This is a genomic window from Nocardia sp. NBC_00565, assembly GCF_036345915.1.
In the GTDB taxonomy this organism is placed as follows: Bacteria; Actinomycetota; Actinomycetes; order Mycobacteriales; family Mycobacteriaceae; genus Nocardia.
The window spans coordinates 1826527-1884197 of sequence record NZ_CP107785.1; the positions used below are offsets into that span (position 1 = coordinate 1826527).

A 57671-nucleotide genomic window follows, 5' to 3' on the forward strand; every position below is an offset into this window, starting at 1 on the left:
GCTCGATCAATTCGGTCTTCGCCGCGCCGATAGCCGCATCGGCGGCCTTACGCGCCAGCGTGGATTTGGCCAGAAACTTCGGCGTGAAGTCCTCCACCGCGATCAAACCATGGTGGTCGACAACGCTTTTCGCCCACACCCGCGCATCATGCCGGGTTTGACGGGCAGCCTTGATGTGCAGCTTCGCGGCCTCGCGGGCCGCCCGGTGATACCCCCTCGACTGCGGGCCGCGTTTACTGCGGCGACGCCTAGCCATCTTGCGTTGCGCCCGCGCGAGTTCGGCGGCACAGCGTGCACGATGTCCGCGATAGGGCAGATCGAACGACGGGTCGGTGGTCGTAGCCGTGGCACGCACACCCCAGTCGATCCCGATCGTGCTCTCGGCCACGGGTGCGGGATCGACGGTGCGGCGCACGACGAACGAGGCATACCAGTGCCCGAGCGAATCTCGAGTGACGCGCACGCTGGTCGGTTCGGACGGCAACTCCCGCGACCACACCACCGGAATGCTCACCCCTTTGGCCAGCACGAGCCGCCCGTCGCGGAGGCTGAACCCACGCTTCGTGTACTCCAGCGACAGCGCGGACGTCTTGCGGGGTTTGAACACCGGCCGACCCCGGCCCTTGACGGTGAACGACTGAGCAAGCGCCTGCGCATACGTTCGCAGCGTCTGCTGCTGGGCGACCTGCGAACCCTCCCGCAACCACACGCTCCCCGCGCGGGCCGCGGTCAAGAGCTTGCCCAGTGTGCCGTACGTCGGCTTGTTGCCCGACTTCTGTTGGTGGACAGCCTCATTCCACAGGAACCGGCAGCGATGCCACTCGGCCAGCAAAATCGACTGCGCGGCGCGGCCCGGCCGCAGCCGATAGTTGTACCGCACCACCTCCTCCATGCCCGCGAATCTAGCCGACACCACCGACACATCACCCCGACCCAACAACCTCGATTAGGAGGACGGCGCTTGCTCACCCTCGCGAACGATAGAGTCTCCGCGCCCAACATCCGATGACGACGCTGTCGGTATGCGTTCCGGCCTATAACTCTGGCCGGACGCTCGCCACGACACTGCGGTCGGTCCTCGACCAGGACGCGGAATTCGAACTGGTCGTTCTGGACAACGCGAGTACGGACGACACGTCGGAGATCGCGAAATCGTTCGACGATCCGCGAATCCGGTTGTTGCGCAACGACACCGTGCTCCCGATCGGTGAGAACTGGGACAAGGCGATCCGTGCCTGCACCGGTCAGCTGATCAAGGTCGTCTGCGCCGATGACGTGCTGCGGCCCGATGCGCTCAGTACGCAACTCGCGGTGATGTCCGATCCGTCGATCGCGATCTCCTCCAGTCGCTTCGAGGTGATCGATGAGGACGGCGAGGTGCTGGAGTCCGGACTCGGCCTGGCCGGTCTGGCAGGTCGGCAGACGCCGCGGGCGTTGGCGCGCACCATTGTCCGTCGCGGACCAGCGGATTTCGGGCCGACCGCCGCGGCGATGTTCTACCGCGAGCACTACAACCGCGTCGGCGGATTGCGCGGCGATCTGGTGTTCCCGATGGATGTGGACCTGTTCGCGCGGGTCTCGTCGTTCGGCGTCTTCTTCGGTATGACCGAAATCCTGGCCGCCTGGCGCAATTCATCGTTCAACCTGTGCAGCCAAACCTCCACGGTAAGCAAGCTGACCGATATGTATCGCTTCCACCACCGCATCGCCAGCGACTATCCGGAGCTGGTGCATCGCGGCGATGTGCTGGCCGGTGACGCGCGGTTGGCCAAGGCGGCGTGGCACCGCCTGCGGGTGCGCACCGTCGCGACCGTCCGTCACCGCCCGGACCTGCTCGTCTGACGCCGTAGCTCGCGGTTTCGCCGCCCTGCTCTCGCGGCGTATGACGAATCCGACACCTAAGGGACTATTAACTATTCCGTTGCCGATGCGCGCGGTTCAGCGAGTCGAAGTAGAACGGGGTGGCGGGGACTCGCGGTAGGAAGCGTTGGTGTGGATGATTATTGACCAGGTATCGCACGTGACGGGGCTGGCGGGCACACTTCCGGACGAGCGGGGACGCTTCGGTGCGTTCGGCGGTCGATATGTTCCCGAAGGTTTGATGGCGGCATTGCTGGAGCTGGAAGAGACCTATCTGCTGGCGCGGGCCGATTCCCGATTCAGCGCTGAGCTCGGCGAATTGCTGCGCACCCGGGTGGGCCGTCCGACGCTGCTGCATCAGGTGCCGCGCTTCGCGCAGACGCTGGCGGTGCCGGGTGTGCGGGTGTATCTGAAACGCGAGGATATGACGCATACCGGTGCGCACAAGATCAATAACGCGCTGGGACAGGGTTTGCTGGCCAAGCGGATGGGCAAGACTCGGATCATCGCCGAGACCGGTGCGGGACAGCACGGGGTGGCGGTGGCGACCGTCTGCGCGATGCTCGGCATGACGTGCGTGATCTATATGGGCGCCCACGATATGCGGCGACAGGCTTCTAATGTCATGCGGATGAAACTGCTCGGCGCCGAGGTGCGGGCGGTGGATACCGGCAGTCGCCGGCTCAAGGACGCCATCAGCGAGTCGGTCCGCGATTGGGTGGCCAACCTCGCCACCACCCACTATCTGTTCGGCACCTCGGCTGGGCCGGCGCCGTATCCGATGATCGTGCGCGACCTGCAGACGGTGATCGGTATGGAAACCAGAAACCAGATCTTGCAGGCCGAAGGCCGTCTGCCGGATTACCTGGTCGCGTGTGTCGGCGGCGGGAGCAACGCCATCGGTCTGTTCCACCCCTTCGTCGATGATCCCCTGGTCGAGCTGATCGGCGTCGAGGCCGCGGGCCACGGTGTCGAGACCGGCGACCATGCCGCGACTCTGAGCGCGGGCAGCCCTGGCGAAATGGACGGCGCCTACAGCTATCTCCTGCAGGACGACGACGGACAGATCACCCGGACGCACAGTATCGCCGCGGGCCTGGACTATCCCGGCGTCGGCCCGGAACTGAGCTACCTCAAGGACAACGGCCGCGTCACCTACCGCACGGCCACCGACGCCGTTGCCCTGCACGGCCTGCACACACTCACCCGCACCGAAGGCATCATCGCGGCCCTCGAATCCGCCCACGCCGTCGGCTATTTGCTGGAAATGGCCGAGCACGGCGACCTGCCCGCCGATTCGACGGTCGTACTCGGACTGTCCGGGCGCGGTGACAAGGATCTCGCCATCGCGGCGGAGCGGCTGATCCGGTAAGGCGGCTCGCTGTCGGTGCCGCATGCCAGGATGGCCGGATGAGCCCTGTCGCGACCCAGATCGCTGAGCACACAGTCGAATTGGCGATGGATTACGGCTGCCCGGATACGGCATTCCCGAGGATTCGCCGATGCCCGAGTCGACGGCACCGGTGGATTCGGCGGAGCCGGAATGGATCACCGTCATGGATGCCGAAGGCCCCCGACAAGTCCATATCGATGAACTGAAGGCGGAGGGCGCGGCGGCGCAGCGCGCGCTCTCACGTTCGGTGCCGATGCATCGGTGTTATTCGCCGAGATCGATAGCGAGTTCCTCGAGCGCTGATCACGACTGTCCATAAACCGGTGTGGCGCCCGAAGTCCGGACAAGCTGAGAGGTTTCTGCCGACGCCATCGAACAAGTGGCAACAACGAGGTCGTGCCCTTCGTTCGGTCCCGAGCGTCCGCGCCGGGAGCAGCCGATGGAGACCCGTCCGCTGTCGGCCGCCAAGCGGGGTCACCGGGCTGGCGTCGTCGGGGTAGACGCTGGTGGCCTCAGCGCCACGGCCATCGCCACACGATCCTGCTGCGCCGGCGACGTAACCAGACCACCGGCAAACGAGTCCAGCAGCTCGTCCACGCGCACCAACCCACCGACGGCCATACCCCAACGGTCAGCTAATTGCTTAGCGCAAGTAATCTATGTATAGTTGCGTACCGCAAGTAACTAATATCGTGCTGGGAGTGGGCATGGCAGTGTCATCCAATACGGCTCAGAGTCTGATAAAGGAGCTCTATTTCATGGGCCGGGCGATCCGCGCTGCCCTCTCTCACCCGGAAGAAGGGCACCTGCTTCCAGGCGGTATCGGCGTGCTGGGCTCGCTCGAGGCCAAGGGGCCGTGCCGGCAGGTGGATCTGGCTGTGGACTTGTGTATCAGCCCATCGACATTGAGCAGGCATGTCGCCGAGCTGGTGAGCTCCGGCGACATTGCCCGCCATGCCGATCCCAGCGACGGCCGGGCCACCCTCATCCAAATCACCGACGAAGGACGTGATCTGCTGCGGCGCGTCCAAGTGTCGCGGTCACACGGATTGCAGGCTGCTCTCGCCGATTGGAGCGAGGACGAAGCCGAGCAGGCCGCCATGGTTGTTCAGAAGCTCAGGAAGTCACTGGCCGCAGTTGCGCACCACACCACGGTGGGCGAGTGCCAGCCGGTTTCGACAGAAAGTCAGGAAGTGGATGTCTAATTCAGTCGAGGCGGGGACGCGGCGCGATCCGGACGCGATGACCCATCGTCAAGTCCTGGAAGCCATGACGGGCCTGCTGGCAGCGCTGTTCACGGCGCTGCTCAGCACCACGATCGTGGCGACCGCGCTGCCCACGATCATCGGCGACCTGGAGGGGTCGCAGACCGCATACGCCTGGGTCATCACCACGGCGCTGCTGGCCAACGCCGCGTCCACCCCGATCTGGGGCAAGTTCGCCGATCTGTTCAACAAGAAGCTGTTGGTTCAGTCGGCCATCGTCATCTTCGTCGTCGGTTCGGTGATCGCAGGCGTCGCGGGCAACGTGCCCATGCTGTTGGCGGCACGCGTCATCCAGGGCATCGGCATGGGCGGGTTGACCGCGCTCGTCGTCGCGATCATCGGCTCCATCGTCTCGCCGCGTGAACGCGGACGCTACTCCGGCTACATGGGCGCCGTGATGGCGGTTTCGATGTCCGGCGGACCCATCCTCGGCGGCGTCATCGTCGACAGTCCGCTCGGCTGGCGCTGGTGCTTCTTCGTGTGTGTGCCCCTGGCCGTGATCGCGCTGGTGCTGTTGCAGCGGACCTTGCGGCTGCCCACCGAGCGCAAGGATGGGGTGTCGATCGACTGGCTCGGCGCCGCCCTGCTGACCGGCGGTGTGTCGGTGCTGCTCGTCTGGGTGTCGTTCGCAGGGAAGGCGGACTACTACGCGTGGTTCTCCCGCGAATCGGCTCTGTATGTCGCCGCGGGCGTGTTGCTGCTGCTCGCGACCGTGGGGGTCGAATCCCGAGCCAAGTCGCCGATCATCCCGCTGTCGATCGTCAGCGAACGCACCACCGGTCTGGCGATCATCGCCTCGATCGCGGTCGGAATCGGCATGTTCGGTGCGACCACCTTCCTGGGCCAATACTTCCAGACCGCGCGCGGATACTCACCGACTGTGGCCGGTGTGCTGACCATCCCGCTGGTCATGGGCATGCTCGTCGGGTCGACCGGCTCCGGACAGCTGATCACCCGATTCGGGAAGTGGAAGGGGTTCGTCGTCGCCGGTGGTGCGCTGTTGGTGGTCGGGTTCGGGCTGCTCTCGACGATCGATCACGCCACGAGCCTGTGGCTGGTCGGTATATACATCGCTATTGTCGGGCTCGGCGTCGGCATGATGATGCAGAACCTGGTGCTGGCCGTGCAGAACACCGTGAGCGTGCACAACATCGGCGCGGCGTCGAGCAGCGTCGCCTTCTTCCGCACGTTCGGCGGCGCGATCGGCGTCTCGGTGCTGGGGTCGGTGCTGGCTACCCGAGTGAGCGAGCTCTCGGCAGAGGGTATCGCCAGGCTCGGTGTGACGACTAGGTCCTCCGGCGGCAGCAACCTGAACCTCGATGCCTTGCCGAGACCGATAGCCACGATCGTGCGCGCCTCCTACGGTGATGCGACCGGCCGGATCTTCCTCATCGCCGCGGCGGCGGCGGTCGTCGCCCTCATCGCGACCGCGCTGCTGCCGAACCGTCCGCTGCGCCGCACGATCGACATCGATCCTGCCGCCGACCCGACCACGGAAAAGTCTCCGTCGCAGGACATTCCGACGGCCGCGGACGACATGGCATCACTGGATGCCGAACTGGCTGCATTCGCGGAGTCGAGCTGGGACGAAAACGAACTCTGGGAAGACGCCGAGCGGGTGTTGTCCGAGCCTGAACCGGTGTCTGCCGCGTCGGTCGGGCGGCATTCGTCGGTGGAACAGAACGGTCATCGTGTGTACCAGGTCGATCCGTCGTCGCAGACCGGTCTGTCGACGGGCGGGTTGTCCGGGTCGGACTTCGACGGTGGGACGTTAGGTGGTCGCGTCCACCGTGAGGACGGTCGTCCGGTGCCGAGTGCGGTGTTGACGTTGATCGATCAGGGTGGCCGTCAGGTCGCGCGGGCGAGCGGTGCTGGTGATGGTGGTTACGCGATCAGTGCGCCGGAGGTGGGTAGCTATGTGTTGATCGTGTCGGCGATGGGGCACCAGCCGGCCGCAGTCAATGTGTCGGTCGGTCAGCGGCCCCAACGGCTGGATGTGACCATGGTGGGTTCCGGTGAGTTGTCGGGTGTGGTCCGTACCGCCGGCCACGGTGTGCCGTTGTCGGGTGCGACCGTCACGTTGACCGATTTGCGTGGTGAGGTGGTCGGGGCGGCTGTCACGGGCGGCGACGGCACCTACGTGTGTCACGGTGTGGTGTCGGGTGTCTATACCTTGGTCGCGGTCGCTGAGCATATGCGGCCCAGTGCGACCACATTGACGGTGCCGGACAGTGGTGTGTTGCGTCATGACATCGAGTTGGCTGCGATGGCGGTGCTTGCCGGGTCTGCGTGGGCCGACGGCGGCCGGGCGGTGCCGGATGTGCTGGTCAGTGTGCTCGATGCGGCGGGTGAGGTGACCGCGACGGCACGGACCGACGAGAACGGCTGCTATGTCGTGACCGATCTGCTCGAAGGGCAGTACACCGTGGTTGCTCGTGGTTACCCGCCGGTGACCGGGCAGGTCACTGTGTCCGGTGGCGAGGTCGCCTACGATGTGCGGCTCGGTTACGAGCCTGGGGATCGTTGATGAGTGGGTTGACCGGTCGTGTTCGCACCGCGGAGGGGTGGCCGGTGCCGGATGCGGTGTTGACGGTGACGGATATGAGGGGGCGCCAGATCGCCCGTGCGGTCGTCGATGAGACCGGGGCGGTGGGCACCGAGCTGTTGCCTGCGGGTGTTCATACCGCGGTGCTCACTGCTGTCGGGTTCGGGCCGGTGGCGCGGACCGTGCAGATCTCATCGGTGGGGACGGGTGTGCTCGGTGAGGTGGTGTTGGTGCCGGTGGTGGGGGCGGTGGCGTCGCCGCCGCCGGGGCCGTGGACGATCGATCCGGTGCATTCGACGGTGATCGCAACTGCGCGTCATCTGGGTATTGCGAGTATCAAGGCCCGATTCGCGGAGGTGAGTGGGCGGCTCGATATTGCTGAGCCGTTCGAGCGGTCCACGGGGCACGCGGAGATCAAGGCGGCGGGTATCGATACCGGTATCTCGATGCGTGACAATCACCTGCGTTCGCCGGAGTTCTTGGATGTCGACAGTTATCCGATGATCACTTTCACCGGCAGCGGGTTGCGTCGTACCGGTGGTGACACCTGGGTGATGTCGGGTGAGCTGACCCTGCACGGGCAGCGTCGCTCGGTCGATCTCGAGGTGACCTATGGTGGGTTCGGAGCGGATCCGTGGGGTGGTGTGCGTGCCGCGTTCCACGCCGAAACACTATTGCACCGCAACGACTTCGCGATCGATTACAGTGCGGTCGTGCGCGCGGGAGTGGCCGCCATCGGCACCACCGTCAAACTCGAACTCGACATCGAAGTCGTACAAGGCGAGCAGCTACCCGCAATCTAGGTAACTGTCGCCGAAATATCTTGTACCGGAAGAGCTTTGGTCGAATAGCGAGAGAATTTTCCGGCCAACCGGACCGTGGTCGTGCTTCGCCGGCGCAACTCGGCCGTGCGCATCGCGCGCAACGGCACCGGGCCCAGCCCGCAACTCGGCCTCGTGGGGCCGGCCAATCTCGTGGCTGACCGGCTACCGCCGACTCGAGCTGCATTGACCGGTGTCCGACCAACCCACACGGGTTGTCAGACACGCTTTCAGATCGTCCAGAGGCGGCCGTAGGTGTAGACCGCGTCGCCGTTGGCGCTGATCACCCGGACGAACGGGCGGATCGTGGTCTGGCCGAGGACACCGGTGACGGTGCCGTGGAATCCGGACATGCGAATGAATCCCTCGACACCGGAGACATCGCCGCCGGTGCATTCGAAGGTTTGGATGCCGGGGCCGAAGCCGACCTCGAGCTCCACGCCGGCGCGGGGGATCAGGTCGAAGAGCCTGAGTCCGCCGCCTTCGGTACCGCCGAGATCGAGACCGAGACCCGGTGTGTACCACTGGAACTTGATCCGCCCGCTGAAGGTCGCGGGGTAGCCGACCTGGTAGCCGATGGTGATGTGGCCCGACCAGTCCTGCGCGTTCGGTCCGGAGACCCGGTAGGAGGCCTCACCATTGTGGAACCACTCGCGGGTCAGTGGATTTCCGTCCAGCGGTGGCACGAAGTCGATCCGGGTGTCGGATTGGATCGCCTCGACCGTGCGGTCCTGTCGGTCGATGATCTGACTGGAGCTGTCTATCGCCGCGGTAGCGGTGCCGGTGGTGCAGGCCAGACCCGAGACCAGCACCGAGGCCAGGATGAACGCACGCAGACTCCGGTTACGGAGTGTGTTTTCCCTCATCAGTATTTCCCTTTGTCAACCAGAAGAGCAGATGTCCTAGCAACAAACCCGCGCGGCGCCGACGACAAGCTCACTGTTGGCGCAGCGATTTCAAGGCAGGATGTCACCGCCCTTCCGCGGGGCCGGCCGGATCGTCGACGACCCAGCGGCCGTCGAGTTCGGGAAACCTGGCGCGGACCTCCGGGAGCAGGTCGCGCAGCGTCAACAGCACGAAATCCGGCCTGGCCGAGATGAGTTCGGTCGGCGAGATGATCGGTATATCGGTGCCGGGCATGCGGCGGCCGTGTTTGGCGGGCGAGGCGTCGGCGACCGCGGCGATCAGCCCGCGGTGCACCCCGGCGAGGCTGAACAGCGCGACCGCACGCGATGCCGCGCCATAGGCATAGACGCGCTTGTGGCGCGCGGCCAGGGCTTCGAGCCAGCGGCGCAATAGCCGGGCATGCTGGTCGGTAGTGTACTGCAGGCTTTGTAGCGCGACGAGATCGGTCTGTGCGGATTCGGCGGCTCGGATGGCGCGCGCCGCGGCGTCCGGCTCGGCCGCACCGTGCACCGCGCCGATCAGCACGGTGCCGCCGTACAGGTCGAACGGCCACGCCCGCACCACGCTCATGTCCGCGAACCGCAACAGCCGCTGCAACGCATCCAGCGAATAGTAGGCGAAGTGCCCGTGCCGCAACGCATTCCATTGACCCGAGCCGACAATGGTCGCCAGCGAGTGATATTGCAGCAGCAGCAGACCCGTCGGCGCGGTCGCCGCGGCCCGCTCCAGAATCGCGGCACGCTGATCCGGCTCGTGCATGATGCCGAAGCAGTCCAGGACCACATCGGCGACGTCCCCGACGGTCTCGAAGCCACGCTCGGCGAGCAGCGGCAGCCAGCTGCCGCCGTGCGGACTGCCGAATTCGCGTACCGTGCGCCCGCGCAACAACCCGGCCCGCGCGACTCGTGCCACCGCATCGACGGCTTGATCTCGCAACGCCTGCGGTTCGACCCCGCGCGGCTCCTCGGTACGGGTGTCATCGTCTGCCAGTTGCGCGAGCCCGCACGCACCGCACCGGTCCATCCGCAGCGGGTGGGCGATCTCGGTGGCTTCGATCGCGCTGCGCGCGAGCGGAAAGTGGTCGGCGGCCGGGACTTTGCCGAGGTCCAGTACTGGGGTGAGGTCGGTGCTGCGGCAGCCTCGGCAGGCGCGGTCCGAAGCGGTGTCCATGGCGGCGGTGTTCATGACACGATGGCCCGGTGCGCATCGAACAGACCGATCTCGCGGACGTCCTGGTGCTGGTGCCCGAACCGTACCGGGATGACCGCGGGCTGTTCACCCGCACCTTCGACGCCGCGGAGTTCGACGCTCATCTCGACGCGCCGGGGACAGCCGCCACGTTCGGCCAGGATTCGCAATCCCGGTCGGCGCGCGGAGTGATCCGCGGTATGCACGGGCGATCGGGACGGGGTGAGGCGAAGTTGGTGCGCTGCGCGCACGGCGCGGTGCACGATGTGCTCATCGATATCCGGCCCGCATCGCCAACCTTCGGGCGGCAGCGGGCATTCCGGCTCGACGACGAGGAATTCCGGCACCTGTACGTGCCGCCGGGCTTCCTGCACGGCTTCCAGGCGCTCACCACGACCGCCGACGTCTGCTACCGGATCGATCGCGCGCACGATCCGGCCGAGGATATCGGCGTCGCCTACGACGATCCGGAGCTGGCCATCGCCTGGCCGCTGCCGGTCACCGTGGTCTCGGCCCGCGACCGGGCCGCGGGCAGTTGGCGACAGCTCCTCACGACTGTGCGGGCACCGCAGGAGAGCTGATCCGGCGCATCGAGGCGTCCAGTACCCCGGTAGCTCGCAATCTCTCCAGATGTGGCAACCGGGTGAACCGTTGGAAGAAATCGTCACTGGTCAGTCCCCTGGCGGTGTATTCGCGATACAGCTGCTCGGCTCCCGCGGCCACCGTCCAGGTGGCGTGGTAGCCGAGAGCCGCACGGGCGGCGGAGAAATCGACGCGGTAGGACCTCGGGTCCGCGCCGCTCTCACCGGTGATGGATAGCTGAGAGCCCGGCACCGCGTCCACCACGGCCTTGGCGATATCGGCCACGGTGAGGTTGTTCGCCTCGGTGCCGATGTTGAACGCCCGGCAGTCGATCGCCTCGATCGGCGCGGTCAGGCAGGTGGCGAAGGCGGCGGCGATATCGTCGGCGTGCACGAGTGGTCGCCACGGCGTGCCGTCGGAGAGCACCTTGACCTCACCGGTGAGCACCGCGTACCCGACCAGATTGTTGAGCACGATATCCGCGCGCAATCGCGGCGAGAAACCGAATGCTGTCGCGTTGCGCAGGAATACGGGTACGAACTCGGCGTCGGCGAGCGCCGCGACATCGTCTTCGACCCGCACCTTGCTCTCGGCATACGGGGTGATCGGGCGCAGTGGGGCGTCCTCGGTGACCAGTTCGTCACCGGCCGCGCCGTACACCGAACAAGTTGAAGCGTACAGAAACCGCCGCACCCCAGCCTCTTTCGCGAGCCGGGCCAGCCGGACCGAAGCGTGGTGATTGATGGCGTAGGTGATGTCGGGATCGAGTGCGCCGAGCGGATCGTTGGACAGCGCCGCCAGGTGGATCACCGCATCGAATCCGGCCAGCTGCTCGACGGTGACATCGCGCAGATCGACCGCGAGGCCGGGCGGATCACCGGGCAGCTGCCCGAGCACACAGTCGGCGAAGAAGCCCGAATCGAGCCCGACCACATCGTGTCCGGCGGCGCGCAGCACCGGCGCCATGACCGTGCCGAGATAACCCTGATATCCGGTGAGCAGAACCCGCATGCCCGTTTCTCCCGCGTTCACGACAGACCAAAATCGACGACGACTTTGTCGACAATGAATGCTTCGGCATGCTGCGCCCGGCACTGCACCCCACGCAGCCTGGACAGACCGGTGAACGACAATTCGTCGAACCAGTCCCGCCCCACTTGTGAAGAGTAGTGCTTCTGCAGCAGCCGCGCCTTTTCCTCGGCGAATTCCGTTGGTATCGGAACGAATACGATCGGGGTGGGGGTGTCGCTCTCCCACTTGAGAATTTCGTAGCCGAGCACCAGATGGTCGCGGAATTCGGTGGTCGCCAGCTCGGCGATCAGGCGATGATCCTGATGGGCGTCGCGGCGCTGCGGTGCGAAGACCAGATCCGGTTCGGTGCCGGCCCGAAAGGTGGCCAGTGCCTGCTTGATCTGGTCCCAGTGCGCGGGCGCGCGACCGTCGGGAATATCGAGCACCGTCACCGCGAGATCGGCGCCGGGACAGAACGCGGCCAGCGCGGCCCGTTCCTCCTGCTCGCGCACGGTGTCGGCGCCGGAGAGCACCAGGGCGCGCACGCGCAGCCCGGAGTGCTTGCGCGTCAAGGTGAGCAGCGTCGCGCCCATCCCGATCGCGATATCGTCGCAGTGCGCGCCGAGCACCGCGATCTCGGACAGTGGCCCGGTGGTCAGTGCGATCATGCGTACTGCTTCTCCCAGAGCATCCACGGCCGGATGCCGGAACGGTAGGCGGCGTCGAGTTCGGCGCGCTCCTTGAATGTGTCGGCGGGCTTCCAGAAGCCGAGGTGCTGATAACCATAGAGCCTGCCCTGCCCGGCGAGCCGGCCGCAGGCGTCGGCGACCAGATCACCGCCCTCCGGCAACAGGTCGAGCACCTCGTGGCTGAGCACGAAGTAGCCGCCGTTCTCCCACAACGGCATCGACGACACCGGCCGGATCTCCTTGACCTCGCCGTTGGGTTTGATGTCGACGCAGTGGAAGGACTGCTGCGGCGGTACCACCATCATCGAGGCGGCCGCACCGGAGACGGTGAAGCGTTCGATCATATCGTCCAACGGTGCGTCGGTGAGTACATCGGCGTAGTTGGCCAGGAAGGTCTGCTCGCCTTCGAGATACGGGCGCACCCGGCGCAGCCGCTCGCCGATGGCCGAGTCGAGGCCGGTGTCGACGAAGGTGATCGACCAGTCGCTGATATCGGTGCGCAGCAACTCCACCGAGCCGTCGCGCATGACGAAATCGTTGGACACCGACTCCTGATAGGTCAGGAAGAAATTCTTGATGTGCTCGGCGCCGTAGCCGAGGCAGAGAATGAAATCCTTGTGGCCGAAGTGCGCGTAATAACGCATCACATGCCACAGCAGCGGTCGTGGACCGACCAATTGCATGGGCTTCGGGAGCATGTCGGAGCCGTCGCGCATCCGCATCCCGTAACCGCCGCAGAACAGCACAACCTTCATCGCGCGTGCCTTCCCCTTGTTTCAGCGTTGTTCGATTCCCCGAGCACGGCTCTGTGTTCGTCGGAGAGCACGGCTCTATGTTCGTCGGAGAGCACGGCTCCGTGCAAAGTTGGTAGTGGATAGATCAGTTCGCCGCCCCATTCGGCGATATGGCGCAGCTGTGCGGTGATCTCGGCCTCGAGGTTCCACGGCAGCACCAGCACCACATCGGGTCGATCGAGATCGATGCGTGCTGTCGGGTAGATCGGGATTCGTGTGCCAGGGGTGAATCGACCGTGCTTATAGGGATTTCGGTCGACCGTGTAGCTCAGCAGGTCGGGGCGGATTCCGCAGTAGTTGAGCAGCGTGTTGCCCTTGCCCGGTGCACCGTAGCCGACCACCCGCTTGCCCTGCGCGCGTGCGTCGAGCAGGAAGCGCAGCAGTTCGTGGCGGACCCGTTGCGCGCTGGTCTCGAGGTGCCGGTAGCCCTCGGGCCGGTGCAGGCCCGCGGCCGCCTCGCGGCGCAACACCTCGTGCACCCGGTCGCTCGGCGCGTCCGCGACCGCCTCGGGGCGGGCCCACAGCCGGATCGAACCGCCGTGGGTGGCAACCAATTCGACATCCACCACGGCCAAGCCCGCGGTGGCCAGCGCACGCTGGGCCGAGAGCACGGTGTAGTACTGGAAATGCTCGTGGTAGATCGTGTCGAACTGGCCCAGTTCCATCAGGTTCAGCGCATGGTGCACCTCGATCGAGAGCCAGCCGTCATCGGCCATCAGTTCGCGCAGCGCGCGGGTGAATCCGCGCAGGTCGGGGACGTGCGCGTAGACATTGTTGGCGACGACCAGGTCCGCTGGTCCGTGCTGCGCGCGGATCCGTTTGGCGAATTCCTCGTCGAGGAACGCCGTTTCGGTCGGCACCCCGATCTCCCGCGCGGCGGCACCGACATTCACCGAGGGCTCGATGCCCAGGCACGGGATCCCCGCGGCGACCACGTGGCGCAGCAGGTAGCCGTCGTTGCTGGCGGCCTCGACTACGAGTGAATCCGCATTCAGGTTAAGCCTTTTGATAGCATCCGTGACAAATACCTCGGCATGCCTTACCCAGCTATCGGAATATGACGCGAAATACGCGTATTCCGTGAAGGTTTCCTCCGGAGTGATCAGTGCGGGGATCTGCAACAGTAGGCAGTCCTCGCAAACCCGCAGATGGAGCGGGTAGGTCGGTTCGGGGAGGTCGAGTTCGTCCACTGCCAGGAATTTTTCGCAGGGTGGGGTGGCACCGAGGTCCAGCACGCTCGCGAGACGTTCGGAATCACAAAGCCGACAACGCATACAGGCCCCCTGTCTCCTGCCGAGTGGGTTGCCGGGCGAACTACCGGCACGCCAATCACGTCGGCGCGATCAAGTGAGACGTTACAACGAATGGCTTGCGTATGGCCTATGAAATCGATTGGGCGGTAGCGGTTTCCGGACGTTTTTCGAGGCGTTCGAACCGATAGCATCCGGCTGGCAAACAATACTGTTGGGGGTGGCGCCCCCAACGCCACTTCCGGATGGTGCTGGCGCGAGTGCGTCACCTGCCGACTTTCCTCGGGTCGCAGTTCGGTCATGGGTCAGGAAAACCGACCGTCCGCATGTTGGCTACTCCGTGGAATACCTTGCGGCACTTTCTATTCGGTATGTGAAACGGATTGTGTTCTGTAACAATCGCCTTCTGGCCGCCGACTGAAGGAACACCCTGTGCGGTCAGTATCGCGTCGTGGGGACCGGTCGACGGGGATCGGGGGCAACGAAATTCTCCCAGGGGGAGGTGCGTGTTCAATGAGCTTCGAGCTCACCGACGATGACGACCTGGACGTCACAGGCCCGTCACGGATACTGCCGCGCTCGGAGCGCGAACGCTGGCAGTCAGAGTATGTGCGGCGCCTGGCCACAACGGATTTCGCGGTGATCGCCGCGGCCGTCGGTCTGGCGCAGCTGATCCGATTCGGTGGTCCCGTCGCGCCGCCGCTGGCGTGGCCGATGCCGTACGAGGTCGGCTACACCGTGGTTTCGGTGTTGCTCGCGCTCGCTTGGCTTTCCTTCCTGGCCGCATGCAATACCCGATCGCCCCAGGTGGTCGGCAGTGGGTCGGAAGAATACCGCCGGTTGGTTTCGGCCACCCTGCGGCTGTTCGGGGCTTTGGCGATCATGTCGCTGATCTTCCAGATCGAGTTCGCGCGTGGGTATCTCGCGATCGCGTTGCCGCTCGGCCTGTTCGGGCTGATGGCCAGTCGATTGCTGTGGCGGCTGCAGGCCAGGCAGCGGCGACGTCGGCAGGGCGAGTACCGGACCTCGGTGCTCGTGGTCGGCTGCGCCGAGGCGGCGCAGGCGATGGCAACCGCGTTCTCCCGCGACCCGGATTCCGGTTATCAGGTTGTCGGGGTGTGCATTCCGGATGGCGGTGCAGGCACCACCGAATACTCGATCCGGGCGTCCGGGCGATCGTTCTCGGTGGTCGGCGACGATCGTTCGGTGCTCGACGCGGTGCGCCGCAGCGGGGCCGATACGGTCGCGGTGACGGCGACCGATCACCTCGGGCCCGTCGAATTGCGTCGGATGGCTTGGGATCTCGACCCGCTCGGCGTGGAATTGATTGTCGCGCCCGGGGTCGTCGATATCGCGGGCACCCGGTTGACGAACCGTCAGGTCGCGGGCGTGCCGATGTTACATATCGCCAAGCCGCAGTACGACCGGGCGAAGTCGACCGGCAAGGGGTTCTTCGACGTATGCTTCGCCGGCGCGGTGCTGTTGGCGATCCTGCCCGTGCTGGTCGGCATCGCGCTGTCGGTGAAGCTGACCAGTGCCGGGCCGGTCTTCTATCGGTCCGAGCGAATCGGGCGCGGTGGCAAGCCGTTCCAGATGATCAAATTCCGCAGCATGTATCTCGACGCGGATCGCAATGTCGCGGCACTCATCGAGGCCAACGGCGGCAACCCGGTGTTCTTCAAGATGAAGGACGATCCGCGCATCACTCCGGTCGGCAAGATCATTCGCAAGTTCAGCCTCGACGAGCTACCGCAGTTCCTCAATGTGCTGCGCGGCGAGATGAGCGTGGTCGGCCCGCGCCCGCAGGTGCAGCGCGAGGTCGACACCTACGACGGCAATATGCGGCGCAGGCTGCTGGTCAAACCGGGCGTCACCGGTCTGTGGCAGGTGAGCGGGCGTTCGGATCTGTCGCTGGAGGATGCGGTGCGGCTGGACCTGTCCTATGTCGAGAACTGGTCGATGATCCTGGATCTGCTGTTGATCGCCAAGACCATCGGCGCCGTCGCGCGCGGCGAGGGCGCCTACTGATCCGTACTCACGAGGGGCGGCGTGCCGGGAACTCGGCGGCGAGTTCGGCGAAGACCGCGGTGTTCAGCGCGAAGGCGTGCTGTCCCTCGTCGATTACCCGACGCCGCTCCAGATCATCGAGTGGCAGCTGATCGAGCTGTCCGCGGTATTCGCGTTTGAAGGCGGCGGGGTTGCCGACGCCGTCGAAGACGTAGAAGCGGACGCCGTCGCCGCGGTGCGGGAGGTCCCACAGCTTCTCGGCGGTGCCGCGGATGACCTGCCCGCCCGAGAGGTCGCCGAGATAGCGGGTGTAGTGGTGGGCGATGTACCCGGCGGGCCAGTCGCGGGCGCACTCATCGATGCGGGCGGCGTAGGCGGCCGTGGCGGGCAGCGCCTCCAGCGCGTTGCGCCAGTCGGGGCCGATCAGGTGGGTCAGGTCGCGTTCCAGCTCGGCGGTTCTGGCCAGTTCTGGGCGGATGAAGGGGCCCGCGACCGGGTCGTCGGCCAGGCAGTCCCAGCGGGCTTCCAGCGCGCGGTAGATGAACCACAACTGAGCGGTGTAGCGGTGGTAGGAGTCGATGCCGAGTGCGCCGCCGAGCATGTCGCTGATGAACGAGGAATTCTCGGCCTCGTTGTGCTGCTGCTCGGTAGCGGTGCGGATCGCCGTGGAGAACGGGATCGTATCCGACATTCCTGAACCACCTCACTATCGCGGACAGGGTCTTTGGGCACCCTAATTAACGGGTACAACCATACCGGCTCACCCTGGCAGCCAGGCGAGCATCATGATCGACGGCGGGATTCGCGACGCAGCGAAACGCGCGGGCGGCGTCGGCGCACGATGACCGGCCGACGGATCGAGCCGAACCGGCTCATGATCCGCGGTCTGCGCACGGTGCGGTCGATCCACTCGCCGAGGGTCACCCCCGCCGCCAGCGCGCAGCCGACGCCGACCGCGGCGAGCATCTGGTTGGCTCCGATCAGCAGTTCGTCGTTGAGCAGCGCGTAGAGCCCGCGATACACCTTGAGACCCGGTAGCAGCGGGGTGATGCCCGCAAGTGCGACGACCAGTGGGGGAGTCAGCGCCCGCCGCGCCATCAGACCACCGGCCAGCCCGACCAGTGTCGCCGCCACCGCGGAGGAGATCACCGGGCCGAAGCCGAGGTGCTGCACGAGCAGAAAACAGATCGTGCCCGCCGCGCCGCCGAACGCCGCCGCGGTGAGTGCGCGCCGCTCGGCGTAGCAGGCCAGGGCGAAGGCCAGCGCGGCCACCGCACCGGCCGCGATCTTGACCGGCAGATCGGCGACATCCTGCCCGGAAGTCAGATAGACCGGCGGCACCGTGGCACCGGCGAACTCGCCGACCCGCAGCGCCAGCGCGATGCCCGCGATGATGCCGCCGGTCATCATCAGCACCTCGAGCATGCGCGCGGTGGCAGTGATCGGCGCGCCGGTTATCGCATCCTGCACCGCGCCGACCAGCTGCAATCCACTGAGCAGCACGGTGATTCCGGCAGCGATGATGAGTGTCGGATCGACATCGATGTGCAGTGTCGCCGCCAGCGTCGCCAGCAGTAGCGCCGGTGTCGCGGCGATCGCGCCGCCCACCACATGCTGGAAGAAGAACGGCAGGCCATAGCGATTCAGGACGCGATTGGCGCGGTCGATCGCCAGCGTGGTGCCGAAACTGATCACGGCGACGAGCCAGCCGCCGCCGAGCAGGGCCGCGATCGCTGCGGCGAGCAGGGACCAGCCGAAGGTCGCGGTCCAGCGGTGGTACGGGTGCGGCGCGGTGGTGATCGCGTCCAGCATGGTCCGCGCGTGCTCCGGCGGAACGACCTCGTTGCGGATGCGGCGGGTGAGCCGGTCGACCGCGGCGAGGCGGGTGAGGTCCAGGGATCGGTACTTCACGACCCGCATGGTGCTCGCGGGCGGCAGCAGCGGACCGCGGTCGGCCCAGATCCTGATCGCGTCGTAGGTGACATCGATATCGCAGCGGGACAGGCCGTAGGTGGCGGCGATGAAGCGCACCTGGGTGGTGGTGTCGATGACACCAGTGCCCGAGGCCAGCACCACCTCACCGACGCGCACCGCCAGATCGAGGACCTCCGCGACCCTGGCGTCGTCGCCGAGATCGATCGGCCGCAGCGGTGTCGGGGCCGCGACGATGGTGTCGGCGGTGGCCTGGCGGTCCGCGACCAGGAGCCCGACCGCATGACTGACCACGGGAATGCGGAGAAAGCGCGGCCCGCGTCGCCGGCCCAGGTGATCGACCCGGTCGGTGACGTCGCCTCCTCCCTGAAATGTGTCAGGAGCCATGGGGCGAACGTAGTCACCCGGGGCGGGGTTGCGCATCAGCGGTGGTCGAAGGGGCGTGTCGATGGCTCGATGCGCGCCGGAACTCTTGGGCGGAGCCGGGAAAAGTGGTAGAACTTGTTCTAATTTGCTGGTTCTTCGGAGCCACCCGCAAGCGAATGGGAGCGCGACGGTGCGGTACGGAATTGTGTTGTTCACCAGTGACCGGGGTATTACGCCCGCCGATGCGGCCGCGACCGCCGAACAGGCCGGATTCGACGCGTTCTACGTGCCCGAGCACACCCATATCCCGGTGGTGCGGGCCGCGGCGCATCCGCGCACCGGGGACGCGAGCCTGCCCGACGACCGGTATCTGCGCACCCTGGACCCCTGGGTCGCGCTCGCCACCGCGGCGGCGGTGACCAGCCGGATCACACTGTCCACGGCGGTCGCGCTACCCGCCGAACATCATCCGATCACCCTCGCGAAGACCCTCGCGTCACTGGATCATCTGTCCGGCGGCCGGGTCAGCCTCGGCGTCGGATTCGGGTGGAACACCGACGAGATGGCGCATCACGGGGTGCCGGCGAACAAGCGCAGGACTGTGTTGCGCGAACATCTGGACGCCATGCGCGCCCTCTGGTCCGAGGAGGAGGCCAGCTTCGCGGGGCAGTTCGTGAACTTCGGACCGAGCTGGTCCTGGCCCAAGCCGATGCAGAAGCGGATCCCGGTGATCCTCGGCGCGGCCGGGACCGAGCAGTCGTTCACCTGGCTGGCCAAGAACGCGGACGGCTGGCTCACCACGCCCACCGAGGACGGGCTCGGCGAGAAGATCGAACTGCTGCGCCGGGTGTGGCGCGAGCACGAGCGCGAAGGTGATCCGGAGATCATCGCGTTGGCCGGACGCCACGATGCCGCGCAACTCGCGCAGTGGGCCGAACTGGGGGTCACCGAGGCGGTCTTCGGGCTGCCGGATCGCGATGCCGAGGATGTGCGCGGGTACCTGGGACGGCTTGCCGGGAAGCTGGGCATCGAAGCGGCGGGCTGAGATAGCCGAAAGCCCGCTGACACCATTGTGGTGTCAGCGGGCTTTCTCGTAGCGCTAGCTCCGTCGCCTGCGTGCGGCGAGCCAGCCGCCGAGCACGCCGAGCACGCCGATGACCGCGACACCGATGACGGCGATCACGATCAAGGCCGTGGACGACTTCGACTCCGACGCCGCCGATTCCGCCGCCGCGGTGGCAGTCCCCGGAGTGCGGCTGGTCGGGACCTTTGCGCCGGTAGAGTTCTCGCCGAATACGCCGTCGCCCACCGTGGTCGCGTACGTCGGGCCGCTTTCCGTAGCGCCGGTCACGGTGAGATTCAATTGCACTGATACCGGCGTGTTGATGCCCTTGTCGGTGAAGTTCGAGCCGAGCTTCACCGCGATGTAGTACCAGCCCGCCACCGCCTCTTTGCGGGGATCGAGCGCATCGGATTTGCGGTTGTTGTACCGAATCGGCACGGTGCCCATCGCCTTGTTCGTCGGCAGCACGGTGTCGCTGCCGGTGTAGGAGGCGAAGTCCGAGTCGATTGCCTCGCGGATCGGGTTGTAGAGGGTGGTGCGGACACTGGAGATGTTGTCGACGCCGTGCCGGCCGTTGCCGCCGTAGTGGACTCGGTACGCCAGTCCTTGGCCCCAATCCAGCTTGACCCGATAGAACACGAACTCACCCTGCTGCATGGTGTCGGTGTAGCGGCCGCTGCCGGGCAGGGTGCTGGCCGCTGTGAAGGACGGGCCGCCGGAGACGGGGGTGCCCGCACCGCTCGGCTCGGTGAAAGCCGTGAACGGCGCAACCGCGACCGGACCGGCGTCGGTCACCGCGGGTTCGATGCCGACCAGCAGCTCGATCGGAAGTCGTTCCGGCACACCGGCGGATACTCGATCCCAGGTCAGCTGGAAGTAGTAGCGGCCGCCGCCCTTGCACTTATCGGAGCTGCCGCTGGTGGGTTGCTTGGTCGCGCCGTCGAACGCCTCGGCCACCGTGAGTGCGACGCCGTCGCTGGAGCTGGTCGCCTGCTCGAATTCGAAGGCATTGCAGTCTTGGCCGTCTGCGTCGTAGATCCGCAGCTGCAGTGTGTTCATATCCTCGGTCGCGGGGATATCGGGCAGACGCGGGAAGGACAGGGTGCCGCTGAAGTAGGCGGTCGCTCCGGCCGGGACATCGACTGCCCAGTAACGCTTTTCCTTCTGACCGAGGGTGTCCAAATACTGACCCGGGGTGGCCACCGGAGCGGTGTCGTATTTTCCGGTGCCCGTGATCGGGGTACCGACCGCCTTGTAGTTGCGCAGTGCGGCGGAGCTCACGCGCGGCAGGGTCCGCTCCAGTGCGGGGCCGTCGGCGGCGTCGCTGTACGTGCCGCCGGTCGCCTGCGCCATGCAGGTGAGTTGGGCGCGGGCCTTGGCGTCCACGGCGAAACCGATCGCGTGCACCACCAGATCGAGCCCCTGTTGCTTCAATTCCCGTGCCACCTCGCAGGGATCGGGCGGGGAGCAGGTGTCGTCGCCGTCGGAAACCAGCACGATGGAGCGCGGTCCGGACTTCGGGAGGGTGCCGGCGGCTTGGCGCAGTGCGGTACCCATCGGCGTCCAGCCGCTGGCCTTGATCCCGTCGACGGCACTGGTCAATGCGGTCCGGTCGAGAGTTTCGGGTTTGTGCAGGACCTGCACGTCACGGCAGCCGGAGGTCTTCTCCGCCTCGGTGTTTCCGGTGCTCGTGCCGTAAACGGTAAGTCCCACTTTGGATTCGGCGGGTGCGGTGCCGACGAACGAACGGACGGCACTCTTCGCGGCGTCCATCATGGTGCCCGCCGGATCAGGTCGCTGCATGGAGCCGGAGGCATCCAGGATGAGCATGGTCGGCGCATACTGCGGGGCCTCCGGACTCTGCTGTGCCTGCGCGGGTAACGCGGCCACGGAGAGCCCGATCAACCCCGCGGCGGCCGCCGCGGTGAATCGGGTAATGCGTTGGGTGAATCTCGACATTGCCTCATCTGCTTATTTCGCTTCGATAACGAAGCAGACGTTACCCACATAAGGCGAGTGTTCCCATTGCTGAACGTTCACCACCGACCGGACAAGACATGGTCGGCGGACATCCCGGTGGGGTGGACGAGATCGGTGACGGTGTTCGGGACGGCCGTGTGGCGTACCCGATTGTGCTGATCGACCAGAACGGCGAGCGGGGTGCGGCCCACCTCGAGACCCTCCGACAATTCGTCCTCGTGCTCGTGCAGGATGGCAAGCCAATCCGGCAGTGTGCCATCGCGCAACACGCGCGCGGATTCTTCGTCGGTGACGAGCATGACCGGGATCGCCGGTTCCGGGACGGTGGGGGTGCGGAGATCATCGAGCAGTGCCGTGCACGGCGGGCAGGTCGCGGTGGCGAACAGCAACAGGCGAGGCCGTCCGAGCCATTGGCTCGAATAGACAGGTGCGCCGTCACCGTCGCGCAACTCGGCATCCGGGAGCCGAGTCCCGGCGGCGGGACGCAGCGTTGTCCGCCGGTCGAGCAGAGTCTGCATATGCGTCAGCATCGGCTCGATCCGCGTCATCAACCCGATCATCAGAAGGCCCTGCGCGACGACCACGACGACAAGCATGAGGACCACAGCAATCCAGGGCCACGACATCAGATCGAACTCCTTGTCATCAGACGGTCGACACGTCCTGCCAGCACGGCAACCTGTCGAGCGGTCACCAGCAGGCGGGCCGAGAACGCAGCGATCGTGGCCAGCATGATCACCGCGACCATGTCGGTACCGGAAAGGCGAGTAGGGGGAAAGGCCACAAGCGATGCCGCAGCCGCGGCGGCGACGAGGTTCTGCAGTACCAGCGTCCAGTCGATGACCCGGCCGCCGCCGCGGCACCCGCAATCGAAGGACCGGCCGCGCAACAGATTGACGCTGATCGCCATCGCGAACGCCGCGTGCAGCACTACCGCTGCGAACGCCGCCGGCTGAACGGTCACACCGGTCAGCAGCAATGCGCCGATCGCGAGCTCCGCGACCGGCAATACCACCGCTGTCGGCACCAGCAGAGATACGGGCACAATTCTGTACCGCGCCACAGCAATTCGCGTTGCGGTCGGTTCGCGCACCATTCCGGCGCCGGCGGCCAGCAATCGCACGGCGACTACAACCTGCACGACTACCATCAGCACCATTGGGATCCCCCGAACAGCCCACCGGTCGTCAACAGCCGCTGCCGCATGCTCATATGCGACTCGAACAACGTCCAAACGTCGAGAGGACGAGGCGGGTCATGTTACGTCGATTCATCGAGTCCCTACTTCTGATGAGGAGGTGGGTAGGTCCGGCGGTCGGATCATGGTTGTTCGATGTATCTGGCGCGGCAGTGTATTCGATCCAGCAAACTATCAGCAGTAGGCACTCCGGCTAGCTTGGGAACGGCAGTGTTGAGTTCGTCGCGTGATCCGCTACCTGTCGCGATCCCGTATGACCATCATCTGTTCCCAACGGGAAGTGCCCCGCCACGAGTCGCAACTTGTGGCGGGGCACTGGGGTTGTTGTCGATCAGCGCAGATCGCGGCGGCGGAAGGCGCCGATACCCACGCCGAGCAGCACGACTGCGATGCCGAGCAGCCACACGATCGGGGTTGCCTCGAAGGCCGAGCCCGGCAGCTTCGGCGGATGCACGAACGGGACCAGATCGCTGACCCATTGTGGCAACCCGTCCAGCGCGCCCATGACGAAGATGATGATCATCGCGCTGAGTACGCCCCACGCGACCGGCGTGTAGCGGGGCGCCAGACCGTAGATCGCCACGGTAATCGCGGTGAGCACCCACACCGCGGGCAGCTGGACCGCCGCGGCGCCGAGGCAATCACCGACCTTGCCCGCCAGCTCGCCATCCGACAGGCCGTAGATGACCCCGACCGCGGCCCCCGCGACGCCCAGCAGCACCGCGGGGCCGAGCAGGGCGATGCCGATGTGGCTGAGCGCGTAGCGTTCTCGGCTCACCGATCCGGCCAGGGTGGCCTCGGCGCGCTGGCTCGACTCCTCCTCGTGTAGCCGGAGCACGGCCGAGATGGAGAAGGCCGACGCCGCGACGGCCAGCATGCTGAGGGCGAAGGTGATGAAGGAATTCTGCAGCACATTCGTGCCGCCCATCCGGGTGATCACATCGCGGACCTGCTTGCTGTTGTCGAGCATGTCGCCGACGCTATTGATGGCGCCGCCCATCAGCGATCCGTAGAGCAGGAAGCCGATGGACCAGACCAGTAGCGAGCCGCGCTGCAGCCGCCACGCCAGTCCCGATGGACCGGAAAGCGCGGGAGCCGCGACCGGTGCACCGGGCCGCTCGGCGAGCAGGCCCGATCCGGTATCACGTTGCCGCAGTAGCATATACGCGGCGACCTTGGTCACAACGGCGACGGTGAGCAGCGGGATCAGCACCCACCAGCGCTCATCCGCATACGGTCGCATATTGATACACCATCCCAGCGGCGAAAACCATGACAGCACACCGTTTCCCGCGTCGCCGACCGCGCGCAGCGCGAAGGCCGTGCCGAGTGCGCCGAACGCCACCCCGCGCGCGACCCGCGCACCCACGCTCACCTGTGCCGCGACGGCGGCGACCCCGGCCCAGACCAGACCGGAGCAGCCGAGCGTCGCGCCGTAGGCCAGCGAACCGGCGGCGGGCAGGTCACTGCTGTACAGTGCGAACGCACTCAGGATGCCGACAATCAGACAGCCGGTCGCAGTCAATATCATGGCGGCGGTCAGCCCTGCGTAGCGGCCGATGCTGGTGGCGCCGACCAACTCCGCGCGACCGGTCTCCTCCTCGACCCGAGTGTGCCGGATGATGGTGAGGATCACTGCGACCGCGATCATCGCGTAGAACGGCCCGGCCTTCCACAGTCCGACAGAGCCGAGGTCGGTGCTGAAGACCGGCCCGTACATGGCCACCAGCGCCGGGCTTTCCATGACCGACTTCGCCGCATGATCGAGGTCGGCCTGCGTAGCGTAGACGGCCTTGGCGCTACTGACATAGGCTGCGGGCAGCAGTCCGAAGGTAAGTACCCACAGCGGCAATACGATTCGGTCGCGACGCAGGAACAGTCGCAGCAATTGGGCGGTACCGGCGAAGTCGGCCCACCCGCGCACGGCGGGTGGGGCGTAATGCCTACCGCCCACGGTTGCGGTTGTCATGATCCCACCTTCTGCATGGCTGCGGTCGCCTGCTCGGGTGTCGCGCCGTCGACGTGGTAATGCCGCATGAACAGCTCCTCCAGCGTCGGCGGCGCACTGGTGAGGCTGCGCACCCCCGTATCGCCGAGGATCCGGATCAGCTCGCCGAGATGCTCGCTGTCCACCTGGCAGCGCAGCGTCGCACCGTCGCGTTCGATATCCTCGACCCCCGGTACCCGGCTGAGATCCCCTGGGTCACCGAGTAATTCGGCCGTAATGGAGGTGCGCGACAGATGCCGCATATCCGCGAGCGATCCGCTTTCCACGGTGCGCCCGGCCCGGATGATGGTCACCCGGTCGCACAGCACCTCCACCTCGGAGAGAATATGGCTGGAGAGCAGGACGGTGGTGCCGCGCTGTTTGGCCTCTTCGACGCATTCGCGAAAGACCTGCTCCATCAATGGATCCAAGCCCGAGGTCGGTTCGTCGAGCAGCAGCAGACGGACATCGGAAGCGAGCGCGGAGATCAATGCGACCTTCTGCCGGTTGCCCTTGGAGTAGGTGCGGGCCTTCTTGCGCGGATCCAGGTCGAACCGCTCGATCAGTTCGGCGCGACGCTGCGGGTTGATTTCGCCGCGCATCCTGGCGAGTAGGTCGATGGTCTCACCGCCGGACAGCGACGGCCACAGCGTGACATCGCCTGGTACGTACGCGAGTTCGCGATGCAGTTCGACCGCGTCGGTCCACGGGTCGCGGCCGAGCAGCCGGGCCTCGCCGGAGCTGGCGCGCAGGATCCCCAGCAGGGTACGGATGGTGGTCGACTTACCCGCGCCGTTGGGGCCGAGGAAGCCATGGATTTCGCCCTCGCTAACCGCGAGATCGAGCCCATCGAGGGCGGCGAAGTGGCCGAAGTTCTTGTGCAGATCGTGAACTTCGATGATGTCGGACATCAGATCTCCTTGCTGAGTGTGTCCAAAATCGTTGGGTCTGTAAGGAATCCCTGTGTGTACAGCTCTACGGCGGGCAGCGCGAACTCCTCGGTCATCTCGCGAACGAGTTTGCGATAGTCGAGCTTTTCGCCGCGTTGTTGCAGCAGGGTGAAGTACATGACAGTCGCGCCGACATTGACCGTCGTCAGATATTTGGCCCGCGCGGCCGGATCGCGGCTCGGTTTGATGGTGCCCGCCTCGACGCCCGCCTGGATGTACTCTTCGGCGTCCGAGATCATGTGCTCGAGCAGGGATTCGGCCAACGGGCCGCCCGCCTGCAGGCTACGCACCATGTAGGCGACCAGTGGGCCGTAGGCCTCGATCTCGACCATGGACGCGAGCATGCCTTTGGCGACGTTCGTATCGGTGGCGGTCTTCCATTTCTGTTCCCGGATCAACCGCAGCACCTGCTCGTCGCAGGCGGCCCGCAGGCCGTCCTTGGAGCCGAAGTGATGGTTGACCAATCCGGGGGAGACCCCGGCCGCTGCGGCGATCGCGCGCACTCCGACCTGAAATCCATTGTCACCGAACACCTCGATGGCGATATCGCGAATGCGGGCGGCGGTGGTGAGATCCGACTTCGGGGTCGGTGTCACGCTGCACTCCTAGCTCGGCGGATCTTTGCGGTATGGCTCTCTGGTTGAACGCATGTTTAGTATATTAAACACGTGTTCAATCGCAAGGCAAGGGTTTCGCGAGGATGTCGTGTCACGGTGTTTCCGCGGCCGGATGCGCCGGTGTTGCTGTTGGCGCGGACCGATCGCGAGCCGGAGCGAGAACGCTAGGGTCGGGGTATGGCTGACACCGAGAACGCCTCGACATCGGACCACCTTCGCGACGCACTCGATGGCTCGTGGCGCGCGGTTCGCGCCGAGGCCCGGGTACAGCTGGCCGGTGACGAGCTCGCCGGAGATCCCTATCTCGACTATCACGCGGCGCGGGCGCGGGTGCTCGAGCAGATGCGGGTCATCGCGACGATGGGGTATGCCGAGCGCGGATTCCGGCTGGAGAACGGCGGCACCGGGGAGCCGGGCGCGGCCGTGGTCGGGCTGGAGATGCTGGCCTACGCGGACCTGTCGCTCTGGGTGAAGTCCGGTGTGCAGTGGGGACTGTTCGGCGGGGCGGTGGAGAACCTCGGGACCGAGCGGCACCGGGAGGTGGTGCGGCGGCTGATATCGCTGGATCTGCTCGGATGTTTCGCGATGACCGAATCCGGGCACGGCAGCGATGTCGCCAACCTCGAGACCACCGCCACCTACGATCCGGACACCCAGGAGTTCGTGGTGCATTCGCCGACGCCGTCGGCGCGCAAGGATTACATCGGCGGCGCGGCCGAACATGCCAGGATGGCAGCGGTTTTCGCGCAGCTGATCACCGAGGGGGAGAGTAAGGGGGTGCACTGTCTGCTGGTGCCGATCCGCGATGAGCAGGGCAATGATCTGCCCGGGGTCACCACCTTCGACGACGGTCTCAAGGGCGGTCTGCCGGGTGTCGATAACGGGCGCATCGTCTTCGACCACATGCGAGTACCACGGGAGAACCTGCTCAACCGGTACGCCGATGTCGCCCCCGACGGCAGCTACAGCTCCGAGATCGAGAACCCGAGCCGCCGCTTCTTCACCACGCTCGGCACGCTGGTGCGCGGCCGGGTCAGCGTCGGCGGCGCGGCGGCCGCCGGTGCGCGGGTCGCGCTGAGCATCGCCACCCGATACGCGCTGCGGCGGCGGCAGTTCTCCGATCCGGACAACGGCCAGGAGACACTGCTGCTGGACTACCGCAGCCACCAGCGTCGGCTGCTGCCGCTGATCGCCCGGTCCTATGCGCTGGCCTTCGCGCAGAACGATCTGGTGCGGCGCATGCATCTGGTGCAGACGGGTCAGGATCTGGATCCGGGTGCACAGCGGGCACTGGAGACACGGGCCGCGGGTCTGAAGGTCGCGCAGACCAGGTACGCCACCCGCGCCATCCAGGAATGTCGCGAAGCCTGCGGCGGCGCAGGTTATCTCACCGAGAACCGACTGGTCACGCTGAAGGCCGATACCGATGTGTTCACCACCTTCGAGGGTGACAACGTCGTGCTCACTCAACTGGTGGCCAAGGAAGTGCTCACCGCCTACTCCGACGAGATCCGCGATCTGGACGCGCTCGGCTGGGTGCGCTTCGCCGCCACCATGGCCGGTGACGTGGTGCGCAAGCGTTCCGGTGTGCGCCAGCTGATCCAGACGCTGCGCGACCGCGGCGACGACACCGTCGACGAGGGTGATCTGTCCCGCCGCTCGGTACAGCTGCAGCTGTTCGCCGACCGCGAGGACTACCTGGTCCGCACCGCGGGACACCGGCTGCGCGCTCGCGCCGAGGACACCACGCCGTTCGAGGCGTTCAACAATGCGCAGGACCACATCCTGGCCGCGGGCACCGCGCATATCGACCGGCTGATCCTCGAGGAATTCATCGAGGGCATCGCGGGCATCGCCGACCCGGCCGCGCGCGAACTCGCCGAGACACTCTGCGACCTGTATGTCTACTCGATGCTCGAGGAGAACCAGGCCTGGTTCATCATGCACCGGTTCATGTCGGTCGACCGTGCGAAGGCCGTGCGCCGTGGCGTCAATGAACTCGTCGACCGGCTGCGCCCGGACGCCCTGACATTGGTCGAGGGCATGGGTGTGCCCGAGAGCATGTTGCGCGCGGCGCTATTGGAGGATGCCAGCGTTTTCGATCGGACGAGCAGCCCGACGACCGTGTAGTACTGTGGCGCACCGCGTTTGCCGATCAACCCGAGTGGACTCGGGCGGTGCGCTGCGTCGGCTCGAGTAAGTGTCCGGTGAGTCGGCAGAGCGCGGTGACCATCGCGATCGCCGCGGCCGCGCCGCCGAGAATGTCGGTGGGCAGATGATAGCCGAGTCCGATCATGCCGATCGCGGCGCAGAGCAGGGCGGCGATAGCGAGCGCGGCCGTGCGCACCCGCGCCCGGGGCGAGTCGGTCAGCAGTACGAACGCGGTGGCGATCGCGACCAGGTGCACGGTATGCCCGCTCGGATACGCGAGATAGTCGTGCAGCGGCCGGTCCCAGAGCGGTTTCAGCACCCAGCTGTTGATCCCGACCGCGACCTCCGGAGTCACCACCATGGCCACGGCGCGCCGCCACCACCCCCGATAGCCGAACCAGGCTGCGGCCGCGAACAATAGCGGGATCAGGATGTAGCCGTTGCTAGGAATCACCAGGGCCCGATATACCCCGGGATGGCCGTCAGCGGCCGAGTGGATCGGGTCCGCCAGCGCACCATCCACACCGGTCGGACCGCCGCTATGCGGAAAAGTCAGCGGTAGCAGGACGGCAATGAGCGCGCCGGAGATGACCACGCACAGCGCGATGACGTCGGCCCGGTACCGGCCGAGCAGCTCCCGTAGTGCGATCACGGATTGATATCACAGGGGCCCGTAGGTCAGCACCGCGGTGATGACGAACCAGATTGCCCAGGCGAAGGCGATGAGCATGCCGGTCGCCAGTGCGATGCGCATGAACGCGCGACCGAGATCCATATCACCCGGCACCCGCGGATAGAGCTTCCACGGGCTGTACCAGGGCGCCTCGATGACCAGGGCCGGTGCGTGCGCTTCCTTTTCGGCCGCCGCCAACTCCTCGGCGTAGGCCTCCGCCTGTGCTTGTTGCGGGCCGCCGTGCCACAGCGTGATGTCGATGGGGCCGAGAAAGCCCTCGTTGATCAGATCCTGCGGTGCGGGCAGAGCGGGCAGAATGCCCAGGCTGCGGAACGCCACCGCCACATCATTGGCCGTCCAGAGGTGGATGTTCTGCTCGGAGTCGGCCAGCGTCTCGAAGTAGTGCCGCAGCCGGTCGGGGTCGTTGCCGAGGATCACATCGAAACTCGGATCGCTCCACTCCTGCTTGACCGACAGCTCGGCGCCGCGCAGCGGGACGATCAGCGCGACACCGTGCACCGCGCGCTGGCCGAGACCGCGCGCGGCCAGCCAGTTCTGCAGCGCCAGGGTGTGTTCGCGGGATTTGTCCAGCGGGGTGCGGCGGTCACGGCCCTCCGTGGCCATGGGCGCACCGGAGATCGCCCATGGTCCGCTGAGCGGCACCTCCAGCACACCGTCCTGGCGCGTGACCAGCGCCTCGGCCTCGATCACCACACAGCTGGTCGGGGTCCAGACCACGGCGTCGAACTGGTGCAGCCGATCGTTGTGGAACAGACTGCAATTCACCGTGGCGACACCGTGCGGGCTGGCCGGATCCTTCCAGGTGCGCAGCCAGTCGATCAGCGCCCGCTCGGCATTGGTGCCTGCCGGGTTCTGCACTCGCACGAGCATTCGCGACCGCCCTTCACGTCGTCACTCGATGGTGGCAAGGATACGGACAACACCGCCCGGTTGGCCGCGCCTGCGACCAGATCCGGCGTGTCACTGTGGATGTTCGACGGCGATCTTCCCGGTGCGTACCGCGTCGACCAATTCGGCGTGGTCGGCCTCGGTCTGATCGGCGTAGCGGACCGCGAAGCGTGCGACGGCAGCTTCGAAAGCCTCGTCACCGTCGAGATACCCGGCGATCAGGCGGGGATCCAGTGACCGCGAATGCGCGCGGGCCAGCAGCGCACCGGCGAGTCGCCCGTAATCGTCGAGGTCATTCGAAGACAGCTCCGCGGGGTCGATACTGCCTTTCATATTGCGGAATTGGCGCACCGTGAACGGCAGCTCGCCATTGTCGAAACGCAGTGTGGTCCACCCGAGCAGGATATCGGTTTCGGACTGAACCAGCCTGGCGCCTTGCACGATTCGTTCGCCCTCGTGTCGCGGCGACGGTGCGTCCAGAAACGGTGACAGGGCCGACGGGTTGGCCTGCTTCAACTGCAGCACCAGCGCCTCGCCCGCATTGCCGTGCAGCAGCGCCACATAACTGTGCAGTCCGACGCTGCCGGTGCCGACGATACGAAAGGCGATGTCGGACACCGCGAATCGGGTGAGCAGGTTGCGCCGGGACGCACGCAGGGTGTCGCCGTAGCGCTCGAGCCCATCGATGACCTGCTCGGCCACCACGGTGTCGACCGGCGTGAGAATCGGTGGGTCACTGACGAATCGGTGCTTGCTGATGCCGGTTTCGTGATCCTCGAGATGTTCGGTCCACTTCTCGACCACCTTCGCGCTGGTGTTCTTACGCGCCTTCTTCGCGGCCTTCTTGAAGTCGTCGAGCAGATCGTCGGCTCGCGCCCGGCTGAGGATCGACTCGTCCGGCAGCGCGCTCCACGATTCCATGAACGGTTGCTCGGCGAGGTGGTCGATGGCGAGGCGGTAGAAGCGCGCCGCGTCCCGGGCCGCGGTCGCGCAATCGTCTTCGGCCGCACCGCCTTCGCGGCCCGCCAGCACCAGACTGGCCGCGAGCCGCTCCAGATCCCACTCCCACGGGCCGACGATGGTTTCGTCGAAATCATTGATGTCCATGATGATTTCGCCGCGTGGCGTGCCGTACAGGCCGAAATTCGCGGCGTGTGCGTCACCGCAGATCTGCGCGGGCAGACCGCTGTCCGGGCTGCCCGCGAGATCGGCGGCCATCAGCCCGGCTGCGCCCCGATAGAAGGTGAACGGCGAGGCGACCATCCGGCCCACCCGCAGCGGCACCAGATGCGGCAACCGGCCCATATTGCTCGCGTCCACGAACTCGAGCACACCCGGCCGCTTCGACCAGGTGGCCGCCCGGTCCCGCGCGGTTACCGGCACCCGCTGCCGCAACGCGCGACCACGGGCACGGACCTCCTCGGCCGGCACATAACTACGAAGATCGACACCACTCGTTGACACAACGGTCCAGATTAGTGTGCCGCGCAGACCGGTGCCGACTACCCGTTCGCCGTCAGGTTGCCGGGATGGCCGGATCGACCGGCGCGATCGGCAGCCGCAACGCGCCGGAGGCGGCTGCGGGCACGGTCGGATGCTTCGGCGCGACGGGGGAGATCCGGCGGTACGCCGAGCCCAGCTCCGGCCGCGGATCGGCCTCGTTCTTGTTGGGCCAGAACGCCATCGCGCGCTCGGCCTGCGCGGTGATGGTCAGCGACGGATTCACCCCGAGGTTCGCCGTGACCGCCGAACCGTCCGCGACATGCAGCCCGGGATATCCGAACACCCGCTGATACGGGTCGACCACACCGGATTCCGGCCCCTCGCCGATCACACAGCCGCCGATGTAGTGCGCGGTGGCCGGGATGTTCAGCACATCCATGATCAGGCCATGGGTGTCGCCGCGCACCTTGGCGCCGAACCGGCGGCCGATATCGTGCGCCAGCGGAATCCAGGTCGGATTCGGTTCGCCGGTGCCCTGTTTTGTCTTCAGCTGCCCACGCTTGCGGTAGGAGGTCAGCGAATTGTCCAGCGACTGCATCACCAGCAGGATCACCGACTTCTCCGAGGCGTGGTGCGCGTTGAGGCTGCGCAGGAATACCAACGGGTGCACCACGATTGCCAGCAGGAAGCGCAGGAACCGGAACGCGCCGCCGTCCACGATCGGCACCGACATCGGGAACAGCGCGTTCTGGCCCTTGCCGTAATGGCATACCTCGATGTGGGTATCGGCCTCCGGATGGATCGATGAGGTGATCGCGATGCCTTCGGCGAAATCGCGGCGCGAGCGGCTCACCACATTGAGGATCGCCTCGGAATTGCTGCGAGTCAGTTCACCCAGGCGCGGTGAAAGATTCGGCAGCACGGCCTCATCGCGCATCTTGTGCAGCAACTTCTGGGTGCCGAGCGCGGCGCCGGCGAACACCACCTGCTCGGCGGTAAAGGTCTTGCGCTGCTTGCGAATCCAGCGATCCGAGCGCTCGGTCTCGACCGCGTAGCCGCCGCTGGACAGGGGCCGCACTTCGGTTGCGGTGGTCAGTGGATGCACCTCGGCCCCGGCCCGCTCGGCCAGGTACAGGTAGTTCGTGGTGGTGGTGTTCTTCGCGTTGTTCGGGCAGCCGGTGAAACATTGCGCGCAATGCACACAGCCGCGCCGGCGCGGGCCTGCGCCGCCGAAATACGGGTCGTCGACCTCGGCGCCCGGATCATCCTCGTTGAAGAACACACCGACGTTGGTCGGGTGGAAGGTGCTGCCGACGCCCAGATCGTCGGCGATCTCCTTGATCACCGCGTCGGCCGGTGTCATCCGCGGATTGGGCGCCACCCCGAGCATGCGCTGGGCCTGGTCGTAGTAGGGCGCGAGTTCGGCCTTCCAATCGGTGATGTGGGCCCACTGCCTGTCGGTGTAGAAGTTCGGCAACGGCTCGTAGAGGGTGTTGCCGTAGATGAGCGAGCCACCGCCGACGCCGGCGCCGGAGAAGACCGCGCACTTGCCGAGCACGCTGATCCGCTGCGGTCCGGTCAGACCCAGCCGCGGCGCCCAGATCGACTTACGCACATTCCAATTCGTCTTCGGAATGTCCTCGGCGTCCCAGCGACGGCCCGCCTCCAGCACGCCGACCCGATAGCCCTTCTCGGTGAGGCGCAGCGCGCTGACGCTGCCGCCGAATCCGGAACCGATCACTACCACGTCGTAGTCGAATGCGGGCATGGCTTCCCTCTCTGAACCGTGCGGCAGTCTGTTCGCCAACCATGTGAGATGGTTTCACACTCATTCTGTCACCGCGGGGTTGCGGGCACGCGAAAGTATCCGTAACTGGCGTGCCCGGATGGCGTGAACCGGGGTCGGTGGGGTATGCACGGGCTGTGACAACCGAATCGGGGAAGACGGAACCAGGCGAACGCGCCGACTCCGGCACGGGCGCGCAGGGCACCGCGGGCGACCCGGCCGGGGGCGGCATCTTCGCCGACCGCATCCTCACCGTGCCGAATGTCTTGAGCGTGCTGCGACTAGCGGGCGTTCCGCTGTTCGTATGGTTGCTGCTGGTGGTGCGGGCCGACGGCTGGGCATTCGCGCTGCTGGTGGCCAGCGGCGTCACCGACTTCCTGGACGGCAAGCTGGCCCGGTTGCTCGACCAGTCCTCGCGGCTCGGCGCGCTGCTCGACCCGTTCGTGGATCGGCTCTACCTGGTGACCACGCTGGTGACCTTCGTGATCCGCGGGCTGATCCCGTGGTGGGTCGCGGTGATCCTGATCGGCCGCGACGCGATCCTGACCGTGACTCTTTCGGTGTACAAACGTCGCGAACTGGACCCGCCGGAGGTGATCTACCTCGGCAAAGCGGCCACCTTCGCACTCATGTCCGCGCTACCGTGGCTGCTCGCCGGTCAGATGGATTGGGCGCTGGCAGGTTTCGGCCGTGCCTTCGGCGGGGCATTCCTGGTCTGGGGCACGGCGGTGTATGTGTGGACCGGCGTGCTCTACATATGGAAAGCTTTCGCCGTCGCGCGAGCGATACCGGCTGTGCCACACCGCAGTGAGTAGCGATTAGAGTTGGCTCGTACACCCGTAGCGACTGCTTGCCGGTCGCTCGAAACGATCATCAACATGGACTGCTTGTAGGTCGCTCGAAGACGATCGGCGGCGACTGGAAAGGACGGCCTGTGACCCAGATCCCCGAGGATCTGCGCTACACCGAGGAGCACGAGTGGGTGCAGCGGATGGGCCCGACCCGGGTTCGGGTGGGCATCACCGACTACGCCCAGTCTCAACTCGGTGACGTTGTGTTCGTACAGCTGCCCGATGTGGACAAGGATGTGGCCGCCGCGGACAGCATCGCCGAGGTGGAGTCGACCAAGAGCGTCTCCGACATCTACGCCCCGCTCGCCGCGAAAATCGTTGCGGTGAACGAGGATCTGACGTCGACGCCGGAAACGTTGAATACCGATCCCTACGGTGCCGGGTGGATCTTCGAGCTCGAGTTGAGCGACGAGGCCGGCGCGGATGCGGCACTCGGTGAACTGCTGGATGCCGCAGGTTATCAAGGAGTTATCGGGGGCTGACCAAGCCTTCCCGGTTCTACCTGCACGGGTACGCCCTGGCAGGGTACGGTCAATGCCAACAGATGTGCCGGTGCTCGAAAGCCGGTGTTCTAGCGCCAGGATCCCCAGGTCGTGGCGGTAAAGGCATCACCTGCTTGCATGGATAATCAGGTTCGAGGAGGAGAGAAACGGTGAGCGAGAACAAAGACCCGGGTTACGGGGAGACCGCGGCCGAGACGACGTCGGTCTTCCGCGCGGATTTCCTGAACGAGGTCGACGCGTCGCGCTCCGCTGAGGCGACCGGCGAACAGCCGGTCCAAGGGGTCGAGGGTCTGCCTGTTGGTGCTGCCCTCTTGGTCGTCAAGCGCGGCCCGAACGCGGGCTCGCGGTTCCTGCTCGATCAGCCGACCACGTCGGCGGGGCGCCATCCCGACAGTGACATCTTTCTCGATGACGTCACCGTCAGCCGTCGGCACGCCGAATTCCGGCAGGACGACGATTCCTTCCAGGTGGTCGATGTGGGCAGCCTCAACGGCACCTACGTCAACCGGGAGCCGGTGGACTCCTCGGAGCTGCAGAACGGTGACGAGGTACAGATCGGCAAGTTCCGCCTCGTGTTCCTCACCGGACCGCGGGCCCAGGTGAACGAGCCGTCGGCGGGTGCGGGCAGCCTGTGACATCACCGGCACGGGTACCCGTGCCGGCCGTGTTGTCAGGAAAGACTGCTGTGTCATGAAAGACTCGATGCTATGACGGGCGCGGCGCAGTGGGCTCGTGGAGGTATGTCGATCGGCTCCGTGCTGGACCTGCTGCGACCGGACTTCCCGGATGTCACCATCTCGAAGATCCGGTTCCTCGAAGCCGAAGGGCTGATCAGACCCGAGCGCACACCGTCGGGTTATCGCAGGTTCTCGATCGCGGACTGTGAACGGCTCAGGTTCGTCCTGACCGCACAGCGCGATCAGTACTTGCCGCTGAAGGTGATCAAGGAACAACTCGAAGCGATCGACAGCGGTGCGGCGACGCTCGGTGTGCGGGAAGCCCGCGCCCGGGCGCACTCCGGCCGCAATGGTGGCGCGGAGGCCGGGCACGCGGTGCCCGACTCCGAGCACACCGCAACACCTTCGGCGTCCAACACCGCGCACGCCGTGCTGCCGCGCAAACTCGGCGTCGTGCCCGGTGAGATCTCGCCCGACGAGCTGCGATTCGATCACGAAATCCGGCTCACCCGGGCGGATCTGCTGGCCCAGGCCGAGATCGACGAGAGGTTTCTCGCCGATCTGGTCCGGGCCAATCTGATCACCCCCGGGGCTGCGGGCTTCTTCGACGCGGACGCGGTGACATTGGCCAGGACCGCCAAGGCGATGGCCGAATTCGGGTTGGAGGCACGGCATTTGCGCGCCTTCAAACTGGCGGCGGACCGCGAGGCCGCGTTGGTCGCGCAGATCGCCGCCCCGATCGCCAAGAGTCGCGACGCCGGTGCCAGGGCGCGTGCCGAGGAGACGGTGCGCGAACTCGCGGCGTTGTCGCTGACCCTGCACACCTGTCTGGTGAAGGCATCGGTCCGGTCCTCGCTCGGCGGCTGAGATTTCCGCCGGGTTCCTTCGAGGTTTCGCTTTGCGTTCCAGACGGACAACACGCGGATTTCGGCTGTGCACACGGAATGCTGCACGCCTCGAGGTTCGCTTAGACTCGTGGTACGGCGAGCTCTGCAGCGGTCATGCCGGGCGGCCGGCGATTCATTGGGAGGCAGTGCGATGAGTGAGATGCGCGTAATCGGCATTCGTGTCGAGCAGCCACAGAACCAACCCGTGCTGCTGCTCCGCGAGGCCTCGGGGGACAGGTACCTGCCGATCTGGATCGGGCAGGCCGAGGCGACCGCGATCGTGCTCGAACAGGAGGGGGTGACCCCGATCCGTCCGCTGACCCACGATCTGATCAAGATCTTGATCACCGATCTCGGGCACACCCTCAAGGAAGTGCGGATCGTCGATCTGCAGGAGGGCACCTTCTACGCGGATCTGGTTTTCGAGAACGATGTGCGGATCTCGGCGCGGCCATCGGATTCGGTAGCGATCGCCTTGCGGGTCGGTTGCCCGATCTATGCCGAGGAGCCGGTGCTGGAGGAGGCCGGGCTGGTCATGCCGGATGAGCGCGAGGACGAAGTGGAGAAGTTCAAGGAGTTCCTCGAGTCCGTCTCGCCCGACGACTTCAAGGCCACCGATAGCTGACTTGACCGGCTGTTCGACCGTTTTCGGTCGGGTGTGCCCATATTTCTGCTGGCCCTCAAGTAGAGGTCGAGACTCCTACCGCGCGTCGCGTTTGGTCCGACGATGCCGCTCCCGGGAGAATCATGGGGAGTAATCTCGATAGTTGGGCCACGTCCGTTATGGCCGGTCGTTGGTCGTTACGGAGCCGGGTCATCGATGAGGCTAGGCGTCGGCGAAGCAAGGGAGTGGTCAGTGGCAGAGCAATCGCAGGATGTGGTACAGCCAGGCCTGTTCCCGGACGACTCGGTACCTGATGATCTAGTCGGCTACCGCGTGCCCAGCGCATGCCAGGTGGCCGGGATCACCTACCGGCAGCTCGACTACTGGGCGCGGACCGGACTGGTCGTGCCCTCCATCCGGGGCGCCGCGGGCTCGGGTAGCCAGCGGCTGTATTCGTTCAAGGACATTCTGGTCCTGAAGATCGTGAAGCGACTATTGGACGCCGGGATCTCGCTACAGAACATCCGGATAGCCGTGGACCATCTGCGCAGCCGCGGCGTACAGGATCTGGCGGGCATCACGCTGTTCTCCGACGGTACCTCGGTCTACGAGTGCACCTCGCCCGAGGAGGTAGTCGATTTACTGCAGGGTGGGCAGGGCGTCTTCGGGATCGCGGTCAGCGGCGCCATGCGGGAACTGACCGGAGCCATCGCCAACTTCCCGGCCGAGCGGGCCGTCAGCGGCAGCGCCAGTGAACGGCCCGAGGACGAACTGTCCTTCCGTCGCAAGGCGCGGATGAATCGGAAGACCGGCTAGAGATCAGGATGTCGAGTGCCCGTCGCTGCTGCGGCGGGCACGGCGCTTTTACCCCACAGCTCGGCCCGGAGTGACGAGGGCGACACGGTCGGGCAGGGTCCAGTGGCGTCATTCGTTGCGCGCGCGGCATAAACTGACCATGCGTCGCCGCCGTGCGGGAGAGTCCCGGCCTTCACAAGAGGTCCGGGCGCCGAAGGAGCAGCACCTCCCCGTCAATCTCTCAGGCAGCAAGGACCGTACGGGCTTCGACGTCTCTGGAAAGTGGTGACAACCGCGCAGCGCGGTGGTCACCCGCCCATGGGGAAAGGGGCCCGGCCGGTGTGGTCGTTGGTCCTGAATCTCTCAGGCTCCACGACAGAGGGGGAGGGCTGGTACCCGTCGACCGCCGTTGGTCGACCCGCCCGACCTTGGAGCTGCCGTGACTCGATCATTCGCCGACCGCCACATCGGACCCGACCGGGACGAACTCGCCCGGATCCTGGACGTTGTCGGCGTCGGCTCGCTGGACGAGCTCGCCACCGCGGCGCTGCCCGCCAGCATTCTGGACGGCTCCGGCCTCGATGTGCTGCCGCCGGCCGCGACCGAGCACGAGGTGCTCGCCGAGCTGGCCGAACTCGCGCATGCCAATACGGTCGCCGCCTCGATGATCGGGCTCGGCTACTACGACACATTGACCCCGCCCGTGCTGGTGCGCAGCCTGCTGGAGAATCCGGCCTGGTACACCGCCTACACGCCGTATCAGCCCGAGATCAGCCAGGGCCGTCTCGAGGCACTGCTCAACTTCCAGACCATGGTGTCGGATCTGACCGGGATGGCGGTGGCCAACGCGTCCATGCTGGACGAGGCCACCGCCGCCGCCGAGGCGATGACGCTGCTGCGCCGCGCGGGCAAGTCCAAGTCCGCTCGCCTGCTCATCGACGACGACCTTTTCCCGCAGACCAAGACGGTGCTGTACACCCGGGCCGAGCCGCTCGGTATCGAGATCGTCTCGGCGGATCTGTCCGGCGGCGAGCTGCCCGAGGGCGAGTTCTTCGGTGTGCTGATGCAGGTTCCGGGTGCGTCGGGTCGCCTGGTCGACTGGCAGCCGGTGATCGAGGCGGCGCACGAGCGTGGCGCGCTGGTCGCGGTCGGCGCGGATCTGCTCGCGCTGACGCTGATCACGCCGCCGGGGGAGCAGGGTGCGGATGTATGTTTCGGCACCACTCAGCGTTTCGGGGTGCCGATGGGCTTCGGTGGTCCGCACGCCGGATATCTGTCGGTGCATTCGAAGCATGCGCGCCAGCTGCCGGGCCGGTTGGTGGGGGTGTCGGTGGACGCCGACAGCAACCGCGCGTACCGGCTCGCACTCCAGACCCGCGAGCAGCACATCCGCCGGGAGAAGGCGACGTCGAATATCTGTACGGCACAGGTGCTCTTGGCGATCGTCGCCGCGATGTACGCCAGCTACCACGGCGCCGACGGGTTGAAGGCCATCGCGCGACGGGTGCACGGGCACGCGCAGTGGCTGGCCGCCGGGCTCGGCGACGCGGTGGTGCACCAGGCGTTCTTCGACACAGTGCTCGTACATGTGCCGGCCGACGCGGAAGCCATTGTGGCCAAGGCCAAGGGGCGGGGGATCAACCTGCGGCTGGTCGACGCCGACCATATCGGCATCGCCTGCGACGAGGCGACGACCGACGCGCATGTGGTGGCCGTGCTCGATTGCTTCGGTGCGGAGATCCCGGTCGGATCCGAGGGCGCGCTTTTCCATGGCAAGCCGCGGCCGCACATCGAGAACCGCGGCTCCGCATTCCTGACCGCGCCCGCATTCACCAACTATCACACCGAAACCGCGATGCTGCGCTATCTGCGCAGGCTCTCCGATAAAGATATCGCGTTGGACCGCAGCATGATTCCGCTCGGCTCCTGCACCATGAAGCTCAATGCCACCGCCGAAATGGAGGCGATCACCTGGCCTGGTTTCGCCCGGATGCACCCGTACGCGCCCGTCGAGGACGCGCCCGGTCTGCTGCGGGTGATCTCGGATCTGGAGAACTGGCTCTCGGCTATCACCGGGTACGACTCGGTGAGCCTGCAGCCGAACGCGGGCAGCCAGGGTGAGTACGCCGGACTGCTGGCGATCCGGCGCTACCACTTGGATCGTGGTGATACGCACCGGGATACGTGTCTCATCCCATCCAGCGCGCACGGCACCAATGCCGCCTCGGCCACCATGGCCGGGCTGCGCGTGGAGGTCGTGAAATGCCGTGCGAACGGTGATGTCGACCTCGACGACCTGCGTGCCAAGATCGCCGATCATGCCGACCGGCTGGCCTGCATCATGATCACCTATCCGTCCACGCACGGCGTGTACGAGCACGAGGTTGCCGAGCTGTGCGCACTGGTGCACGACGCGGGCGGTCAGGTGTACGTCGACGGCGCGAACCTCAATGCCCTTGTCGGCCTTGCCCGCCCGGGGCGGTTCGGTGGTGACGTCAGTCACCTGAACCTGCACAAGACCTTCTGCATCCCGCACGGCGGCGGTGGTCCCGGCGTCGGCCCGGTGGCCGTGCGCTCCCACCTGGCGCGGTATCTGCCCGGCGACCCGCTCGAGCTGGGCTCGCACGCGGTCTCGGCGGCGAACTACGGTTCGGCCTCGATCCTGCCGATCACCTGGGCCTATATCCGGATGATGGGTGCGGACGGCCTGCGCAAGGCCACGCTGACGGCGATCGCCTCGGCCAACTACATCGCCCGCCGCTTGCACGAGCACTTCCCGGTGCTCTACACCGGCGAGAACTCGATGGTCGCGCACGAGTGCATTCTGGACCTGCGCGAGATCACCAAACAGACCGGCGTCACCGTCGACGATGTGGCGAAACGCTTGGCGGACTACGGATTCCACGCGCCGACCATGAGCTTCCCGGTCGCAGGCACGCTGATGGTGGAGCCCACCGAGAGCGAAAATCTCGCCGAGCTCGACGAATTCATTCTCGCGATGATCGCGATCCGCAAGGAGATCGATCAGGTCGGGGCGGGTGTGTGGCCGATGGCGGACAACCCGCTGCGCGGTGCGCCGCATACCGCGGCCTGCCTGGTCGGGGAGTGGGATCACCCGTACAGCCGCGAGATCGCGGTCTACCCGCAGGGTCTGGATCCGTCGCGGGGCAAGGTGTGGCCGGCGGTGCGGCGCATCGATGGCGCCTACGGCGACCGCAACCTGGTGTGCTCCTGCCCGCCGCTGGACGCGTACTGACGGCTGCCGAGCCGCACCTCGACCCCGTTGCAGGTGCGGCTCGGTGAGCGATGCCGCCGAGAGGTCAGGCGGGGCTCGGGCTGGGTTCGGGTTCGAGCTCGGCGAATTCGCTGAGGGCTTCGATTCCTAGTTCGGCGCGGGTGGCGTCGATGACGGCGCGTTCGTCTTGGACGGTGTTGGCGATCGCCTTGTGCCAGAGGGCGCGGATCGCGTTGACGTCGTCCATGGTCGCCTCGACGTCGAGTTCGACGTTGAGGCGTTGCACGGTGATGCTCTGCGCCGCGGTGAGTGTGCGGAGCAGATCTTCACAGCGATTGGAGATCTTGGGGTTGGACAGCACGCGGAGTTTGGTGATGAAGCTGTTGCACGCCGAGATGCTCTCCTGCACCTGCTTGCCGAAACGGTCCACCTCCTCGACGGATTCGGCCTTCCAATCGAGGGTGTCCCACAGCGCTTGGCGCACGTCGGCCGCGGCCTGCAGCACCGAGGAGATCGCGGTCAGAATCTGGTCACGTCGCCATTTGTCCTGTTCGCGGCGTTCGGCGGCGGCGTTCGCGGATTCGATATTGCGTTGCGCGGCCGCGTTGGTCGTCTCGATATTGCGTTGTGCGGCATCTAATGTGGTCCGGTTGCGCTCGTCGGCCGCGGTGATCGCGTCGCGGTTCGTCCGGTTGTTGATCAGGACGCCGATGAGCGCCGCGGTGGCGACGATGAGCGAGCTGAGAAGCGGAAGCCAGGAAGTCACCGGGAGATCATCGCATTACGCGGTGCTCCAGTGCCGCCCGATCGGCACTCGGATAACACCGGCGCGGCCCAACGGTACGTCCGGCGTCGGCGACGCGAAGCGCGTCTTGCGTGGTCACCGGTTCGCAAGTGATGCAGAGTCGGTGAAAGATCGGCGCAACCGCGAAGCGAATAACTTCTTCGACATCGACCCCGTCGGGCAGGTCGGCCCCGGCGTTCGCGCGGCGAACGATCTCGGCGACCTGCTCGCCCCACCTCACGGCGTCGTCAGCGCGTGCACCATCGCGGTCCCGAAGCTGATGTCGTCGGAGGTGGGCAGGCGGGTGTAGGTGCCTCCGGTTCGCTGGGCGGCGGTCTGCAGGGTTTCGGTGCCGTTGCCGCCGATGACGATGATGTCGATGCGCACAGGGCGGGCGGAATCCGTTGCGGCGGTGAGGTCGCTGAGCAGTTTGGCGCCGGTGAGCGTGGAATCGTCGTCGGGGCCGTCGGTGATCAGCAGGACCGAATTGGTGCGGCCCGCGGTGTATCCCTGGACGGCGGCACGATACGCGGCCAGTAGCGATGGGTAGGCCTGGTCGGTGCGGGCTTCGGTGGCCTTCACCGCGGGCAACGCCGTGTCCAGCGCGGTGCGCTGCTGGTCGCTCAGTGCGGCAGTGGGGGTTTGGACCTTGTACGGGGTGGTGCCATCGAGGTTCTTCGCGAAGGTCCAGACCCCGAGGCCGAAGTCGGGCGGCATGACATTCATCGTGGAGCTGAGGGCGCCGAGGACATTCGAGATCCGGGTGGCGGAACCGTCGGTGTTGCCCATCGACGACGAGACGTCGACCAGCACCGTAGCCTGAACGCCGAGAACGGGATTGGCGAGGGTGGCGCGCACCTTGTCCAGTGCGGTCCTGGACGGCGCAGACACGGCGGCGGCCGGTGCGGCGGTGAATCCGGCGGCGGTGAAGGCCTGGGACTGCTGGGGTGCACGCAAGTAGTCGACAAAGATCGAGGCGATCAGGTTCTGCGTCTTGTCCACCCAGGCCCCCGACATCAGCGCGGCCGGATGATCGGCGACCGGGGCGGTCCCCATGGGCCGGAATGCCGATGTGCCGCCGAGCGATTTCAGTTGCTGCTCGGTAGCGGCCACCGCGTGGATGGTCGAACCCGCACCGTCGAGCCCGGCCAGCGCGGCGGTGACATCCGCGGCCTGCGGCGCCTTGGCGGCCAGCCCGGAGATCGCGGCGACGACCTGGCCGGACTGTGCGGCCGCATCGCTGAGCGGATCGGTGCCCGACACCGTGGCGCCGACGGCGGCCGCGGCCGCCACCGTGGCGTCACCCGGCGGCAGCGCCATCCGCAGTCCACCCCAGCCGGTGAGCCCCACCTCATCGAGCGAACCCTGTTGCAGCCGTGGCAGATCCAACCAGGTGACCTTGGCCTGTTCGAGCGCTTGCCGCAGGTCGTCGGGGACGGCGAGCACGATCGGCGTCGTCGCGACCGGCACCGGAGTGCCCTCGATCAGGCCGGGGACGCGCATGGATTCGATGGAGCGCATCGAATCGGCGATCCACAGTCCCGGCTGCGGACCGAGCGCGCCGTTCCACGGTGTGTTGGCGGTGAAACCGGTGATGATCGCGGCGGACGGCTGGGCGGTGACCACCACCTTCGCACAGTGATCGCGCACCTTCGGATTGGTCGCGTTGTACCGGTCGGCGGCGGCGCGCACCGGGTCGGCGAGTTCCGGATCGACGGTCACGAACAGCGTCGAGGGCCCGTCCTTGCACTCGGCCGCGGCCGACTTGTCGCGGTTCGCCGCGCGGTCGCTGAGTTGAAAGAAGGCGAAAACGGCCGCGACTAGCAGCAAAACGGCAACCACTGCGATAACCGGACCTTTGCTGACGCCCCGGGACCTGGTTCCGCTGCGATGTGTGCCCACGAACCTCAGTGTATGTTCACGCGAGATTTGCCGTGCCGGTGTGTCGACCATTTCGAGCGACCTGCAAGCAGTCGCTACGGCGCGGCGCACCGGCACGGCGTGGCGGGCCGGAAACTACGGCCGGATCATCCGCCCGCGGTCGAACTCGTGTCCGCCCCACACCCCGGACTGTCCGGTGCGCGCGGCGAATTCACCGCAGGCGTCCCGAATCGGGCAACCCGCGCAGACCTCGCGGGCGTACTCGAAGTCCTGCGACGGGTACGGGAACCACGCCTCGTGGTTCGGGTCGCCGCGGCAGGCCGCCCGATGCCACTCCCGGGAATCCGAGAGCGGGAGCAGGTCGGTCAGATCGATAACGGCGTCGGTCTCCAATTGGACGGTCATATCGAGCCTTCTCCTTTCCTTCTCGGCTCAGGTGGTGGCCAGTTGCTTCCAGATCCGCTGTTGCCGCTGGGCCATGTGGTCGGGTGCCTTCGGCTCCCACAGCAACCGCATGCCCGCCTCCTCCGGCGTGCGGTCGGCCTTGACCGAGTTGCACGGTGCGCAGGCGGCGATCAAGTTGTTCCAGGTGTTCGGACCACCCCGGCTGCGCGGCCGGATGTGGTCGACGGTGCGCGCCCAGGAGGCGCAGTAACCGCACCGGTGGTTGTCCCGGCGTAGTACACCGGCCAACGTCGCACGGCTGTCGTCCTGCACCCGCGTCACGTGGTCGAGGTACACGTACCGCAGCAACCGGATCGTCTCCGGCAGCGCGATCTCGAGGTGCTTGGACCGAATGGGGAAGTGCGGCTCCCTATCCGCGACCGGCTCCGCGGTTCCACCCATGAGCAGCATCACGGCCCGTTCGGCGCTGATCTCGGTGAGCGCCTCGTAGCTGGCGTTGAGCACCAGTACGCGGGTGTGTATCCAGTTGTCGACAGTCAACACCACCGGATCGGTGGCGCGATGGAACGTCATGGGAATCAACATGTTTCGAGAAAGCGAGCGGATCAGGCGGAAGCGGAGGTCGGTCAGTTACCGGCCGGGAGGCGGCGGGGTCCCTGCTCGACGCGCGCGTCATACCGACGCGGGCTCGATACGACAATGGTCACGGCCGCCTCCTCCTCTCCTGATGCGCTGGATCACCCGCGGAACGGGGTGATCATCGTCGAATTCCATGGTGGCACACCACACCTACCGTTGTCGGGTCATTTTTTCGACGACGGTCGTGAGCGCTACGCCGGGCTAACCCTGCCGCAACTGGGCCGCGCCGAAGGAGACGTGGAAACGCACACACCAGAGCATCCGGGAGCCATCGTCGAGTCGAAGAATGACGATGGTGCCGGAGGTGTCGTGTTCATGGGAGATGAAGGAGCCGCGGGCGAGGGGGCGCGGCTCCTTCGGCGTGCCCGAGACGGCCACTGTCGGCGCCGCCTCGGTCACGGTCTTGTCGGTGAACAGCCGCCATGGCTCGAATAGTGCGAGGCCCACCCCCAGCACGATTACCAGCACCACGGTCAGCGCCCAGGTGATCGGTGAGCGCGCGACCCGGCGGACCGACACCATGTCTTCCTCCCGCGCATCGTGTGACCACCATTGAACCCCGCTGGCGTGCATTCGGTTGCGTCTTCGGGTCATAGCGCCCGGATCGGCGCTGTCATCCGATCGGTGTATGGCCGAGCATCACCCGGCCGCTGAACCGGGTCTGCTTGGCCCGCGGCAGCGGATGGAACTGGCAGCCGTGCACGTCGCGATACCACATCTCCAGGTCGGCGGTGCGCGAATAGCCAACGCCGCCAACGGTTTCGATGGCGAGCCGGACGGTGTCGACGAGTGCGTCGGCGGCTACGGTCTTACGGCTGAGGATGCGGCCGGCATAGGCGTCGGTGTTGTCGAAACGCAGGTTGCCGGAGTCGGCGAACATGGCTTCGATCAGATCGTCGGCCGTGGTGTGCGCGTTGAGCATTTCACCGGCCCGCGGTCCGCTCGTGGATGTAGTAGCGGTAGACGCCGTCCTTGCGATCGGCCCACAGCGGATATTCGACGTCGGGGGTGGCCCATTGCCATCCGAGCGCCAGACCGGCGTCGTGTTCGGCGGCCGTCTTCGCCTCGTCCACGGAGGTTCGGGTGGTGAGGGTCTGGTCGTCGGTGCCGCAGAACTCACAGCTGTGCACCTTTCGCACCTCATATGCGATCACTCGATCACCTCCGGATAACGAGGCTGAGGCTGTCTGTCTTGCCCGCCGGACACCACCGAGACCGCGCCGGTAGCCATCACGATCGACACCTGCACCCAGAACGTCCACCCGTGACGCAGCCGACCTGAGGCGACCTTTCCGGGCGCGCGCCGGGTGTCCAGCGGTGGGCTACAGGTTGCCGACGATGTGTTCCAGGCGGCGGGCGACGAGTTCGCGCGCCTGTTCGCGCAGTGCGGGGCGGTAGCCGCTGGGATAGACCGGGTCACCGGGGGTGTAGTCCTTGAGGACTTCCTTGGCGAGGGTGATCTTGTGGACTTCGGTGGGGCCGTCGGCAATCGCCATGACTTCGGCGTAGTTCATCATGTCGACGAAGGGGAGGTCCTGGCTGACGCCGATGGCACCGTGCAGATGCAGAGCGCGCTGGGCGATATCGTGCATGACCTTCGGCATGGCGACCTTGATCGCCGCGATGTCCTTGCGGACTTTCAGATAGTCCTGTTCCTTGTCGATGCGCCAGGCGGTGCGCAGCACGAGCAGGCGGAACTGCTCCATCTCGATCCAGCTGTCGGCGATGCGCTCCTGTGTCATCTGCAGGCCCGCGAGCGGACCCTTGCGCATCGGGCGCGAGACGGCGCGTTCGGCCATCATGTCGAAAGCCTTGCGCACCAGTGCGACTGTGCGCATGGCGTGGTGCACGCGGCCGCCGCCCAGGCGGGTCTGGGCGACGATGAAGCCCATGCCCTCTTGGCCGAGCAGATGATCGGCGGGCACCCGGACGTCGGTGAAGCGCAGGTGTCCCTCGTGCTCGCTGAAGCCGTGCACGTGGAAGTTCTTCACGATCTCCAGGCCGGGCGTGTCGGCGGGCACGATGAACATCGACATGCCCTGGTACGGGCTGACATCCGGGTTGGTGATCACCATGACGATGTGGAAGCTGGCGAACTGCGCGTTGGAGTTGAACCACTTCTCGCCGTTGATCACCCAGGAATCCCCGTCGCGCACCGCACGGGTCTTGAACAGCGTCGGATCCGAACCGCCGGTCGGCTCGGTCATCACGTAACAGGAGCCGATCTCACCGGCCAGCAGCGGCTCCAGATACTTCGCCTTCTGCTCCGGAGTGCCGTAGTGCGCGAGAATCTCCGCGTTACCGGAATCCGGTGCCTGACAACCGAATACCGACGGCGCCCAGACCGAGGTGCCGAGCACTTCGTTGAGCAGCCCGAGCTTCAGCTGCCCGTAGCCGGGGCCGCCGAGTTCGGGTCCGAGGTGACATGCCCACAGTCCCTGTTCCTTCACCTGCTCCTTCAGCGGCCGCATCAGCGCCATCGCCTCGGTGTTGGTGCGGTCGTAGGGATTCGGGTAGAGCAGGTCGAGGGGCTCCACCTCGGTGCGGACGAACTCCGCCGCCCAGTCGAGCTTGCGCTGGTACTCCGGGTCGGTTTCGAAATCCCAAGCCATGGTCAGCCTTTCGTTGTCGGTGTGACGATGCCGTCGAGCACGGTGGTAGCCAGAATGTCGGCGATTTCGTCGGGGGAGCGGTCGCCGTGTGGGCGGTACCAGAAGGTCACCATGTTGAGCATGCCGAGCACACTGTTGGTGACCACGTGGTCGTTGGTGTGCAGCAGTCCCGCCGTGCAGCCGGTGTCGATGACACGCTGCCAGCACTCCTGCACCTGGTCGCGCATCTCCTGCAGTTCCTCGCCGCGGTCGCCGGTCAGTGCGGTGACATCGCGCAATTGGATGGCCACCTCGCGGCGATGTTCGATGATCAGGCCGACGTGGCTGCGGATCAGCCTGCGCAGCTTGGTGATCGGGTCGTCGCCGCCGCGCGAGATCCGCTTGGCGTCGACGAGCATGAGCTGGATGTAATCGCGCAGGATCTGCCAGAGCAGCTCTTCTTTGGAGCCGATGTGGTAGTACAGCGCGCCGCGCTGCACCCCGGCCCGGTTACCGATTTCGGCGACGCCCGTGCCGTGGAATCCCTTCTCCGCGAACAGTTCCACCGCGGCGGCCACAATGCGCGCCCGAGTCGCCTCGGCGGTGGTCTCGGCGGCCGGTGGGCGGCCGCGGCGGCGGGGCGGGGCGATCGCATGTCCGGCTGCCGCCAAGCCGCCAGGCCCCATCGAATCGCTACGCGGTGCTGAACGCCCACCCGTCTCCCGGCCGCGAGGTTCCATCGAATCGCTACGCGATGCTGTATTCATTGCCGCGGATCCAGGACGACTTTGGATACCCCGTCCGCGCGATCGGCGAACATGCGGTAGGCATTCGCGCCGTCCGACATCGGAAACCGGTGTGTGACAACAGCTTCGGGACGTAAACGCCCCGCCGCGGTGAGCCGCAGCAGTGTCGGCAGCTCGTATTGGATCGAACACAGCCCGATGTGGAATTCGAGCTCCTTGACCTGCGCCAACTGCATGTGGAACGGGAAGGCGCGATTGTGGCTGACGCCGATAACGCTGACGCGGCCACGATGTCCGACCGCGCTGATGGCGAGCTGGATGGTCGCGTCCGCGCCAACCGCCTCGATCGCGACATCGGCGCCGCCGCTGAGCATATCGCGGATGGCCGCCTTCGGATCCTCGGATTCGATTGTCTCCGCACCCAGTTCGACGGCACGCTGGCACCGCTCGACCACCGGATCCAGCCCGAGCACCCGCGACGCGCCCATGGCGAACGCCGACTGCACGGCCATCAGCCCCACCGGTCCCAGCCCGATCACCACCACGGTCTCACCGGGCGCGATGCGGGCGCGGCGGGCACCGTACCAGGCGGTCGGCGCGTTATCGGTGAGCACGATCGCGGCCTCGTCGCGCACTGTGTCGGGCAGGCGCACGAGGTTGCCCGCGGCGTGGGGGACTGCGAGGTATTCGGCCTGTGCGCCGGCGAGCGATCCGCCGAGGCCGTAGCAGGCGTCGATCGGCAGTGGATGGCGTTCGCAGGCCGCGACGATGCCGACCTTACAGCTCGCGCACTGGTCGCAACCGACGGAGGCGGACACCAGCACCCGGTCGCCGATCGCGAATCCCCGGACCTGCGAACCCAATTCGACGATCTCGCCGACCGCCTCGTGTCCGACGCCGTATCCGGTGCCGTCGGTGAAGCCGTGCCCCGCGTAGATGTGCAGATCACTGCCGCAGATTCCGGCCGCGGTCACTCGTACGACCGCCCCGGCCCCGTCGGGCAACGCCGGATCGGGCAGCTCGGTGAACGAGATCTGCTGCGGGCCTTCGTAAGTCAGCGCCTTCACGGCGAAATGCCTTCCAGGTTCATCCGGGGGGTTCTCATCGCCAGCCGCCATCGAGGGCCAGCGTCGCACCGGTGCAGTAGGCCGACGCGTCCGTCGCGAAGAACAGCGCCGCGCCGACGATCTCATGCGGCTGCCCGACCCGCCCGAGCACGATGTGCCGGGCCAGCTCCGCCCGGAACTCATCGGGCCACGCCTTGGAGATATCCGTCGCGAACGGACCGCACTGAATCGTGTTGACTCGCACCGTCGGTCCGAAACTCTGCGCGAGACCGCCGGTCAGATTGGACAATCCGGCCTTGGCGGCGGCGTAGGGCACCGCGAGCGGCTCCGGTCGCGCGGCCTCGATCGAGGAGATATTGATGATCGAGCCACCACCGGCCGCCGCCATCCGCGTGCCGATCAAGGTCGACAACCGGAACGGCCCCTTGAGATTCACCGCGATCACCTTGTCGAACATGGCCTCGCTGACCTGATCCAGGCTCGGATACAGCAGCGACATGCCCGCGTTGTTGACCAGCACGTCGACCTTGCCGAACTCCGCGTATGTGGCCTCGACCAGCGCGTCGCACTGCGCCCACGCACTGACATTGCACGCGACCGGCAACGCGCGGCGACCGTGCGTGTTCTTCACCTCGTCGGCCAGTTCTGTGCATCCGTCGAGCTTGCGGCTGGCGATCACCACATCGGCGCCGGCCGCGGCGAACGCGAGCACCATTTCCCGGCCGAGTCCCCGGCTGCCGCCGGTGACGAGCACCACCTTGTCCGATAACGCCTGTGCCACCTTGCACCCCAACGAACGTTTAGGAAATGTTCCAGTCAGTACATTAATTGCCCGCGCCGATACAATCAAGGACGGATTGGGTTGCCCGGCGCGGGGATGTCACTACCGGCGGGTAACATTGGTTGCGATTTTTCCTACCCGGCTTTCTCAAAAGTGAGGCAGTAGATGACAGAGCGGATTCAGGTCGGCGGGCTCCAGGTGGCCAGCGTTCTCCACGAGTTCATCGAGAACGAGGCGCTCCCCGGAACCGGCGTGGATTCCGCCGCGTTCTGGGCCGGAGCCGAGCAGGTCATCAATGACCTCGCTCCGCGCAACCGGGCCCTGCTGGCCGAACGCGACGAGATCCAGGGCAAGCTCGACGCCTGGCACGCCGAGCACCCCGGTGTGAACTACGACAAGGCGGCCTACAAGAGCTTCCTCGGCGATATCGGTTACCTGCGCGCGGCGCCGGCCGACTTCACGATCGCCACGCAGAACGTGGACACCGAGATCGCCACCACCGCGGGCCCGCAGCTCGTGGTGCCGGTGATGAACGCCCGCTTCGCGATCAATGCCGCCAACGCGCGCTGGGGCTCGCTCTACGACGCCCTCTACGGCACCGACGCCATCTCCGAGGCCGACGGGGGTGAGAAGGGCACCGGCTACAACCCGGTCCGCGGTGGCCGCGTGATCGAATTCGCGCGCAAGTTCCTCGATACCGCCGCGCCGCTGGCCAACGGCTCACACCTGTCCTCGTCGCACTACGCGATCGATGACGGCAAGCTCGCGGTCACGCTGAGCGGCGACGAGGTCACCACCCTCGCCGCCGATGGTGCGGAACTCGTCGGCTACCTGGGCGATCCGGCCTCGCCGACCTCGATCCTGCTGCGGCACAACGGTTTGCACGTCGACATCCAGATCGACGCCGCCTCCCCGATCGGCAAGACCGACCCGGCCGGTGTCAAGGATGTCGCGCTGGAGTCCGCGGTCACCACGATCATGGACTTCGAGGATTCGGTCGCCGCGGTCGACGCCGAGGACAAGGTGCTCTGCTACCACAACTGGCTCGGCCTGATGAAGGGCGAGCTGGCGGAGAAGGTGACCAAGGGTGACAAGACCTTCACCCGCACCATGAACCCGGACCGCGTCTACACCGCGGTCGGCGGCGGCGAGCTGGTGTTGCACGGCCGCTCGCTGCTGTTCGTGCGTAACGTCGGCCATCTGATGACCTCCGATGCGATCATCGATGCCGACGGCAACGAGGTGCCCGAGGGCATCATGGACGGCCTGATCACCTCGCTGGCCGCCAAGCACAGCCTGCTCGGCGACACTGAGCCCACCCGCCCCGTCGGCTCCGCCTCCGACCATCCCCGTAGGCTGAAGAACAGCCGCACCGGTTCGGTCTACATCGTGAAGCCGAAGATGCACGGCCCCGACGAGGTCGCCTTCACCAACGAGCTGTTCGGCCGGATCGAGGACGTCCTCGGCCTGACCCGCAACACCCTCAAGGTCGGCATCATGGACGAGGAGCGCCGTACGACGGTCAACCTCGAGGCCTGTATCCAGGCCGCGGCCGAGCGCGTGGTGTTCATCAACACCGGCTTCCTGGACCGCACCGGCGACGAGATCCACACCTCCATGGAGGCCGGGCCGATGGTCCGCAAGGCCGAGATGAAGACGCAGCAGTGGATCCTGTCCTACGAGGACTGGAACGTCGATACGGGTCTGGCCACCGGGCTGCCCGGCAAGGCGCAGATCGGCAAGGGCATGTGGGCCATGCCGGATCTGATGCACGACATGCTCGAGCAGAAGATCGGCCATCCGCGCGCCGGTGCCAATACCGCGTGGGTGCCCTCGCCGACCGCCGCCACCTTGCACGCGACCCACTACCACCAGGTCAACGTCTTCGAGCGGCAGCGGGAGATCGCCGCCGGTGGTCGCCGTGCCACCATCGACCAGATTCTGGAGATCCCGCTGGCCGCGAACGCGAACTGGTCGGCGCAGGAAAAGCAGCAGGAGCTGGACAACAACTCCCAGAGCATTCTCGGGTACGTGGTGCGCTGGATCGACCATGGCGTCGGCTGCTCCAAGGTGCCCGATATTCGCGATATCGGCCTCATGGAAGACCGTGCGACCCTGCGCATTTCGAGCCAGCTGATGGCGAACTGGCTGCGCCACGGCGTGGTGCGCGCCGATGAGGTGGTGGCCAGCCTGGAGCGGATGGCGCCGGTGGTCGACAAGCAGAACGCGGGCGATCCGAACTACCGGCCGATGGCGCCGGACTTCGCGGGCAGCATCGCGTTCCAGGCCGCGAAGGAGCTGGTGCTGGAAGGTACCAAGCAGCCCAACGGCTACACCGAGCCGATCCTGCACCGGCGTCGGCGCGAGGCCAAGGCGCTGGCTTGCGTATAACGATCCGTTACCCTGGGCGCTGCACAGGATATTCGGATGTGAGGAAGTTTTATGGGAAGCGTTGTCCTTGATGTGTTCGCCCTGGTCATCAATCGTGCGGCGCAGTTCTGGAATTGGATGGCCACCGGTTCGGCCGGTTTCCCACCGCTGTAAATCGCCGAGCTGAACATCGTGTACGACCGACCCTCGGTCATGGCTCCCATCGGATGCCACGGCCGGGGGTTTTCTCATGTTGCCTATATGTCCTGCGGCCCAGAGCCTGTCGACGTATCTTCTTTGACATGAGCAGCGGTGGCAAGGTCCGTCCACATGCCCCAGTCTGGTTCGAGCTCTGGATGGGCGCCATCACCACGGTCATCGCGCTGCTCTGCGCCGTGCTCTGCTGGGAGTTGGCCGCACAGGGCAGCTTCCCCACCAAAGTGCTGCTGTGGGTGGGACTTTCGGTCGTCGGCGTGGTCGCGGTCTGCTTCGGGATCCTCGGCCTGATCCGCTACCACGCCATCATCGTCAGCCTGGTCGCCCCGCTGCTCATCGCCGCCCTCGCCGCACTGGTCTGGTACGAAGTCCCCGAGACCACCGGTTGGCGGGTGTCGCGCCCCATCCTCGAAGACCAAGCCGCCGCCTGCGCCAACCCCGGCCACCGCACCCGCCTGGGCGTCTACACCGTCACCTACGTCACCCGCCGCGACGGCGGCTGCCTGTTCTACGTCGATGGCGGAGCCACCAATTCCGAAGGCTTCGCCTACTTCCCCGATAGCGCCCCCAGCATCGGCCCACCCGGCCCCGGCGGCGTCGGCTACGAGACCTTCCACGGACGGTGGTACCGCTTCGTGGAAAACACCTGAGCTTCGGACGCGGCAGCGCGCCGGGGCCGGAGGTCGTTCAGGGTTTCGGCGCGATCCAGAGGGCTTCGGCCAGGGCGCAGAGGGTGCCGGTGGGGGTGGCGAGGGCGGCGCCGACGATGTGTTTGCGGCCGGTGTGGGTGATGGGCCAGGCGTAGGGGGTTTCGGGGTAGACGGGGCACAGTTGGGTGGCGGTGAGGGCGGCGGTGAGGCCGCCGACGCGCATGCCTTGTTTGCGCATGGCGGCCCAGCCGCCGGGGCAGTCGAGGGCGGCCCACACGACTTCCGGTGGGAGCCGGCCGGATTCGTCGGCGGTCTATTGCGGCGGTTGGCCGCCGAGTTGGGTGAGCAGCAGACTTATCACGCCCGCCTCCTGACTCTGGCTCTGGAACATCGAGCGCGCTGTTTCCTTGACCGGACCGGAGACCAGCAGTTCGTCGGCGGCGCGGGCCATGGTGAGTCCACCCTGGTGGTGGCGGAACATCAATTGCAGGAACAAGATTTCGGCGTCCCGGCCGCGGGCCGCGGCGAGGGCGTCGAGTTCGGCGGTTGTCGCCATACCCGGCATCGTGTCACCAGTGGCCGAACCCGCCGCGGGTGTGGCCGAATGATGGTGCGACGCAGCCGCATCAGCGTGCAGCCAGGCCATCGGCCGTGACGACAACGGTGACGCATCGGCCAATCGGAGCCACCCGAGCATGGTTCCGATCTCGATGCGCTGCGCGTCCGAGAGTTGTTGCGCCAGACGCAGTACCGTCGGGTCGACCCCATGATCCAAGCGCTGCACCATGGTCAGCGCCTGCTGATGGTGCGCGGTCATATCCTGCGCGAACCCGATCTCCACCGAGTTGAGAATTGGTGCGGCCGTATGCTCTTCGGGCAATACCAGTGGCCGCAGCGCCGCCCCGACCACCACCAGAGCGAAGGCGAGCGAAGCGAGCGCGGCGGCTCGGATCCAGCGGGGCAAGGTCACGACCCTATGGTGGAGCGTTGGTCGGCGGGCACGGTGTACACATCGTTCTCGAGTTGCAGCACCATGAATCCGTTATCGGAGCAGGCGACGTACAGTTGGTTGCCGCGCCATTCCGGTGGCGAGAAGCACCAGTCGGTGGAGACGTCACCGAAGGCGAGATTGCCGGTGCGTGGGGTCAGTGCGTCCAACGGATTGAACTGACTCTCCAGGACGGCACGCGCGGCCGGCGGAGTGCTCATGAGCGGCACGCCGATGATCGAGGCGAGGGCGTGCGGTGAGTTCCACAGACTGAGGTTCTGTCCGGTGCGCGCCGGCGGGTTGAAGTAGGCGATCTCATGGATGTTGTGTGGGTCGCGAATATCGAAAACCCTGATGCCGGAGGAGATCCAGCCGCACGCGAGCGCGGTGGGGTTGTCCTGGCGATCGGCGGCGCAGTAGTGCGATTCGTAGGCGAAGATCGAACCGCCCATGGAGCTACCGATATTGCTGTCGATGTTCTGCACCAGGTTGATCTCCAGCTTGACCTTCCCGGCGACCTTCGGTGCGGTGTCGTTGGCGATATCGATGAGTTTCACACCGCCGGAACCACCTTCGTCCACGGTGTAGAGGTACGGCTTGCCGTCATAGGTAACCGGGATGCTGTGCTGGGTGGCCCACCCGTCGGTCCAGAAGGTGCGGCCGATATGGGTGACCTGCGGGTTGGGGTCGCGACGCTGGATGGCGCTGATATCGAGCACGGTGAATCCGCCCAGTGCGGACAGGTACATCCGATTGCCGTCCGGGCTGATACCGAAACCGTGTGCCTCGATCCCCGTCAGCCCCTGCCAGATGACGTGCGGATTTGCCGGATCGGTGAGATCGACGGCGCTGACGAAGCCAGGCGCGATGCCCGAGGCCCAGTAGGTGCGGCCGTCGGGGGACCAGCCGCCTTCGTGCGTCGTAATCGGCAGCGGCATCAGCAGATTCGTGCCGGGACCGGGATTGAGCAGCTTGGGATACGCGCAATCGGAGATGTCATAGACCGACAGATAACCGACGCCTTCAGCGATCGGCACACCGGTGCCGACCAGCAACTTGCGTTCGGCATTGACTTTGAGGCTCTCCCAGGTGCCCGCCAGCATCGCCGGTTCGGTCAGCGTGACCGTCGGCTGCGGATGCGCTGGATCGGAGACGTCGAGCACCTGGACGCCGCGACCCTCGCTGATCAGATCGCCCGGGAAGAACGAACCCATATAGGCGCAGTGTTCGAAGCTGGTGGAGGTGATGCCCGCGCCGCGTCCGGCATAGTTGCCGATCATCGACATATTGCAGCTGTAGCCCTGTGTGCTGCGCCTGCTGTCGCGGTCGGCGGCCGGGACATCGCCCTGCAGCCCGGTTTCCGGCATCGATCCGGGTCCGCAGTCCGCGCGCGGGACCGAGGTGCGCCCGACGTCGAGGAATTCCTGGACCGCGGTAGCGATATCGGACTGCAGATCGGCCGATGCGCTGCTGGGCAGCATCATCGCGGCGATCACCGCGGTGGCGAGCAGGGCCAACGGGCGCACACGGCGCAGACTCAGCTTCGGGCGCATCGTTGCATCCCAACTTTCCTCATCGTGGACAATGCCGACTCAGACGGATAAGAACTGACTGCATAGTAGTAACAGTCAGTAACTTGTTGGAAGTGTTTCGAGGAAATCCCTGTTCGTTGACGTGTCGCGCAGTCGTGTTCAGTCGGCGGCGAGCACGGTGTTTTCGTGCGTCAGCAGCGTGGTGCAGACCTCGAGCCGGAACTGTCTGAGTTCGGCCGATCGCTCGGCCAGTGCCGACTGCGCCCGGACGTATTCGGCTCGCCCCGCCGATGTCTCGATGCGGACCGGTTCGTGGCCGTCTTCGGTGAGATCGTGCGGACTCGCGCACATATCGAGTTCGCGTGCGGCGCAGGTGAACTCGCAGTAGTCGAACAGCGGGTCGGCGCAGATGAGCGGGGTCGGTTCGAAACCCCATTTATAGAAGTCGAATTGGGCATTGAGGTGCAGGCTTCGAGTGGTTGATCAGTGGCGGACGGGCGGCCTTCTGTCGAACGCGCTCTCTTGCCGAGGACGGGGTGGTCTCGGCGCTGTGTGGTCAGGCCGTGAATCCGCCGTCGATGGTGATGCTGGTGCCGGTGATGAAGCGGGCGTCGGGGCCGGTGAGGTAGGCGACCATGGCGCCGATTTCGTCGGGGGTGCCGAGGCGCTGTAGTGCCATGTGCTCGGTGAGGCGGGCGGCTGCGGGGCTGTCGGCGGGCATGCGGTCGTTGGCGGTGGGGCCGGGCTGGATGTTGTTCACGGTGATGCCGCGCGGTCCGAGGTCGCGAGCCAGCCCGCGGACCAGCCCCTGCAGCGCGGCCTTGGTCATGGCGTAGACCGCGCCTCCGGAAAACGGAACCCGATCGGCGTTGACACTGCCGATGGTGACGATGCGGCCGCCGTCGGGCAGATGGCCCAGCGCCGCGCGGAGAGTGTGCAGCACCCCGTGCACGTTCACCTGGAGCATCCGATCGATCTGATCGGACGCCAGTTCGTCGAACCGGCCGACGGCGGCGACGCCGGCGTTGGCGACCACGACATCCAGACGCCCGAAAGCGGCCACTGTCTGCTCGACCACGGCGTCCACGGCGTCGCGGTCGCTGCTGTCGGCGCGGACGGCCAGGACGCTGCCCGGGCCGAATTCGGTGACGATCGCCTCGGCGCGGGTCCGCGGGGCGCGCCGGATGCTCAGCCTGCGCCGTGCCGATCTCGACACGCATTTCCCCGGGTTGCTCGATGCCATCCTCGACACCGCGCCCGAGATGTTGTGACCGGCACCGGCTACCCTCCGCAATCGGATCTCAAAGCCTCACCGGCGGCCGCAACAACGTTATCCATGCGGGCCGATCCGTCGGCAGAGAAGCGACCTATGTTTCTGGGAAGGGACCTTCTACCACGTAAGATGACCGGTACGGGTCCACTCCTCGAGGAGGCTGGCGATGACCGACAGCCCGCGTTCGATCGCCGAAATCGACAAAACGCTCCCATCGGGTGCGGATCAGGAGCGATTTTCCGGCTACGGGGTGATGGGGATGCCATTCGCCAGCGGCCACTACTTGGCGTTTCGGCATTTCCCTGCCAGCTCGGTCGGTGCAGGGTACGACTCGGTGTGGCATCGAGACCCGGCCGGCGAATGGGTGATCTACAGCAGTGTTTCCCCGGAGGCCAGCTGTGCCCGCTATTTCGGCTCGGCGCTCGAAGACGCGCGGGTCGAACACATCTCGGTGACCTGGACGGGTCCGTCCGCGTTCACAGTGGAGGTGCGGGACAGGCTCGTATGGAATCTCGAGCTGGGACGATCGGCGGCGACGGCGGCGATGACGGGTCTCGGTCGCATGCTGCCCGCGGCTTTGTGGCGGCGCCCTGCCGTCCTGTCGCTCATGTCGCGGGTTGCGGGTCCGGCGCTGGGCGTCGGGCGGGTGCGGCTCAGCGGCACTTCCCCGAACGGTCAATGGTTCCTGGCCAATCCGAGGATGCTGTGGACCGTCGAGAACAGTGGTGCACGGATCGATGGAATCGATCTCGGTCCTGCGGGGCCGCTGGCCGAGCAGGCGAGGTTGGGGGACTTCTGGCTGCCGCAACGCGGAATGTTCGTCGTGGGCG

54 protein-coding genes, 1 pseudogene and 1 riboswitch (2 of these 56 only partly in view) are annotated in these 57671 nt (G+C 66.3%); of the genes and pseudogenes, 20 read left to right on the top strand and 35 right to left on the bottom strand.

What is annotated here, in order from left to right; translation table 11 throughout:
* Positions 1-892 carry the 5' portion of an RNA-guided endonuclease InsQ/TnpB family protein gene (locus OG874_RS08850; RefSeq protein WP_330254631.1) on the bottom strand. It extends 269 nt beyond the left edge of the window, so the window shows 892 of its 1161 coding nt (coding positions 1-892); the start codon lies at positions 890-892; its stop codon lies off the left edge, out of view.
* Between the two features lie 113 nt (positions 893-1005).
* Between OG874_RS08850 and OG874_RS08855 the strand changes: the two genes are divergently transcribed.
* From OG874_RS08855 to OG874_RS08880, 6 genes and pseudogenes are all read left to right on the top strand, one after another.
* Positions 1006-1842 (top strand): glycosyltransferase family 2 protein, encoded by an 837-nt coding sequence (locus tag OG874_RS08855; protein WP_330254632.1) that lies wholly within the window; start codon positions 1006-1008, stop codon positions 1840-1842.
* 154 nt (positions 1843-1996) lie between these two features.
* A complete protein-coding gene (trpB, locus tag OG874_RS08860) occupies positions 1997-3232 on the top strand; it encodes a tryptophan synthase subunit beta (RefSeq protein WP_330254633.1) in 1236 nt (411 codons plus the stop codon).
* 728 nt (positions 3233-3960) lie between these two features.
* Entirely contained in the window at positions 3961-4458 is a 498-nt protein-coding gene (locus OG874_RS08865) for a MarR family winged helix-turn-helix transcriptional regulator (RefSeq protein ID WP_330254634.1), read from the top strand.
* A gap of 37 nt (positions 4459-4495) precedes the next feature.
* A pseudogene (locus OG874_RS08870) lies at positions 4496-6016 on the top strand (MDR family MFS transporter); the annotation flags it as partial.
* Between the two features lie 39 nt (positions 6017-6055).
* A complete protein-coding gene (locus OG874_RS08875) occupies positions 6056-7045 on the top strand; it encodes an MSCRAMM family protein (protein ID WP_330257227.1) in 990 nt (329 codons plus the stop codon).
* Positions 7045-7866, top strand: coding sequence for a YceI family protein (locus OG874_RS08880; protein WP_330254635.1), 822 nt, complete (start codon positions 7045-7047; stop codon positions 7864-7866). Before OG874_RS08875 ends, OG874_RS08880 begins: the two co-directional genes overlap by 1 nt.
* Before the next feature lie 248 nt (positions 7867-8114).
* On the opposite strand, the gene OG874_RS08885 is transcribed toward OG874_RS08880, so the two are convergent.
* Complete coding sequence (locus OG874_RS08885; RefSeq protein WP_330254636.1) at positions 8115-8750, bottom strand: MspA family porin; 636 nt, start codon at positions 8748-8750, stop codon at positions 8115-8117.
* Between the two features lie 103 nt (positions 8751-8853).
* Positions 8854-9975, bottom strand: coding sequence for a class I SAM-dependent methyltransferase (locus tag OG874_RS08890; RefSeq protein WP_330254637.1), 1122 nt, complete (start codon positions 9973-9975; stop codon positions 8854-8856).
* 14 nt (positions 9976-9989) lie between these two features.
* Between OG874_RS08890 and OG874_RS08895 the strand changes: the two genes are divergently transcribed.
* Positions 9990-10559, top strand: coding sequence for a dTDP-4-dehydrorhamnose 3,5-epimerase family protein (locus OG874_RS08895; RefSeq protein ID WP_330254638.1), 570 nt, complete (start codon positions 9990-9992; stop codon positions 10557-10559).
* Here the strand turns inward: OG874_RS08895 and OG874_RS08900 are convergent.
* The 4 genes from OG874_RS08900 to OG874_RS08915 are packed head-to-tail and all read right to left on the bottom strand — an operon-like array spanning position 10528 to position 14328.
* Positions 10528-11571: an NAD-dependent epimerase/dehydratase family protein gene (locus OG874_RS08900; protein ID WP_330254639.1), complete on the bottom strand. Its 1044-nt coding sequence runs from the start codon at positions 11569-11571 to the stop codon at positions 10528-10530. The two genes, OG874_RS08895 and OG874_RS08900, sit on opposite strands and share 32 nt — an antisense overlap.
* A gap of 17 nt (positions 11572-11588) precedes the next feature.
* Complete coding sequence (locus OG874_RS08905) at positions 11589-12239, bottom strand: PIG-L deacetylase family protein (protein WP_330254640.1); 651 nt, start codon at positions 12237-12239, stop codon at positions 11589-11591.
* Positions 12236-13015 (bottom strand): glucose-1-phosphate cytidylyltransferase, encoded by a 780-nt coding sequence (locus OG874_RS08910; protein WP_330254641.1) that lies wholly within the window; start codon positions 13013-13015, stop codon positions 12236-12238. The genes OG874_RS08905 and OG874_RS08910 overlap by 4 nt, the downstream gene beginning before the upstream one ends.
* Positions 13012-14328: a class I SAM-dependent methyltransferase gene (locus OG874_RS08915; protein ID WP_330254642.1), complete on the bottom strand. Its 1317-nt coding sequence runs from the start codon at positions 14326-14328 to the stop codon at positions 13012-13014. Before OG874_RS08915 ends, OG874_RS08910 begins: the two co-directional genes overlap by 4 nt.
* Positions 14329-14817: 489 nt before the next feature.
* On the opposite strand from OG874_RS08915, the gene OG874_RS08920 reads away from it, so the two are divergent.
* The gene (locus OG874_RS08920; protein ID WP_330254643.1) at positions 14818-16332 is read left to right on the top strand and encodes a sugar transferase; all 1515 of its coding nucleotides are present in this window, start codon (positions 14818-14820) and stop codon (positions 16330-16332) included.
* 7 nt (positions 16333-16339) lie between these two features.
* Here OG874_RS08920 and OG874_RS08925 read toward each other — a convergent pair whose 3' ends face one another.
* Positions 16340-17002, bottom strand: coding sequence for a biliverdin-producing heme oxygenase (locus OG874_RS08925; RefSeq protein WP_330254644.1), 663 nt, complete (start codon positions 17000-17002; stop codon positions 16340-16342).
* A 92-nt stretch (positions 17003-17094) separates the two neighbouring features.
* Complete coding sequence (locus OG874_RS08930) at positions 17095-18630, bottom strand: threonine/serine ThrE exporter family protein (RefSeq protein ID WP_442943318.1); 1536 nt, start codon at positions 18628-18630, stop codon at positions 17095-17097.
* Between the two features lie 169 nt (positions 18631-18799).
* Between OG874_RS08930 and OG874_RS08935 the strand changes: the two genes are divergently transcribed.
* Positions 18800-19654, top strand: a complete 855-nt coding sequence (locus OG874_RS08935; RefSeq protein ID WP_330254645.1) for a TIGR03619 family F420-dependent LLM class oxidoreductase — start codon at positions 18800-18802, stop codon at positions 19652-19654.
* A gap of 54 nt (positions 19655-19708) precedes the next feature.
* Here OG874_RS08935 and OG874_RS08940 read toward each other — a convergent pair whose 3' ends face one another.
* From OG874_RS08940 to OG874_RS08965, 6 genes are all read right to left on the bottom strand, one after another.
* The gene (locus OG874_RS08940) at positions 19709-21631 is read right to left on the bottom strand and encodes a vWA domain-containing protein (RefSeq protein ID WP_330254646.1); all 1923 of its coding nucleotides are present in this window, start codon (positions 21629-21631) and stop codon (positions 19709-19711) included.
* Between the two features lie 77 nt (positions 21632-21708).
* Positions 21709-22278 (bottom strand): hypothetical protein, encoded by a 570-nt coding sequence (locus OG874_RS08945; RefSeq protein ID WP_330254647.1) that lies wholly within the window; start codon positions 22276-22278, stop codon positions 21709-21711.
* Positions 22278-22811, bottom strand: coding sequence for a MauE/DoxX family redox-associated membrane protein (locus OG874_RS08950; RefSeq protein ID WP_330254648.1), 534 nt, complete (start codon positions 22809-22811; stop codon positions 22278-22280). The genes OG874_RS08945 and OG874_RS08950 overlap by 1 nt, the downstream gene beginning before the upstream one ends.
* Before the next feature lie 370 nt (positions 22812-23181).
* Positions 23182-24819 carry an ABC transporter permease gene (locus tag OG874_RS08955; protein ID WP_330254649.1) on the bottom strand — a complete coding sequence of 546 codons (1638 nt, stop codon included), beginning with the start codon at positions 24817-24819 and terminating at the stop codon, positions 23182-23184.
* Positions 24816-25748 (bottom strand): ABC transporter ATP-binding protein, encoded by a 933-nt coding sequence (locus OG874_RS08960; RefSeq protein WP_330254650.1) that lies wholly within the window; start codon positions 25746-25748, stop codon positions 24816-24818. The genes OG874_RS08955 and OG874_RS08960 overlap by 4 nt, the downstream gene beginning before the upstream one ends.
* Positions 25748-26383, bottom strand: a complete 636-nt coding sequence (locus OG874_RS08965) for a TetR/AcrR family transcriptional regulator (RefSeq protein ID WP_330254651.1) — start codon at positions 26381-26383, stop codon at positions 25748-25750. The genes OG874_RS08960 and OG874_RS08965 overlap by 1 nt, the downstream gene beginning before the upstream one ends.
* Before the next feature lie 198 nt (positions 26384-26581).
* Between OG874_RS08965 and OG874_RS08970 the strand changes: the two genes are divergently transcribed.
* Positions 26582-28534: an acyl-CoA dehydrogenase family protein gene (locus OG874_RS08970; RefSeq protein ID WP_330254652.1), complete on the top strand. Its 1953-nt coding sequence runs from the start codon at positions 26582-26584 to the stop codon at positions 28532-28534.
* Between the two features lie 25 nt (positions 28535-28559).
* Here the strand turns inward: OG874_RS08970 and OG874_RS08975 are convergent, their stop codons facing one another.
* The 4 genes from OG874_RS08975 to OG874_RS08990 form a co-directional block, all read right to left on the bottom strand.
* On the bottom strand, positions 28560-29207 hold the full coding sequence (locus OG874_RS08975) for a phosphatase PAP2 family protein (protein WP_330254653.1): 648 nt from the start codon (positions 29205-29207) through the stop codon (positions 28560-28562).
* Between the two features lie 9 nt (positions 29208-29216).
* A complete protein-coding gene (locus OG874_RS08980; RefSeq protein WP_330254654.1) occupies positions 29217-30119 on the bottom strand; it encodes a nuclease-related domain-containing protein in 903 nt (300 codons plus the stop codon).
* A 90-nt stretch (positions 30120-30209) separates the two neighbouring features.
* Entirely contained in the window at positions 30210-31601 is a 1392-nt protein-coding gene (locus OG874_RS08985; RefSeq protein WP_330254655.1) for a DUF2252 domain-containing protein, read from the bottom strand.
* A 52-nt stretch (positions 31602-31653) separates the two neighbouring features.
* The gene (locus OG874_RS08990) at positions 31654-33348 is read right to left on the bottom strand and encodes a GMC family oxidoreductase (RefSeq protein WP_330254656.1); all 1695 of its coding nucleotides are present in this window, start codon (positions 33346-33348) and stop codon (positions 31654-31656) included.
* Between the two features lie 248 nt (positions 33349-33596).
* On the opposite strand from OG874_RS08990, the gene OG874_RS08995 reads away from it, so the two are divergent.
* The 7 genes from OG874_RS08995 (at position 33597) to gcvP (ending at position 40939) form a co-directional block, all read left to right on the top strand.
* Positions 33597-34181 carry a CDP-alcohol phosphatidyltransferase family protein gene (locus tag OG874_RS08995; protein WP_330257229.1) on the top strand — a complete coding sequence of 195 codons (585 nt, stop codon included), beginning with the start codon at positions 33597-33599 and terminating at the stop codon, positions 34179-34181.
* A 119-nt stretch (positions 34182-34300) separates the two neighbouring features.
* Complete coding sequence (gene gcvH, locus OG874_RS09000) at positions 34301-34699, top strand: glycine cleavage system protein GcvH (protein WP_330254657.1); 399 nt, start codon at positions 34301-34303, stop codon at positions 34697-34699.
* Positions 34700-34869: 170 nt separating this feature from the next.
* The gene (odhI, locus tag OG874_RS09005; RefSeq protein ID WP_330254658.1) at positions 34870-35355 is read left to right on the top strand and encodes an oxoglutarate dehydrogenase inhibitor Odhl; all 486 of its coding nucleotides are present in this window, start codon (positions 34870-34872) and stop codon (positions 35353-35355) included.
* A 72-nt stretch (positions 35356-35427) separates the two neighbouring features.
* Positions 35428-36264: a transcriptional regulator FtsR gene (ftsR, locus tag OG874_RS09010; RefSeq protein ID WP_330254659.1), complete on the top strand. Its 837-nt coding sequence runs from the start codon at positions 35428-35430 to the stop codon at positions 36262-36264.
* A 171-nt stretch (positions 36265-36435) separates the two neighbouring features.
* Positions 36436-36909 (top strand): bifunctional nuclease family protein, encoded by a 474-nt coding sequence (locus OG874_RS09015; protein ID WP_330254660.1) that lies wholly within the window; start codon positions 36436-36438, stop codon positions 36907-36909.
* A gap of 195 nt (positions 36910-37104) precedes the next feature.
* Positions 37105-37704, top strand: a complete 600-nt coding sequence (locus OG874_RS09020) for a MerR family transcriptional regulator (RefSeq protein WP_330254661.1) — start codon at positions 37105-37107, stop codon at positions 37702-37704.
* Positions 37705-37849: 145 nt separating this feature from the next.
* Positions 37850-37951, top strand: a riboswitch (glycine riboswitch).
* A gap of 171 nt (positions 37952-38122) precedes the next feature.
* Positions 38123-40939: an aminomethyl-transferring glycine dehydrogenase gene (gene gcvP / locus OG874_RS09025; RefSeq protein ID WP_330254662.1), complete on the top strand. Its 2817-nt coding sequence runs from the start codon at positions 38123-38125 to the stop codon at positions 40937-40939.
* 64 nt (positions 40940-41003) lie between these two features.
* Here the strand turns inward: gcvP and OG874_RS09030 are convergent, their stop codons facing one another.
* The 11 genes from OG874_RS09030 to OG874_RS09080 all read right to left on the bottom strand — a co-directional run bounded on the left by OG874_RS09030 (position 41004) and on the right by OG874_RS09080 (position 49812).
* A complete protein-coding gene (locus tag OG874_RS09030) occupies positions 41004-41684 on the bottom strand; it encodes a hypothetical protein (RefSeq protein WP_330254663.1) in 681 nt (226 codons plus the stop codon).
* Between the two features lie 255 nt (positions 41685-41939).
* Positions 41940-43544: a VWA domain-containing protein gene (locus tag OG874_RS09035; protein ID WP_330254664.1), complete on the bottom strand. Its 1605-nt coding sequence runs from the start codon at positions 43542-43544 to the stop codon at positions 41940-41942.
* A 174-nt stretch (positions 43545-43718) separates the two neighbouring features.
* Positions 43719-43988 (bottom strand): WhiB family transcriptional regulator, encoded by a 270-nt coding sequence (locus OG874_RS09040; protein ID WP_330254665.1) that lies wholly within the window; start codon positions 43986-43988, stop codon positions 43719-43721.
* A gap of 27 nt (positions 43989-44015) precedes the next feature.
* Positions 44016-44561, bottom strand: a complete 546-nt coding sequence (locus OG874_RS09045) for an HNH endonuclease (protein ID WP_330254666.1) — start codon at positions 44559-44561, stop codon at positions 44016-44018.
* Positions 44562-44828: 267 nt separating this feature from the next.
* Positions 44829-45149, bottom strand: a complete 321-nt coding sequence (locus OG874_RS09050; protein ID WP_330254667.1) for a hypothetical protein — start codon at positions 45147-45149, stop codon at positions 44829-44831.
* Between the two features lie 91 nt (positions 45150-45240).
* The gene (locus OG874_RS09055) at positions 45241-45549 is read right to left on the bottom strand and encodes an acyl-CoA dehydrogenase family protein (RefSeq protein ID WP_330254668.1); all 309 of its coding nucleotides are present in this window, start codon (positions 45547-45549) and stop codon (positions 45241-45243) included.
* 1 nt (position 45550) lies between these two features.
* Positions 45551-45781, bottom strand: a complete 231-nt coding sequence (locus OG874_RS09060; RefSeq protein ID WP_330254669.1) for a hypothetical protein — start codon at positions 45779-45781, stop codon at positions 45551-45553.
* Between the two features lie 168 nt (positions 45782-45949).
* The gene (locus OG874_RS09065; protein ID WP_330254670.1) at positions 45950-47239 is read right to left on the bottom strand and encodes an acyl-CoA dehydrogenase family protein; all 1290 of its coding nucleotides are present in this window, start codon (positions 47237-47239) and stop codon (positions 45950-45952) included.
* 2 nt (positions 47240-47241) lie between these two features.
* Positions 47242-47904, bottom strand: a complete 663-nt coding sequence (locus OG874_RS09070) for a TetR/AcrR family transcriptional regulator (RefSeq protein ID WP_330257230.1) — start codon at positions 47902-47904, stop codon at positions 47242-47244.
* A gap of 77 nt (positions 47905-47981) precedes the next feature.
* A complete protein-coding gene (locus OG874_RS09075; RefSeq protein ID WP_330254671.1) occupies positions 47982-49031 on the bottom strand; it encodes an alcohol dehydrogenase catalytic domain-containing protein in 1050 nt (349 codons plus the stop codon).
* 34 nt (positions 49032-49065) lie between these two features.
* Positions 49066-49812: an SDR family NAD(P)-dependent oxidoreductase gene (locus OG874_RS09080; RefSeq protein ID WP_330254672.1), complete on the bottom strand. Its 747-nt coding sequence runs from the start codon at positions 49810-49812 to the stop codon at positions 49066-49068.
* A gap of 165 nt (positions 49813-49977) precedes the next feature.
* Here OG874_RS09080 and OG874_RS09085 point away from each other — a divergent pair, with 165 nt between their 5' ends.
* Both OG874_RS09085 and OG874_RS09090 read left to right on the top strand, forming a co-directional pair.
* Positions 49978-52203 carry a malate synthase G gene (locus OG874_RS09085; RefSeq protein WP_330254673.1) on the top strand — a complete coding sequence of 742 codons (2226 nt, stop codon included), beginning with the start codon at positions 49978-49980 and terminating at the stop codon, positions 52201-52203.
* Between the two features lie 281 nt (positions 52204-52484).
* The gene (locus tag OG874_RS09090; RefSeq protein WP_330254674.1) at positions 52485-53048 is read left to right on the top strand and encodes a hypothetical protein; all 564 of its coding nucleotides are present in this window, start codon (positions 52485-52487) and stop codon (positions 53046-53048) included.
* A 37-nt stretch (positions 53049-53085) separates the two neighbouring features.
* On the opposite strand, the gene OG874_RS09095 is transcribed toward OG874_RS09090, so the two are convergent.
* The 5 genes from OG874_RS09095 to OG874_RS09115 all read right to left on the bottom strand — a co-directional run bounded on the left by OG874_RS09095 (position 53086) and on the right by OG874_RS09115 (position 56811).
* A complete protein-coding gene (locus OG874_RS09095; protein WP_330254675.1) occupies positions 53086-53325 on the bottom strand; it encodes a hypothetical protein in 240 nt (79 codons plus the stop codon).
* A 36-nt stretch (positions 53326-53361) separates the two neighbouring features.
* Complete coding sequence (locus OG874_RS09100; protein WP_330254676.1) at positions 53362-54018, bottom strand: DUF305 domain-containing protein; 657 nt, start codon at positions 54016-54018, stop codon at positions 53362-53364.
* Complete coding sequence (locus OG874_RS09105; protein WP_330254677.1) at positions 54015-55589, bottom strand: LVIVD repeat-containing protein; 1575 nt, start codon at positions 55587-55589, stop codon at positions 54015-54017. The genes OG874_RS09100 and OG874_RS09105 overlap by 4 nt, the downstream gene beginning before the upstream one ends.
* Positions 55590-55727: 138 nt before the next feature.
* The gene (locus tag OG874_RS09110; RefSeq protein WP_330254678.1) at positions 55728-55919 is read right to left on the bottom strand and encodes a hypothetical protein; all 192 of its coding nucleotides are present in this window, start codon (positions 55917-55919) and stop codon (positions 55728-55730) included.
* 205 nt (positions 55920-56124) lie between these two features.
* The gene (locus OG874_RS09115; RefSeq protein WP_330254679.1) at positions 56125-56811 is read right to left on the bottom strand and encodes an SDR family oxidoreductase; all 687 of its coding nucleotides are present in this window, start codon (positions 56809-56811) and stop codon (positions 56125-56127) included.
* A gap of 196 nt (positions 56812-57007) precedes the next feature.
* Between OG874_RS09115 and OG874_RS09120 the strand changes: the two genes are divergently transcribed.
* Positions 57008-57671: the 5' portion of a hypothetical protein gene (locus OG874_RS09120; protein WP_330254680.1), read on the top strand. It continues 59 nt past the right edge of the window; only the first 664 of its 723 coding nucleotides appear in the window; it begins with the start codon at positions 57008-57010; the stop codon falls past the right edge of the window.

Coding starts and splice junctions, on each gene's coding strand:
- OG874_RS08855 (WP_330254632.1), top strand. CDS start 1,006: ATGACGACGCTGTCGGTATGCGTTCCGGCCTATAACTCTGGCCGGACG.
- trpB (WP_330254633.1), top strand. CDS start 1,997: ATGATTATTGACCAGGTATCGCACGTGACGGGGCTGGCGGGCACACTT.
- OG874_RS08865 (WP_330254634.1), top strand. CDS start 3,961: ATGGCAGTGTCATCCAATACGGCTCAGAGTCTGATAAAGGAGCTCTAT.
- OG874_RS08875 (WP_330257227.1), top strand. CDS start 6,056: ATGGCATCACTGGATGCCGAACTGGCTGCATTCGCGGAGTCGAGCTGG.
- OG874_RS08880 (WP_330254635.1), top strand. CDS start 7,045: ATGAGTGGGTTGACCGGTCGTGTTCGCACCGCGGAGGGGTGGCCGGTG.
- OG874_RS08885 (WP_330254636.1), bottom strand. CDS start 8,750: ATGAGGGAAAACACACTCCGTAACCGGAGTCTGCGTGCGTTCATCCTG.
- OG874_RS08890 (WP_330254637.1), bottom strand. CDS start 9,975: ATGAACACCGCCGCCATGGACACCGCTTCGGACCGCGCCTGCCGAGGC.
- OG874_RS08900 (WP_330254639.1), bottom strand. CDS start 11,571: ATGCGGGTTCTGCTCACCGGATATCAGGGTTATCTCGGCACGGTCATG.
- OG874_RS08905 (WP_330254640.1), bottom strand. CDS start 12,239: ATGATCGCACTGACCACCGGGCCACTGTCCGAGATCGCGGTGCTCGGC.
- OG874_RS08910 (WP_330254641.1), bottom strand. CDS start 13,015: ATGAAGGTTGTGCTGTTCTGCGGCGGTTACGGGATGCGGATGCGCGAC.
- OG874_RS08915 (WP_330254642.1), bottom strand. CDS start 14,328: ATGCGTTGTCGGCTTTGTGATTCCGAACGTCTCGCGAGCGTGCTGGAC.
- OG874_RS08920 (WP_330254643.1), top strand. CDS start 14,818: ATGAGCTTCGAGCTCACCGACGATGACGACCTGGACGTCACAGGCCCG.
- OG874_RS08925 (WP_330254644.1), bottom strand. CDS start 17,002: ATGTCGGATACGATCCCGTTCTCCACGGCGATCCGCACCGCTACCGAG.
- OG874_RS08930 (WP_442943318.1), bottom strand. CDS start 18,630: ATGGCTCCTGACACATTTCAGGGAGGAGGCGACGTCACCGACCGGGTC.
- OG874_RS08940 (WP_330254646.1), bottom strand. CDS start 21,631: ATGTCGAGATTCACCCAACGCATTACCCGATTCACCGCGGCGGCCGCC.
- OG874_RS08945 (WP_330254647.1), bottom strand. CDS start 22,278: ATGTCGTGGCCCTGGATTGCTGTGGTCCTCATGCTTGTCGTCGTGGTC.
- OG874_RS08950 (WP_330254648.1), bottom strand. CDS start 22,811: ATGGTGCTGATGGTAGTCGTGCAGGTTGTAGTCGCCGTGCGATTGCTG.
- OG874_RS08955 (WP_330254649.1), bottom strand. CDS start 24,819: ATGACAACCGCAACCGTGGGCGGTAGGCATTACGCCCCACCCGCCGTG.
- OG874_RS08960 (WP_330254650.1), bottom strand. CDS start 25,748: ATGTCCGACATCATCGAAGTTCACGATCTGCACAAGAACTTCGGCCAC.
- OG874_RS08970 (WP_330254652.1), top strand. CDS start 26,582: ATGGCTGACACCGAGAACGCCTCGACATCGGACCACCTTCGCGACGCA.
- OG874_RS08980 (WP_330254654.1), bottom strand. CDS start 30,119: ATGCTCGTGCGAGTGCAGAACCCGGCAGGCACCAATGCCGAGCGGGCG.
- OG874_RS08990 (WP_330254656.1), bottom strand. CDS start 33,348: ATGCCCGCATTCGACTACGACGTGGTAGTGATCGGTTCCGGATTCGGC.
- ftsR (WP_330254659.1), top strand. CDS start 35,428: ATGACGGGCGCGGCGCAGTGGGCTCGTGGAGGTATGTCGATCGGCTCC.
- OG874_RS09015 (WP_330254660.1), top strand. CDS start 36,436: ATGAGTGAGATGCGCGTAATCGGCATTCGTGTCGAGCAGCCACAGAAC.
- OG874_RS09020 (WP_330254661.1), top strand. CDS start 37,105: ATGAGGCTAGGCGTCGGCGAAGCAAGGGAGTGGTCAGTGGCAGAGCAA.
- OG874_RS09040 (WP_330254665.1), bottom strand. CDS start 43,988: ATGACCGTCCAATTGGAGACCGACGCCGTTATCGATCTGACCGACCTG.
- OG874_RS09045 (WP_330254666.1), bottom strand. CDS start 44,561: ATGACGTTCCATCGCGCCACCGATCCGGTGGTGTTGACTGTCGACAAC.
- OG874_RS09050 (WP_330254667.1), bottom strand. CDS start 45,149: ATGGTGTCGGTCCGCCGGGTCGCGCGCTCACCGATCACCTGGGCGCTG.
- OG874_RS09055 (WP_330254668.1), bottom strand. CDS start 45,549: ATGCTCAACGCGCACACCACGGCCGACGATCTGATCGAAGCCATGTTC.
- OG874_RS09065 (WP_330254670.1), bottom strand. CDS start 47,239: ATGGCTTGGGATTTCGAAACCGACCCGGAGTACCAGCGCAAGCTCGAC.
- OG874_RS09070 (WP_330257230.1), bottom strand. CDS start 47,904: ATGGGGCCTGGCGGCTTGGCGGCAGCCGGACATGCGATCGCCCCGCCC.
- OG874_RS09085 (WP_330254673.1), top strand. CDS start 49,978: ATGACAGAGCGGATTCAGGTCGGCGGGCTCCAGGTGGCCAGCGTTCTC.
- OG874_RS09090 (WP_330254674.1), top strand. CDS start 52,485: ATGAGCAGCGGTGGCAAGGTCCGTCCACATGCCCCAGTCTGGTTCGAG.
- OG874_RS09105 (WP_330254677.1), bottom strand. CDS start 55,589: ATGCGCCCGAAGCTGAGTCTGCGCCGTGTGCGCCCGTTGGCCCTGCTC.
- OG874_RS09110 (WP_330254678.1), bottom strand. CDS start 55,919: ATGTGCGCGAGTCCGCACGATCTCACCGAAGACGGCCACGAACCGGTC.
- OG874_RS09115 (WP_330254679.1), bottom strand. CDS start 56,811: ATGGCATCGAGCAACCCGGGGAAATGCGTGTCGAGATCGGCACGGCGC.